Origin of the sequence: Sedimenticola selenatireducens (assembly GCF_963675335.2) — a bacterium.
Classification (GTDB): domain Bacteria; phylum Pseudomonadota; class Gammaproteobacteria; order Chromatiales; family Chromatiaceae; genus Sedimenticola; species Sedimenticola selenatireducens.
The window spans coordinates 457,216-514,886 of sequence record NZ_CAXXYC010000003.1 but is presented as its reverse complement, the minus strand read 5'-3'; the positions used below and the strand labels follow the sequence as shown (position 1 = coordinate 514,886).

Below are 57,671 nucleotides of genomic sequence, written 5' to 3'. Positions count from 1 at the left end.
TGATTTTCAATCCGCCCAACACCGCCAGGGTTAATAGCACGGCACCGCCATTCATACAGAGGTAAATCAACGTGGTCAGTTTTCCTGACGCCGACTTACCCATACAGCCACCCGACCGGTGCAGACTGATGCCCATCATGAACTGAAACAGGAACGGGAAAGCCAATGCCGCACCATGCAGCGTGATTGCTGAATAGAAGAGATTGGTATCCAATTCCGCCATCTGAATAACCGGCATCAGCGCACCCAGCAAAATCGCCACGATCAACCAGACAAACGATGTCATAATCATCATGGCCGGCCAGGTATTGATATCGGACAGCCCGGTGCTCTCATCGACATCAAACATTTTCCCCAGGATTGGGGTACGTCTTATTGTTGCAGTTAGCATATTAAAATCCTCTTGTACTGTGCCTGAACTTAACCGTCGCTTTTTACGACCGTCAGTTCATCTTGCATTCCGTGATGGGCGATTCCGCAATACTCCAGACAGCGCACCTTATATTTACCCGGTTCGGTAAATGTGTAGACGAGTGATGAAGGCTTCTCCAATCCGGGAATCAGCATCATGTTGAAGAGTATTTTTCCATTCGGGTGATAGACGGTAAAACCGTGCATCGTATCGACGCTTTTTACAGAGAAGCGAACGGGCTTTCCAACTTCAAACTGTCGATTGGAAATTTCGTAGCTCCAGGAACGTGCAGTCACATCGACATCCTGAATAACCGCGGCTGTTTTTTCTGTCGCTGCGGTTCTGGACATCGGCATGTAGCTTATGCTGAACAGATTCACGATCACGAAAAGCGCAATCGCGATAATCATCCATACCGTTTCCAGGCGCGTTATTTTTCTTGGATTGGTATTACTCGGTTTTGGGTTAACAAAACACTTCCGATAGACGATATAGGGAAATACAAGCAGGAAAGGAATTTGAAACAGGAGCATTAAGGTAAATGCACCCCAGCCCGTTTGATATAGGAAATCAAGCATATTCTGATACCTCTACAATGATTGGTGGACAACTGAATCTCCCACAGGCCGCTATACCACCGGAGCTAATGGCTGCTGCTATTGGAGAACAGTACAAATCAAACAAGCCGTCGGTCATCCGGGTTCAGTTGCGAACATCAAAGCTAATGGCATGAAACATACCCTCCTCATAGCGAATGTTATAAATGACTACTGCGTTTCACGGTCTTGCAAACCTGTTGATTCTTGAGCGATCAACTTAAATTATGAATGCCCTTTTTTCAGGTCATCCCTGATAGGCTTTTGCGCAAAACGTCTGTTTACAACGTGAGCAAACCCATCTTAATCGGCAGATAACGCAATTTATATGCCGTCTTTTATGGAACGCCTGGTGCCATTTCCGGCTCACCGACCGAGGCACACACCAAACTGCACTCAAACATCCTGATAAATATGGTATTTTTTTTTTGGGGTAATTTGGAAGAAGAAAAATTAAATGTGCCTATGTACCGGGTAAGTCGAACAGGAACCTTGACAAATCACCCATCCCATCCCAAATCTGGCACAGGATGTCACACTGTCTGCAAGTATTCCTCAGATCGCCACAGTAGCAAAATACCCCAGTAGGGTTGCGATCCTGTGGCAAGGTATATTCTTATATTCCGGTTTACTCTTACAGACTGCGCAGGACTGACCCGATTGGCCATTGCAGTTTTTACCGACTGCTGCCTCGAGATCTCCAGAGCCGCCGGCCAGCAAAGTCTAAGCTGATCAGGTATCTCAGAAATACTCCCCAGCACATTGAATTATCGGATTTATCCAAAATCGGGAATGATTGAACCGGCTGATGGAACAGTCTTGCGTTCCTAACCGGCTGTTCTACTATGAAGGTATAAGCACCATCTGTGGGATGCCGATCAATATTCTATCGCCTGCTGCGCGACTGGCTCATGAGGATGCCACCGTGAAACGCTGGTATGCATATAACTCGTCAAATACAGCCCAGCCGCCTAAATCGAAAAGGAGGACGTTATGAGTTTGAGGATGACCAAATCCCTGCTGATTCTATGCACGTTCACCCTCGCGTGGTCTGTTTTCGCCACCATATCCGTGTATGCGGCGGACACGATTACCCTGGGTGCCGCCGTCTCTTTTACCGGTAAGTACTCCACTAACGGCAAGCACACCAAGAACGGCTACGACCTTGCCGTCAAACGCATCAACGAGAACGGCGGTGTCAAGGTGGGCGACAACACCTATCTCCTGCAGATCATCTATTACGATGACGAGTCCACACCGGCGCGCGGAGCCCAGTTGATCGAACGACTGATCAACCAGGACAAGGTGAATTTTATCCTGGGACCGTACAGTTCCGGCCTCACCAAGGCTATCGCACCCGTCACCGAGAAGTACAAAGTTCCGATGGTTGAAGGCAACGGCGCCTCGCGCGCACTATTCACCCAGGGTTACCGCTACCTGTTCGCGGTTCTCTCCACCTCCGAACAGTATCTCCAGTCGGCCGTTGATCTGGCTGCGGAGCAGGCACGTGCCATGGGTAAGGACCCGGCCGACGTACGCATCGCCGGTGTGTTTGAAAACGACCCCTTCTCTCAGGACGTCCGGGCCGGAGTGCTGGACGACGCCAAACGTCACGGCATGAAAATGGTCATCGACGACAAACTCCCCCCGGAGATCAACGACATGTCCACCTCCCTGACCAAGGTGCGCGCTCTCAAGCCCAATCTGCTGGTGGTCTCGGGACATGCCAAGGGGGCGGCTTTGGCCATTCGTCAGGTTTCGGAGATGAAGGTCGATGTCCCGATGCTGGCCCTGACCCATTGTGATTCGGCCCAGGTAATTGAAAAATTCGGCAAGGCCGCCGAGTACGCGCTGTGCGCTTCCCAGTGGGATCGCCATCTCAATTACCGGGACGAATGGTTTGGCACGGCCGAAGAATACGCCCAGCTGTTTGAAAGCGAATATGACTATGCACCGCCCTACCAGGCCGCCGAGAGCACCGCCACGGTGCTGACCTTTGTGGATGCCTTCCAGCGCGCCGGCTCCATCGACAAGGAGCAGGTACGCGACGCCCTGGCGGCTACCAACCGCCAGACCTTCTACGGCAACATCGACTTTGACGATTCGGGCAAGAATATCGCCAAACCCATGGTGCTGTATCAGGTGCAGGACGGTAACTACAACGTGGTCGCGCCCACCCAATGGGCCTCGTCCAAGCTGCGCCACCCGACACCGCCCTGGTCAGAGCGCTAATCCAGAAAGCGGGAAGCCGGGCCATAACAACGCCGCGGCATCGGCTGATGCCCCGGTCATCATCGGGACCCTGCCATGGACAACATTGCCATCCTGCTTGAAGCGCCTATCCTGCTGGTGCAACTCCTGCTGGATGGTCTGCTGGCCGGCTCCATCTTTGCATTGGCTGCCTACGGCATGGCCCTGGTCTGGGGGGTGATGAACATCATCAATGTGTCCCAGGGCGAATATGTCATGCTGGGCGGGTTTGTCGCGGTGCTGCTGGCCGATGCCGGTATCCACCCCATGCTGGGCGTGCCGCTGGCGGCGGTGCTGCTGTATATTCTCGGCTGGCTGATCTATCGACTGGTGATCTTTCGCATTGTCGACCGCGACCTGTTTATCTCACTGCTGGCCACCTTCGGCATCAGCATCCTGCTCCAGCAACTGGCCAATCAGATCTTTGGTGCCGACGTACGCACGGCCGAGGGCGCACTGGGGACCAGCTTTCTGTTTGATGGCATGGTGACCATCGCCAACATCAAGCTGGCCGCCGCGCTGATCGCGGTACTGACCGGCGGTGCGCTGTGGCTGTTTCTGAAAAAATCACGCCTGGGACAGGCCATTCGGGCAACTGCGCAAAATGCCCGCGCGGCCCGTATCATGGGCATCGACACCGACCGGGTCTATGCCACCACCTTTGCCCTGAACGCCGCCATCTGCGGCGCCGCCGGTGCCCTGGTGGCCATGACCTGGATCATTCACCCCTATTTCGGCCTGGTCTATACCATTCGCGCCTTCATGATCGTCGTGGTGGCCGGCCTGGGGAATCTGCTGGGGGTTATCGGCGCCGGTCTGGGGCTTGGTGCGGCGGAAAATTTTGCCGGTTTTGTGCTGGGAGTGGAGTACCAGGCCGCCTTCGTATTCTCACTGCTGGTCATCATTCTGCTGGCGCGCAATCTCCTGCTGGGCCGCAAGCGGCAGTACCTGAAATGAACCGGACACCCGAACTCCTATTGATAATCGGGGTCGGTCTGGCAGCCCTGGTCATCCCCTGGCTGCTGCCCAATTTCATCACCCAGTTCACCTTTCTCTGGGTCATGATCCTGTTCGCCCTGACCTGGGACCTGCTGGGCGGCCAGATGGGCTACAACTCCTTTGGCAACATCCTGTTCTTTGGCATCGGCGCCTACGCCTGCGCCATCGTTCAGCGCGATTCCGGACTGGATTATTTTGTGGCCCTGGCGCTGGGGCTTGTTTGCGCTGGCCTGGTCAGCACTGCCGTGGCAACGCTGCTGGGTGCGGGGGTACTTGGCATGCGGGGTCACTATTTCGCCATCTGCACCCTGGGACTTGGAGTGGCGGCCGGCGAGATTGCCGGGGGCTGGGAGTATGTCGGGGCCGGCTCAGGCATGGTCACCCCACAATATCCGGGCGAGATCGGCGCGCGTAACCTGTTTTACTATTTCCTGGCACTGTCATTCACTGTGTCTTGTTTTTTCGTGTTGCGTCGCTTGTACCAGAGCCGCTTTGGGCTGGCCATCAATGCCATCCGCGACGACGAGGACAAGGCCGAGGCCATGGGACTGCACACCACCCGATACAAGACCGTGGCCTGGGGCGTGGCGGCCTTTTTCCTCGCCCTGACCGGCGGCGCCGTGGGCAACCTGATCGGGTTCATCGATCCGCGCGATGTGGCCTTCTCCGGCGCCACCTTTGGCGTCTGGATGATTCTCATGGCCATTCTGGGCGGCAAGGGTACCGTCTGGGGCCCGGTGCTGGGCGCGGCCCTGTTCCACCTGACCCAGGAGCTGTTCTGGAATTTCCTGTTCGGGTGGCAGCGGGTGGCCCTGGGTGCCCTCATAGTGGCGATCGTGGTGTTCTTCCCCCAGGGGATCCTGGGTTGGGTACAAGAACGCTGGCCCGAACGTTTTGGACACCGTGTGGACAGCGAAGCCCGGCACAATGAGGAGTCTTCCTGATGGCCCTGCTCGAGGTGCAAGGGGTCAGTAAACGCTTTGGCGGCATCATCGCCAATGAGGCGATCAGCCTGAGCGTCCCCGAGGGCGGTATCATCGGACTGATCGGCCCCAACGGCTCGGGCAAGACTACGCTGTTTAACACTATCGTCGGTTACTACCCGGTGGATGCTGGATCGATTCGCTTTGAAGGCCGGGAGATCACCCAACTGCGGGGGCCGCAAATCGCCCGTCGCGGGCTGTTGCGCACCTTCCAGCAGACTCGCATCTACGGCGGGATGAACTGTGTGCAAAACATGCTCATCAGCACACCGCACAGCCATGAAGGGCTCTGGAGTATGCTGGTGCGTTCTCCACGCGAAGACCGGGACAAGGCAGGGGCGTTGCTCGAGTTTGTCGGCCTGCACAGCAAACGCCACCTGCTGGCTGGCGATCTCTCGTTTGGTCAGCAGAAGCTGCTCGAGTTTGCCATGGCATTGATGAACGAGCCCAAACTGCTGCTACTCGACGAACCCACCGCAGGGATCAATCCCACCCTGATCAACGGTATTATCGAGCGGCTGCAGCGAGTCAACGAGCAACTCGGCATTACCCTGCTGGTGATCGAACATAACATGCGAGTCATCATGAACCTGGCGCAGGAGCTGCATTGCCTCTCCCGCGGCCGGCTGTTGGCCTCGGGGACCCCGGAGCAGATCCGCACCAATCAACAGGTTATCGACGCCTATCTGGGGACCCAATGAGCGAGCAACGTTCAAAAAAAGACTATGGACTGGGCAGCGTGAAGACTGCGCTGTCCGTCGATGAGGTGGCACGTCAGGCCGGGCGCATCGCCGCCCAGGGCCCCGACCGTAAGGCCTTGGTTGCGTTGGCCGATGGAGCACCCCGCCTGCACATCGAATCCCTGACGGCCGGCTACGGTCGCATGGAGATCCTGCACCAGGTCGATCTTTACGTAGGCCAGGGACAATCGCTCTGTCTGATCGGTCCCAATGGCGCGGGCAAGTCCACTGTGCTGCATTCGATCTACGGTTTCACCAACATCACCGGCGGGCACATACACATGGGTGAGCGCGAGATCACCCACCTCAGCGCAAAGGATAAACTGCGCCACGCCCGCATCGCCTACATCCTGCAGGACAACTCGGTCTTTCCCGACATGACGGTGGAAGAGAACCTGAACATGGGCGGCTATCTGTTGAACAACCGCCAGGCAGTGCACGAAGCCACTGAACAGGTGCTGGAAAAGTATCCCCGACTGGGAGAGCGGCGCCGGCAACGAGCCGGGGTGCTGTCCGGTGGCGAGCGACGCTTGTTGGAGATCTCACGGGCACTGATTATGCAACCCGAAGTACTGCTGGTGGACGAGCCGTCCATCGGGCTGGAACCGCGCTATATCGACAGGGTGTTTGAGATCCTCGACGACCTGCAACATCAGGATGGCAAAACCATCGTGCTGGTGGAGCAGAACGCCACCAAGGGTCTTGAGTTTGCCGACATCGGTTATGTGTTGGTCTCCGGACAGGTCGCCATGGCCGGTCACGGCGAGGAATTGCTGGAAAATCCCGAGGTGGAGCGGCTGTTTCTGGGGGGATAGGAGCTCATCAAGTATCAATTGGGAAAGCAGAGCAGCATCATCTTGACTGATTGGTCTGTTTCGACTTGTGGCGTGAGTAGAAATAGATCACCAGATTCTTTGATCCGAACATGACCGTGACAAAGGCAAGGCCAATCAGAAAACCAATCCAGGGGTGATCTTTCAGCAGATTGATAAACCAAAGCGTGTTGCCCATAACCGTTGCACCATATTCTCCAGATCCATTGTCGGTTAGAATAGCAGTCCGACGTGATTGACCGACATGACAATTCACAACACCCCACAGATTCTCAGATTAGTACTCAGTCAACAGAACCCATCCGCAGGCAGGTGAAACTGGTGGAACGCAAAATCTTTCTCGGCATACTGACCGCCACCCTGATCGCCCTGGCCGCCGCAATCCTGTTACCGGGCGGGCGCACGGTTGAAGAGAATCCCAGGCTTCCCTGGGATCTGCGGCTGGACAGCCAGGGAAATCTCTCGGTATTCGGCATAGTCCTGGGGAAAAGCAACCTGGGTGAGGCCCGCCAAAGTTTCCAGTCACAGGGTAAGGCCAGCCTCTTTCTGACCCCGGAAAACCGCTATATGGTGGAGGTCTATTTCCAACGCATCTATATCAGCGGTCTGAAGGCCGATGTTGTGCTCAATCTTGAGCTTACCGAGAAGCAGGCGAAAGAGATGTTTGAACGCGGTGAGCGGATCAGCAAGTTGGGCGATGACACCCGAAAGGTGGAGCTTTCCAGTAGCGATATGGAAAGGCTGGCGCAGGAAAAGATCGCGTTCATCACCTATATCCCTGCCGCTGATCTGGATGAGGCGTTGATTGCCAGCCGTTTTGGTGACCCCGAACAGAAAATCAAAGAAACGGAATCACCGACCACGCACTGGCTCTATCCGGCTAAGGGACTGGATATCGCCGTCAACCCGGAAGGTAAAGAGGTGTTCCAGTATATCAATCCGGCCAACTTCGACCAGGTACTGAAACCGCTACAAAACTAACCGGGTTTCAGTCAGGGAGGTGATGGGCATGCAAGCTTCGCCCATCCTGCCGCCGGTAAGTCGGGTTAGCCAAAGACGGAACCCGACATCATTGCCCAACCGCCGCGTCAACACTCCTTTTCAACAGATAACTCTTCCTTGATATAGCGCCTGACAAAGCTGTAACCATTCATTGTCGTAACTAGCAGCCAAAACAGGATAATGAACGCCAAGGTCAAGGCAGCGGCCCGCATCTGCGGAAGAAACAGCACCACCACCGCTGTCGCCAGCATAACCAGCAGTGTGATAACAGCCGCCCGCTGCAACATGCTCTTCAACACCGATTCGGCGGCGCCACGGGTGCCGACCCCTGCCTCTATCAGCGAACGCCTTAGCGAGTCATAGCTGCTCTGCTGTTTCTGCCGTACCCGTCCAAATGGATCATTCATGCTCACTGATACGACCTGCCCGCTGATTTATAAGATGTAACCCGGTTATCCATCACTTAGCCTCTTGTCAATTACCGTGCAGGTGCGGCTATAAAAAGCGCTATTCGCGCATGCTCGGGCTGGAGGGTCACCGGGGAATTAATTGCAGCAAATGCCGCTAACCGGTTTTATCCGGGTTATCCTCGGCAGCGTCCTTTGTACCCTCATCGGGTGGTGTGGACCTGCTCTCCGTCAGATCATCGTCCATCAGGATGCGACTGGCTTCGCCCTCCAGGTCCTCGAACTGACCGCTTTTAGCGGCCCAGAAAAACACCACCACTCCCACCAGGCCAAGAATCAACATGCCGGGAATCAAACCGTAGATCACGTCCATCCGGCTACTCCAATTTCCACATAGTCGCTCATTATTGCCCGCCTTTGAACAGAGTGCGAATGCGCGCTGCGTTACCGATCACCAGCAGTGAACTGATTGGCATTGAGATTGCTGCAACCAGTGGCGTTACAAACGCCGACATTGCCAGCGGCACCATGATCAAATTATACGCTATCGAGATACCGATATTCTGGCGGATGGTACGCAAGGTTCGCCGGGAGAGCGCCGAAGCCAGTCGTACCTTATCCAGTTCACTGCTCATCAGCACGATATCGGCGCTGGCAATCGAAACATCGGTCCCCGAACCCAGCGCAATCCCCACATCCGCCCGCACCAGCGCCGGAGCATCATTCACCCCGTCGCCCACCATCGCCACCCGGTGCTCATTCTTTTGCAGACTGTCAATCACCTGATCCTTTTGCTCCGGCAGCACCTCGGCAATCACCGGCATGCCGCCCAGGCGGGCGGCAATCGCCTCGGCGGTCCGCTGGCGGTCACCGCTGAGCATGGTCAGCTGCATACCCGCAGCCTTGAGATCCGCCACCAGGCCGGCCGCATCCTTTCTCAGAGGATCTTCCACACCCATCAGGGCATACTCAATACCGTTCACCGCGCAGTACAGTGAACCGGTACCGATCTGATCCAGGTGCGCGGCCAGCGCCTGGAAAGCCGGCTCGGCCGCGACACCGTTGGCCCGCATCCATGCGGCATTGCCAATCACCACAACCACACCTTCCACAATGGCCGAGACACCCTGGCCGGGTCGATTAACAAACTCCTTTACCTGCAACTGCTGCCGCTTCCAGCCGGCTGACTCGGCACAGGCTGTCAGGGCCGCAGCCACCGGATGCTCGGAAAACTGCTCAACCGCCAGCAGTTTTCCCAGCAGTTCCCGGATCTCGTCGTTCACCGGGTCACCGGGACTCCATTGCGAACTTCCGGTCTGGATCACGGTAACCCGCATCGCCCCTTCGGTCAGGGTACCCGTTTTATCAAACACAAAATGATCAATGGATGAAAATCGTTCCAGTACATCACCGTTTCTGATCAGGATACCGTGGCGTGCACCCAGGCCGGTAGCCACGGCAATGGACATGGGTGTGGCCAGGCCAAAGGCACAGGGGCAGGTAATGATCAGCACGGCCGTCGCCGCCATCAAAGCGGTCTCGAAGTCGCTATTCAGCCACCAGAAGAAAGTGGCCGTTGCCAGACCGATGGTAATGGCGACAAACCAGGGCACGATCCGGTCCGCCACGCACTGGATTGGCGCCTTGCTCGCCTGCGCCTCCTCTACCAGGCGGATAATTCTTCCAAGCGCGCTGTCTTTCAGCAGCCCGGTCACTTCAACCTGCAACGCACCATGTCCATTGATCGTGCCGGCCGAGACGGTCATCTGCGGCGATTTCTGCACCGGGACAGACTCGCCGGTCAACATGGCCTCATCAACCGCACTTTGGCCCTCCAGTACCACACCGTCCGTCGGAATTCGCTCTCCGGGCCTGATCAGCACACGGTCTCCCTGCTTGATCGAACGAATCGGTACCACCTTCTCTCCAGCATCCGACAACAGCGTGGCCACTCGCGGCTGCAGGTCCAGCAGACGCTGGGTCGAAGCCACCGCCTGACGTTTGGATATAGCCTCCAGATAGCGTCCAACCAGGATAACAAAAATGAAATTGACCACCGTGTCATAGTAAACCTCGCCGGTAACCGATCCACTCAGCATCACATAGATCGAGTAGAGGTAGGTGATACCGGCGCCGATTGCAATCGGCACATCCATACCCAGATGGAGATGGCGGATACCGGACCAGGCCCCTTTAAAAAACGGGTAACCCGAATAGAGCAGGGTTGGCGTCGCCAGGGCGAAACCGACCCACTGAAACAGCGTTCGAAATTCACCCTTATCAGCCCCGCTATAGAGCGCGATGGAGATCCAGAGCAGATTCATCATGGTGAATCCGGCAAACCCCATACGATAAAGCAGGTGCCGGTTCTCTCGCTTCAGACGATCCTCTGCCGCATCGGGATCGTAGGGCACTGCGGCGTAACCGATCCGCCCCAGCCGGCGGATAATATCGGATAGTTTCAAGCGACTGTTGTCCCAGACCACATGCAGCCGCCGTCCGGAGAGATTGACCCGCGCCTGCTTGACGCCCGCGAGGCCCAATAGTGAGTGTTCGATCAGCCAGACACAGGCGGCACAGTGGATGCCCTCCACCAGCAGATGGATCTCCCGGGTCTCTCCGAGGGTATCAACAAACTCCTCCTGCACTTCATCCAGGTCATACAGTGCAAGTTCCCTGGGGAGCTCAGGTGGTGGTGCCAGGGCCGTACCGTCGTACATGCGACGATAAAAGCCGTCAAGACCGGCGGCATAGATCGCTTCACAGACCGATTTGCAGCCGATACAGCAGAAGCTGCGAGATTCGCCTTTAATCGCCGACACCACTTCATTGTCTGGCGACACCGGCAGTGTGCAGTGAAAACACTGTTTCTGACTTTCTGAAACCACCCGAGACCACTCTCCTCCCGCTACGTTACCATCCCATCTACCGAACCAAAAAGCATCGGATAGAGGACAGCAATTTTTCAACTAAAAATGAATAAGCCGGACATTGCTGTCCGGCAGGGAGAATAGGATAACACTGGACGGTGGTCCTGCTGGACGACTGGTGTGACCAGACCATCCAGCGGTAACTGACTTAATTGACGCCCGCGCTGACCCTGTGTGACAGATTATATTCATCATCCCCATGCTTTGCGCTGATAAGGATATCCCACACGCCCAGACTGGGGAAGCTGATATCGGCTTCATAAATACCGGAATCGGTGGCCTCCATGGGTACGGAGAAGTCCAGTTTGGCATTGGCGGGACGGTAAGCGTAAAAAGTGACCGAATCGGGCGACACCGGATAACCATCCTTACCGACAATGCGCACCCCGTAACGGGCCGGCATGGCGACATCCACGCGTTCAGGAGCAATCACCTTCATCTGCCAACCAGGATTTTTAGCCTGACGTTTAAGCATGTTCTTTTCATAGTCCTGACCACGCTCATAATAGTCATCCACGACCAATCCCGGACTGTGGCTGACGGCCAGATAGATCATCACCATGTTGGCGGCAATAAACACCACCAGCAAACCGATCCATCCCTGTACCCAGGGGTTTCGCCAGGGAGATTGTTTATCGGTCATCTCAGTCACGTGAACCTCTTGCTGCAGCGCCCGGTAAATAGACTATCGGGAGGCTGTCTGTTAATTGCTTTCTTCGAAAATTATCGTCTCGACCCTACTTCGGACCGATGAACACACTCTCACGCTTACTACTCAACCGTTTGCCGTTGCTATCAGTCGTCTCCGCGTAAAATACCAGTGGCTGTGATTCAACTTTCAGCTTGTCACGCGGGATGCGCACAAACAGGGTGCGGGGTGTCACCATCCCTTTACGCGCCGTCACGGGTTCCTCCGCACCTACCAGCACCAGACCCTCGATATCCGGTGCACTAATCGTCACCTGTAAATCTTCAGTCAGTTTATTGAGCACCTTGATGGTGTATTTGTTCTGGATAGAGCCATCACTTTGCAATACATAGAGCGGTTGCCTGGAATGTATTACCTTGATTTCAATGGCATCCAACGTCGCCATGCCGTAACCGATACCGGTTACTGACAACAGCAGCACCAAGCTGTAGACCCAGACTCGCGGACGCTTGAGTAGCGGCCGTTCTTCTTTGCCGTTAAGCACATCCAGCGACTCATAGCGGATAAGACCTTTGGGTCGGTCCAGCTTCTCCATCACCGCATCACAGGCATCGATACAGAGGGCGCAGGTAATACAACCCTCCTGCTGACCATGCCGGATGTCCACTCCAGTGGGACAAACCGCCACGCACTGGTTACAGTCGACACAGTCGCCGGTCGTCCGCTGCGCCTCGCTGGACCCTTTCTTCACCCGCCCACGTGGCTCTCCACGATGAAAGTCATAGGTAGGAACAGCCGTTGTATTATCCACCATCACACCCTGAATACGGGCGTAGGGACAGAGCCAGAAGCAGGTCTGTTCCCGCAGATATCCGGCAAGTCCGTAGGTGCCGCCAATGAAAAGGAGAATGGTAACACCCGCCGTAATGCCGATATTGAAGCTAACCAGGTCGGCCCAGAGCTGATAGGCATCCATAAACCAGGCAACAAACGAAATTCCGGTCAAAGCGGAGATGACAATCCAGATAAGATGCTTGGTCGCCTTGACCCGGACCTTGGTGAAAGTAAGCGGGCCCTGATCCAGTTTCTTGCGTTTTTGCGGTGAGCCCTCCAGTTTCTCTTCAAACCAGGTGAAGATATCGGTCCAGACCGTCTGGAAACAGAAAAATCCGCACCACACCCGCCCGGCCAGGGCCGTCACCACCGCCAACAGGATGGCAAAGAAAAGCAGCAGCAGGGAGAGCATCCAGAAATCCTGCGGCAGGATAGTGACGCCTAGTAGATGGAACTGGCGGTTTGGAATATCGAACAGGATTGCCTGGCGGTCATCCCAACGCAGATAGGGCACCAGAAAGAACGGCAGCCAGACCAGGCTGGCCAGCCACTTCCAGATGCGCCATTTCCCCGGAATGCGCTTGGCGTGAATCTTCTCTTCACCTGTATTGATCTTCCAGTGACCCGCCTCCGCATACAATTCATCGACTACCGCATCGTGCTTTGATTGTGGATTGACGCTCAACGAAATCACTCCTCTAATAACAGCTGTAGACTGGCGCCCATGGGGGATAAATATGCCGTTATGAATCTCAACGTACCGGGCACCAGTTTACTGAAAGGGCGGGCTGAAAAAAATGCGATTTGTCAATAACTAACCTGCATTATATCACCATTAAAAAAGGGGGTTCACCCCCCTTTTTCATACGCCTATGTCAACGAGGGTTTTACTCCTTGTGGACCTTTGCATCCTTGTTGATCAGCCCCTTCACCTTGAAGCCAAGATAACCAACAATCACTACGCAAATTGCGATAGCCGCAAAGGACGCTACAGCGACAGCATCTACATTCATCGTATACCTCCCCAGATACAGACAACCTGAATGTTTTTGCTGCATGGAGATTCAATCTCCATGCAACAAGGATTAAAACACGTGCTTACTGGCCACCACCGAATTTATACACATATACGGCCAGCTTTTTGATCTCATCTTTTGACAGACGATCTCCAAACTTGGGCATAACCGCCTCCCGGGTCAGGGGGTCGGACGTGTCGTTGACGCCGTGCTTGATGGTCTGTTTGACACTGGCCAGTTGATCCGCCTCATTAAAGCGCCAGATAGCGTCAGTCAGGTTAGCTGATCCCAGTGCCTGCATACCTTTGCCGTCAGGGCCATGGCAGGCAAAACACGCCTTCTCCATGAACAGGGGTTCTGCCGCCGGGTTTCCGGACATCACTGCAGCAGCCAGTTTATCCAACTCCTCATCGGTCAGCAGATTTGCCTGGGCCGGCATGATACCCATGCGGCCATTGGTGATGGTCTGCTCAATGGTTTCCACCGCACCGCCGTATATCCAGTTGTCATCGGCGAGTACCGGATAACCGGGACCACCCTGACCATTGGATCCATGACAGGCTGCACAGTTGTCACCAAACAGCACCTTGGCCGAGGCGATGGTGTAACTGGAGAGACCCTCATCCGCCAGAATCTCCTTGGCCGTCATCCCCTGCAGTTTGGTCTCGAACTCCGCGCGAACCATCTGAACCTCATCAAGGCCTTCCTTGTATTCGCCCATCTGGGTCCAGCCCATGATGCCCTTGGTGTAACCGCTGAGCCCGGGAATCATGGGATAGAGAATCGCATAACCGATCACCCAGAGAATGGATGCCCAGAAGGCGATCATCCACCAGCGGGGTGCCGGATTATCGAGTTCCCGCAGATTATCGTCCCAAATATGTCCGGTATTGTTTTCACCCGGAAATGGATTGTTATCCGCCATTTTTATCTCCGCTATTTATCTGTTCATCGTCCATCGGGATATGCTTCTGTTTTTCGAAGTGCTCCCGTTTTTTTGGACGCAAGACATAAACATACAGACCAAGCATTAACAGAAAGATGACCACGGTGAGGATGGTGCCCACCCAATCGTTGGTGGTCATCGCCTGTAAATCGGTCGAAAAATAGTCTTTTAAACTATTCACGATAGACCTTGCTTTCGTCCAGCTTGACCATGGTACCCAGCACCTGCAGGAACGCGACCACCGCATCCTCTTCGTTCTTGCCCTTCAACAGCTCCGGCGCCGCGTCGATATCGGCTTCTGTGTAAGGAACACCGAGTCGCTGCATACCGCGCATATGGGACTGCATGGTTTCACCATCCAGTTCGGCATGCTGCAGCCAGGGATAATTGGGCATGACCGACTCGGGTACTACTGAACGGGGTGCGCGCAGATGTTTACGGTGCCAGTCGTCGGAGTACTTGCCACCCAGTCTGGCAATATCCGGGCCGGTACGCTTTGATCCCCACTGGAAGGGGTGGTCGTACATCGACTCGGAAGCCAGCGAGTAGTGGCCATAGCGCTCTTTTTCATCACGGAACGGGCGGACCATCTGGGAGTGACAGAGATAGCAGCCTTCACGGATATAGACATCACGACCTGCCAGCTCAAGCGCTGTATAGGGACGCATGCCATCTCCCGGCTGGTGATCGGACAGCGCCTGTTGAGCCTTACGCTGCCAGACAATCTCTGGATGCTTGTTGTGCTCCATGGTGCTGTCCAGATAAAACAGCGGCACGATCTCAACAATACCGCCCACACTGAGCACCAATCCGGTAACGATCACCAATGCCCAGATATTTTTTTCAAGTTTTTCTTGCATAGCCATTTTTCAATACTCCCCTTAGGCAGACGCTGCAACGGTTGCGGAGCGCGCCTGTTGCACTGTGCCCCGGGCATTGGCCTGTAGTACGGTCATAATGACGTTGAACACCATAATTGCCGCACCTGTCAGGAAGACCATGCCGCCAATGGCGCGCATCGCATAGTAGGGATGCATTGACTCAACAGACTCAGCGAAGGTGTAAGCCAGGGTGCCGTACTCATCGTAGGCACGCCACATCAGACCCTGCATGATGCCCGATACCCACATGGCGACGATATAGATCACCGTACCAATGGTTGCAGTCCAGAAGTGGGCATTGATCAGCTTGGTTGACCACATCTGCACATGGAATACGTTGACCATCAGATGGTAGATGGCGCCAATACCCACCATTGCCACCCAGCCCAATGCACCGGAGTGTACGTGACCAACCGTCCAGTCGGTGTAGTGAGAGAGTGCGTTAACCGTCTTGATCGACATCACCGGCCCTTCAAAGGTGGACATGGCGTAGAAGGCCAGGGACATGATCAGGAAGCGGAGCACATAGTCGGTACGCAGTTTGTCCCAGGCGCCGGAGAGGGTCATCATGCCGTTCACCGCGCCGCCCCAGGAGGGGATGATCATGGCCAGGGAGATGGCCGCGCCCAGTGAACCGGTCCAGTCAGGCAGCGCGGTATACTGCAGGTGATGCGCACCCAGCCAGACATAACCGAACATCAGCGCCCAGAAGTGGATGACCGACAGGCGATAGGAGTAAACGGGACGCCCTGCCTGCTTTGGAACGAAGTAATACATAATGCCGAGGAAACCGGCGGTCAGATAGAAGCCGACCGCGTTATGGCCCCACCACCACTGGATCATGGCGTCCTGCACACCCGAGAATATGGAGTAGGACTTGAACATGCCGACCGGGATGGCCAGGCTGTTAACCACATGCAGGTAAGTGATCATGATCATCATGCCGAGGAAGAACCAGTTCGACACATAGATGTGCGAGCTCTTGCGATTCGCGATGGTCATGATGAAGTTAATGGTGTAGGAGAGCCACACCACCGCAATGGCGATATCAATCGGCCACTCCAGCTCGGCATACTCCTTACTCTGGGTGATGCCCAGCGGCAGGGTGATCACGGCGGAAAGAATAATCAGGTTCCAGCCGATGAAGGTGAACCAGGCCAGCTTGTTGCTCCATAGACGGACACCGCAGGTGCGTTGTACCGAATAGAAGGCCGTGGCCATGAGGATGCAGCCGCCAAAGGCAAAAATCACTGCGTTGGTATGCAACGGACGCAGACGTCCGAAGGTTATGTACGGCAGATCAAAATTCAGCACCGGCCAAGCCAACTCCGAGGCGATATATACCCCGACGAGAGCGCCTACCAACAAGTAGACTGCAGCCATGACGGTGAACCAGCGTACAACACCCAGGTCGTACTTCTGTTCAGCTACGGCGTCCATGAACCCCCCTTATTTACAAAGTTAAAAAAGAATTACCAGATTCTGATATTCAAACCAGACAATTCATCTGGTTATTTGCAAAAATTGGGGCTATGAGACACCCACCTGTGATATTTGTCAAGCTCCAATCTGCGCTTTATCAGTATTTTACAAGCTCTAAGTTACTGTTTAAAAACACATTTATAGACCATATACGGGAAATGACCTATATCAATCAAACAGCATATTATTTCAGCATGATATTAAATCCTGGTTATGTACATAAAAACGGCGTTCCCGGCCGAAAAGGCAATAAATGCCTCAGGTTCAGTTGTCCGGGAGCGAACTCGACTTGATACGCCAGCACCTCCACACCGGCCTCCACCGCCTCCACCAGGGCTTCGGCATAGGCCGGGTCGATATCCCAGGCCGGTTCAACCCGCTGAATACCGCTATGGGCCACATTAAAAAACAGCACCCCCCTGCCCCCTCCCTTCACCACAGCCGTCAATTCCCGGAGATGTTTCCGTCCCCGGTCGGTAACGGCATCCGGAAAAGTGCCGAGACCGTCGCCAATTCGCAACGTCACATTCTTCACCTCGACAAAACAGTCCGGCAAGCCAGGCTCGGTCAGCAGCAGATCGATGCGACTCCCCTCATTACCGTAGGGGCGTTCGCTCTGAATCGTGGAGTAGCCATTGAGTGCTTCAATGCGCTCCGCAATGATGGCCTCCCGGACCAGATCATTGGCCCGGGCGGTGTTGATACAAGCCAGATAGCGACCCTCGACCTCTACCAGTTCCCAGCGGTATCTCAACTTGCGTTTCGGGGAGTTGACATCCTGTAACCAGACCCGGCTGCCTGGCTCGGCGCAATTTTTCATCGAGCCGGTATTGGGACAGTGTGCGATCACCTCGGAACCGTCAGTAAGCCGCACATCGGCCAGAAAGCGCTTGTAGCGCCTGATCAGTCGACCCTCCAGCAGGTCGGGAAGCTTCATTGCCCACTCTCGCTGGAATTTGCCCGGTAATTTGATGGTGGAAACATCATCAGCTCTCCGTTTCGGATCTGCAGCGATTTATTCATCGCCTGGAGGGGGCTCGACGTGACCATAGGGAAAGGAAGCCTTGCGAGCATCTCCACCAAGAGGCGCAGTACCACAGCTCTGCCCCAATTGTTTAATGATGTTGATTTGGCTTGGAGCATCGCCCCGTAGGAGCGGCTTTTGCCGCCCCTACAGAAGCGACGTTCCTCGCTTCTGGCTATTGGCATAGCCCACATCGGTTACAGCGTCTCGGCATGCTCAGCCAGGTACTCCGCCACGCCTTCGGTGGAACCCTTCATACCGGCTTCACCCTGCTTCCAGCCTGCCGGACACACCTCACCATGCTCTTCAGTGAACTGCAGGGCATCCACCATCCGCAGCATTTCATCAATGTTGCGGCCCAGCGGCAGATTATTGACCACCTGGTGCTGCACCACACCCTCCCTGTCAATCAGGAACGAACCACGCAGGGCAATACCTGGCCCAGTATTCAGATCGTAAGCGTTGGTGATTTCCTTGGAGATATCTGCCACCAGTGGATACTGGACATTGCCGATCCCGCCGTTGTTGACCGGGGTATTCTTCCACGCCAGATGGGAGAAGTGGGAATCGATGGAGACACCGATCACCTCAACATTACGTTTCTTGAACTCCTCCAGCCGATGGTTGAAGGCAATCAGCTCGGACGGGCAGACAAAGGTGAAGTCCAGCGGGTAGAAGAACAACACCACGTACTTGCCCTGGTAACTGGACAGGGTGAGGTCCGCAAAGGAGTTGTCCGGCATCACGGCCTGGGCGGTAAAGTCAGGGGCTTGTTTTGCGACGAGTACACTCATTGTAGCTTTCTCCAGATATTGGTTGGTTTTTTTAAATCGCGGATAAATTGACGAGCAGCACGCTCGGCGTACCGCACATAATTAACGGGTGATCAGGCGATAGTCACTTCAACCGGGTTACTCTCCCACAGGCCATGCTTGGTGCAGTAGGCCATGGCGCTCAGTTTCAGTTTGCCGCCTGAAGGTACTACATTGAAAGTGACCTCGGCATTGCCTTTGGCCCCTTCACCACCCAGGGTACCGGGCGGAAAGCTGGCTTCGGCCAACAGTGTCTGGCCGTTGTAGAGCTGCACCGAGCGGATATAGTGGTCGTGATCATCCGGGTGGGCGTATTCGTTGCCCATGCGAACGGTCACCTTGAACAGTTCACCCTTGACGGCACTATCGGCACAGTGAATGAAGGGCGAGTGACGATCAATATAGTCCTTCTTCGCCTCCTTCTCTACCTGATCAATGTCGATATAACGATTAACTACTGGCATGGATTTTTTCCTCTTGAGTCCACTTTTTTAGCTTCTATGGGCAGATGAAATATCTCTTTCACCATCAATTATGTTGTTATTTTGACAATCCACTTGCCTTCTGTCAATAAAAAAAACAAAATAACAACACAAATGTTTTCATATTGTCTTTATGGACAATGAGGTCTATTCCATGATCACCAATCTGGTCGGAAATCGTATCCGGGAGATGCGCGCCAGGCGCAAAATCACCCAGCAGCAGTTGGCAGACAGCGCGAGTATTCCCCGCGCCACCCTGGCGACCATCGAGAAGGATGAATCGAACCCGAGCCTGGCCGCCGTCTACAAGATCGCCGTGGCACTCAACTGCACCATCGATGACCTGCTGGAGAAGCAGCATAACCGGGTGGAGGTGATCCGCCGTGAAAACATGGGGCGGAGCGAGTCGGGCGACGGCAACTATCGGGCAACCACCGTCTCTCCCCTGGGCAACCCGGCCTACAGCCAGCAGACATTTACCCTGGCACCCGCATCCACCTATGTCGGCAAACCTCACCCGCCGGGAAGCGAGGAGTATCTCTATATTCTTGATGGTGAACTCACCCTGGAAGTGGCCGGAGAGCAGATACCACTGACAGAGGGCGACAGCGCCCATTTTCGGGGCAACATCAATCACAGCTACCACAACACCGGTAACATGGCCGCCAGGGGCATGGTGACGATTATCGAAGTCCCGGAACTGAATGAGCACTGACTGAAGAACAATTAAGTTTTAACCGCTGGTCAGCCGTTTTCCGATAAACTCTGCCAAGGATATCTATTTCACATCTCACATACTGCTGGTGCAACGCCCAAATGCGACAAAGAACCGGGGTTTTCATACTGATTTTACTGGTTATTTTTACCGTACCGGGTTGGTTTATCTACCAACGACTGGCGGAGACCGGGCAAGCATCGGACCGGCAGGCAAAAAACACCCAACCGATTCCGGTTGAGGTGGTGACCGTTGAACAGGGCGATATTGAGCGCCAACGCACGTTTTCCGGCACCCTCCAGGCACAGGCCGAGATAGTGGTGGCCCCCAAGGTCAGCGGCCGCATCGAACAGCTGGATGCGGATCTGGCCGACATCGTCTCCCGTGACCAGGTGGTGGCCAGGCTGGACAACGATGAATATGTGCAGGATGTCCGGCAGGTGGAAGCGGAGCTGGCCGTGGCCCGGGCCAATCTGGTCGAGGCGCAGAGCCTTCTGAAGATTGCCGAACGGGAGCTGGAGCGGGTTGAAAAATTGCGTCAGCGCGGCGTCAGTTCCGAATCCCAACGGGATGCCGCCAAGGCCGATCAACTGGCAAAACAGGCCCATGTCGAGGTGACACGGGCACAGGTTACCCGTGCCGAGTCGGCACTGGAGAGCGCTCGTATCCGGCTCGGTTACACCACCGTCACCGCCAGTTGGCGGGGCGACAGTGAACAGCGGGTGGTAGCGGAGCGTTATGTCGATGAAGGCGAAACCGTCAGCGCCAATACACCGCTGCTGCGCATCGTGGAACTCAACCCGATCACCGTGGTGTTCTTTGTCACGGAACGGGATTACGCCCTGCTGCAACAGGGACAGAATGCCAGCCTGACCACCGACGCCTATCCCGGAGAATCCTTTGGCGGCACCGTGGTTCGCATCGCCCCGGTATTTCGTGAAAGCACCCGCCAGGCGCAGGTGGAATTGCGGGTAAAAAATCCCCTGCTGAGACTCAAACCGGGCATGTTTGTGCGCGTCACGGTGACCCTGGAACAGGCGCACGACGCCACCATCGTACCCGAACAGGCGCTGATTACCCGGGATGGCAGGAGCGGTGTATTTGTCGTCTCCGCTGACGGCAAAACAGTCAACTGGCAGCCGGTGACGCTGGGTATACAGCAAGGCAGCCGGGTGCAGGTCATGGGAGAACCGCTCACCGGGCGGGTGGTGGTTCTGGGTCAGCAACTGCTGGACGATGGCTCAGCCATCCGTGTCGCAGAGAAACAGGCGGGAATCCGTCCATGAACCTGGCCCGCACAAGCGTACGCCGCCCGGTCTTCACCAGCATGCTGGCGCTGATCGTGGTAGTGCTGGGTGCGGTTGCCCTGAGCCGTCTGCAGATCGATCTGCTGCCCAGCATCGAGCTACCCACCCTCACCGTCCGTACCGAGTACGAAGGGGCCGATCCGATTGTCATGGAGCGGCTGGTCACCCAGATTGTCGAGGAGATCGTCGCCACCGTGCCGGGTGTGGAGGAGATGACCTCCACCTCTTACGAGGGCAACAGCCGGGTACGGGTCAGTTTCGGCTGGGGCAGTGATATCGATACCGCTGCTATTGACGTACAGGCCACCCTGGAAGACGAGGTCAGTGAACTGCCGGACGATATTGTCGGTCCCCGGGTGAGTAAATTCGACGTGGACAGCTATCCGGTGGTAATCCTCGGTATCTCCAGCAAGCTGGACCCGGTGGAGCTGACCCAGATTATCGAACAGCAGATCCGCTACCGTTTCGCCCGGGTTCCCGGCGTGGCCCAGGTGGACCCCTGGGGGGGCTTCAATCGCGAAGTACGGGTAGAGCTGGACCCGGTCAAACTGAATGCACTGGGACTGCCCCTGAATGACATACTGTCAGCCATCCGGGACGCCAATCTGGATCTTCCGGCCGGCAAGCTCGAACAGGGCCGCTATCAGATCACCCTGCGCGCCCCGGCCGAGTTCAGCGACCTGGAACAGATTCGCAATACCGTCGTGGGTCAGCGCGAAGGCGCGGTAATCACCCTGGGCCAGATCGCCAAGATCCGCGACACTTATGAAAAACTGACCCGCATTATCCGGGTCAACGGGGAGCAAGGGGTGCGCATCGCCATCCGCAAGCAGTCCGGCGCCAACACCGTGGAGGTGGCACGCCGGGTGCTGGACGAGGTGGCGGAGGTCAACCAGGCCTTTCCCCAAATCCGCATCACGCCGGTGATCAATCAGGGCAACTTTATTGAGCGCGCCATCGCCAACGTGGCCCGCTCGGTGCTGTACGGTGGTTCACTGGCGGTGCTGGTGCTGCTGTTTTTCCTGCGCAATCTGCGCAGCACCCTGGTCATTTCACTGGCAATCCCGATCTCCATGCTGGCCACGTTCGGCCTGCTCTACTTCGGTGGTTTCACGCTCAACCTGATGACCCTGGGCGGCCTGGCGCTGGGAGTGGGCATGATGGTGGACAGCTCCGTCGTGGTGCTGGAGAACATCTTCAGACGCCAGCAGGAGACCGGGGAGTCCCCCGCCACCGCCGCAGTCAAGGGGACCGGCGAGGTCGCCTCGGCGGTCGTCGCCGGCACAGTCACCACCCTGGTTATATTCCTGCCGTTGATCTTCGTACGGGGTGTCTCCGGGGTACTGTTCAAGGAACTCGCCTACGTCATCATGTTCTCCCTGTTCTGTTCCCTGCTGGTCTCCCTCAGCCTGGTGCCGATGCTCGGCTCCCGCCTGCTCAAACAGCAACCCGTGGCCACCGGCAGCAGTTGGCGGGCACGTCTGGCAGCCCGCGCCGGGGCCGGCTTCGAGGCAATGGAGAACGGCTATCACACCCTGCTCACGACGGTACTTCACCAGCGCTCTATCACCATCCTCTCCGCCCTGATCATTTTCACTGCCAGCCTGTTCCTGGCGCCATTGATCGGCACCGAGTTCATGCCCCCCAGCGATGAAGGCGAGGTCAGAATCAGCGGCGAGATGGAGGTCGGTACCCGCCTGGACCTGATTGACCAGCAGACCCGCCTGATGGAAGAGATCGTCTATAGCGCGGTGCCGGAAAGCGTCTCTTCGGTGGTCAGCGTGGTGACTTCCGGCTCCCGCGGCAGTTCCAAGGCCACCGGTGAGATCAGTCTCTCACTGCTACCGGTCACCCAGCGCAACCGTTCCAATCAGGAGATCGCCAACGACCTGCGCAGCAAGCTGGATAATCGGATTCCCGGCATGAAGATTCGTGTACGCGCCCCTCAGGGACAATTCCTGCTGGAGCGCCTGCTGGCGAGCGTGGAAGGGGTGACCATCGAGGTGCGCGGGTACGACATTGACACACTGGTACTGCTGGCACAGCAGGTCTCAACCGCCATAGCCGACGTAACCGGTGTTACCGACATTGAACTGAGTCGCGAGGCGGGTATCCCGCAACAGGAGATCCATGTCAAACGCGACAAAATCAGCGATCTGGGACTCAGTGTGCGTGACGTGACCGAGGTGATCGAAACCGCCGTCGCCGGCTCCAAGGCGGGAGAGTTCCGGGTCGAGGGCAACGCCTATCGTATCCTGGTGCAACTGGAAGATGCGGAGAAACGTTCGCTGGATGAGATCCTTGACCTGACCCTGCGTACCCCTGGCGGCGAGATGGTGGTGCTGCGAAATCTGGTGGATAGTGCTCCGGGAGAGGGTCCGGCCACCATTGAGCGCAAGGACCAGCAGCGCCTGATTACCGTCACCGCCAACGTGGCCGACCGGGACCTCGGTTCGGTAGCAGCGGATATTCAGACCCGGCTCAACCAGATCCCGCGCCCCATGGGCTATGACCTGCTGATATCGGGCAATTTCGAAGAGCAGCAGAAGGCCTTCGGTGAACTGCTGGTCTCGCTGCTGCTGGCACTGCTGCTGGTCTACATGGTGCTGGCATCCCAGTATGAATCACTGGGTGATCCGCTGGTGGTGATGCTGTCGGTGCCGCTGGCGGCCATCGGTGTTCTGGTGACCCTGTTTCTGACCGAAACCACCCTGAATCTGCAGTCAGCCATCGGCTGTATCATGCTCGGCGGCATCGTGGTCAACAACGCCATCCTGCTGGTGGATCAGGCCGGACAGCTACGCCGCTCCGGGCTCGATACCGACACCGCCCTGGCAGAGGCGGGACGCCGCCGGCTGCGCCCGGTACTGATGACCACCCTGACCACCATCCTGGCACTGCTGCCCCTGGCATTCGGCATCGGCGAAGGGGCTGACGCCCAGGCGCCACTGGCCCGGGCCGTGATCGGTGGACTCAGCGTATCCACCCTGATCACCCTGGTATTGATCCCCGCCGTCTACTCGATTTTCCACCACCAATCAGCCGTACAAAAAACAGAAGGCACAGCTGGACAAAACTCGTAACCCGCTCATCCTACTGGTTAAGCGGATGATCGTCCGGCAGCAGCTTGGAGATCCAGATAGCGAGCTTGTGCCGCATACCCGGATCGCCCAACTGATCCTTGGCGAGCGGTTGTATCTGCTTGTCATGTACCAGCAAACGGTAAAGATACTCCACCTTCAGCTGTTGTGAATCGGTCTTCTCGAACTCCGCGGCACCCCGTTTCTCGGCATAGATCATGCCCACCCTGATAGCCTCTTTGAGGAGTTCTTTTTCGTTCTTCAGCTTTTTCATATCCCTTCACCTGGCACAGTAATGGCGCATAAAACAGCATTGTAGGTCGCGTTTGCCATGAAGGCATCCCACTACTCACCCATCGCTATACCCATGGTAGGTCGCATTAGCCAAAGGCGTAACCCGACAACCGGGAATTGCCACCGTTCAAAATCCCCGCCACCCCTTCGTCGGATTACGCTACGCCAATCCTACGGTTTGTTTCGATACAGACCATAGGGCGCCCCGTGGGCACCGCCCTCCCTATGGAGAGCAAGCTCAAGCCACAGAAGCCGGCATCACCGCACGCCAGGCCGCCAGCAGCCCAAACAGCAGGAAAATCACACCACCGACCCGGTGCAACCAGTGCAGCGGCAGGCGCTGCAGCAGGGTACGACCGGCCCAGACGCCGAGGGCGGAGACCAGCACCAGCGCCCCGGTGGCGCCAATCCAGACCGGCAGCGGGGCCATACTCCCGGCGAGGCCCGCCACCGCAATCTGGGTCTTGTCACCAAATTCGGCCACCAGAATCAACACCAGCGTCGTGAGGAAAATGCCATGCCCCGGTTTTTCTTGCACGGCAACCGCATTATCCTCTTCCCTGGTCAACAGGGCATGGATGCCAAAGCCGCCAAACAGTACGGCCACCACACCGGCCATTACCCGCTCCGGCATCCAGGCGGCCACACCGGCGCCGAACAGCACCGCCAACAGATTGAGTATCACAAAGGCCACGGCAGCCCCCAGGATGACCGGCCAGTGACGGTGCCTCGCCGCCAGGGTCATGCAGACCAGCTGACTCTTGTCACCGAGTTCAGCCAGGGCAATCAGGGAGAACGTGGAGAGTGATACGGTGAATGATTCAGGAGGCATCATGAAATGCAGGATGTTAGACAGGATTTTTTCAGGAAGATTGATCGGATGTGCGAGCATTCTATAGCGTTTTGTTCAAGTAAGCTTCTATTGCCTCCACTTTGTCCAGGTCATGACGGACCATCCAGCCTTACCCGTTGCCCCATCAGAGATGTACTAAACTCTGTGATAACAAACACAAACTTGAATACAGCTTTCAGGCATCTGAACAATAACTGCTCTCACAAGTCTTGCGAACCTATCGTAACGTCTGACAAGAGCGATAGAGCCTGAAAGAGTTAACAAAGCGATCTGTTGCGAAAACAGAACTTTCACTGGATGCCACAGATCTTCATTTGGCACGGCTTGGGTGCTTGCAGCACAGGAGGTCAAGTTTGAATCAGACCACGACATTCAGTGTGGAGTACCATCGGTTCCTGCAACCCGATGGCGAACCGGAAGGCGACCTGCCCCCGCTGGCCGAGGATACCGAAGTCCTCCACGCCCTATACCTAAATATGGTTTTCACCCGGCTCTATGATGAACGCGCCATTGCCCTACAACGCACCGGCCAGATCGGCACCTTCGCCTCTTCCCTGGGACAGGAGGCGATAGGCGCCGGTGTCGGACACGCCATGCAGCCCGAGGATATTATCATCCCCAGTTTCCGTGAGAATGGCGCCCTGCTGTTTCGCCGCTTCCGGGTCCGGGATCTGCTGCTCTACTGGGGTGGTGATGAACGTGGCATGGCCAATCCCGATCTGGGAGACGACTTCCCCATCTGCGTACCCATCTCCACCCACACCACCCAGGCCGCCGGCGTGGCGTTCGCCATAAAATATCGCCAGCAGCCCCGGGTGGTGGTCTGCCTGCTGGGTGACGGCGGCACCTCCAAGGGGGACTTCTACGAGGCGATCAACCTGGCCGGGGCATGGAACCTGCCGCTGGTTTTTGTCATCAACAACAATCAATGGGCCATCTCGGTACCACGCAGCCTGCAAACAAAATCAGAGACCCTGGCCCAGAAGGCAATTGCCGCCGGTATTCCCGGCATCCAGATCGACGGCAACGACCCGATTGCGGTGCGCCACCATGTGGCCGAGGCGATCGAGAAGGCCCGCGGCGGCGGCGGTCCGACCGTTATCGAAGCGATCAGCTACCGCCTCTGTCATCACACCACCGCCGACGACGCTACCCGCTACCGCAGCGATGAGGAACTGGAGGCGCATCGCAAGCTGGACCCGGTACCGCGCCTGAAACGGTTCATGGAGGCACGCCAACTCTGGTCGGATGAACAGGAGAGCGTGCTGATTCGGGACTGCAAGGCGGAGATTGAGCAGGAGGTGCAGCACTACCTCGACAGCGCGCCACCGAAACCGGAGAGCATGTTTGATTGGCTCTATGCTGAACTGCCGCAGGAGTTGCACCAGCAGCGCCAATCACTGCTGGTCAGGGAGTCGAGCAATGACTGATATCACCCTGGTTGAAGCGGTCAATCTGGCCCTGATGCATGAAATGGAGCATGACCCGGAAATGGTGGTTCTGGGCCAGGATATCGGGGTCAACGGCGGCGTTTTCCGCGCCACCGTTGGTCTGCTGGAAAAATTCGGTAACGAGCGGGTACTGGACACGCCACTGGCGGAGAACATGATTGCCGGCACGGCGGTCGGCATGGCCGTTCAGGGGTTGCACCCGGTGGCGGAGATCCAGTTCATGGGCTTCATCTACCCGGCCATTGACCAGATGGTGAGCCACGCCTCACGTATGCGCAACCGCACCCGCGGACGCCTCAGCTGCCCGATGGTGCTGCGCGCACCTTACGGCGGCGGGATTCACGCCCCGGAGCACCACTCCGAGAGCACCGAGGCGATGTTTGCCCATATCCCCGGTATCCGGGTGGTGATTCCCTCCTCCCCCACCCGCGCCTACGGCCTGCTGCTGGCGGCGATTCGCGATCCCGACCCGGTGGTGTTCCTGGAACCGAAGCGGGTCTACCGCCTGATGAAACAGGCAGTGGAGGATAACGGCGAGGCGCTGCCGCTGGACACCTGTTTCGTCCTGCGACCGGGCAGTGACATCACCCTGGTCAGTTGGGGCGCCATGCTGCATGAGACCCAGCAGGCCGCCGAACAGCTTGCCGGTGAGGGCATCGATGCCGAGGTGATCGACCTGGCCACCATCAAGCCGATCGACATGCAGACCATTCTCGAATCGGTCGGGCGAACCGGCCGCTGTGTCATCGTGCAGGAGGCCGCCCGTACCTGCAGTGTCAGTGCCGAGATCGCCGCCCGACTGGCCGAGGAGGGATTGATGTCCCTGTTCGCCCCTATTCGCCGGGTCACCGGTTTCGACACCGTGATGCCGATGTTCCGCCTGGAGGGGCACTACATGCCCGGCACAGAGCGCATCGTACAGGCCGTCAGACAGACCATGGAGTTCGCATGAAAAATCGTCAGGAGAGTCAATTTTCACGGCCAAAGGCCGCCCGTCAGGCTGCGGCACACGACTGCATGGATGCAGGAGGTACGACCCCATGGATGGGGGAGGTAGACCGCGTCGGGAACAGGCGGTCGAGAGCAACGCAGGGAGCGGTTGCCGAGGGAGGTGCCGCATGAAACTATTCAATCTACCCGATCTGGGCGAAGGACTTCAGGAGGCGGAAATCGTCTCCTGGCAGGTCAAACCGGGTGATACGGTGGAACAGGGACAGCTACTGCTCTCGGTGGAGACCGCCAAGGCGATCGTCGAGATCCCCTCACCCGAAGCGGGCATCATCGCCAAATGCTACGGCGAGGATGGCGACATCGTGCAGGTAGGCGATCCACTGGTGGAATACCGGGTTGAAGGCGAGGCCCCGGCGGCAGAACCGGTCAAGCCGGCCAGGGAGGATAGCGGCACCGTGGTCGGTGAAGTCAAGACCGGCGGCGAGGTGATCAGGGAGCGCGCCAGCGAAATCACCAGCCGCGGCGGCAGCGGCATCAAGGCCACCCCGGCCGTGCGGGCCCTGGCCAAACAACTGGATGTGGATCTCTCCATTGTCACCCCCACCGGCCCCAAGGATACGGTCACCGCCACCGACGTGCAGCGGGTGGCCAGAATCCTCGCCGAGGTCGGACCCATGGAGCTGTTGCGCGGGGTCAGGCGCTCCATGGCACGCAGCATGGCGCAGGCCCACGCCGAAGTGGTCCCGGTGACTCTGTTTGACGTGGTCGACATCCAGCACTGGAAGGCGGGCGAAGACGTCACGGTGCGACTGATCCTGGCGATCCTGGCGGCCTGCGAGGCGGAGCCCTCGCTCAACGCCTGGTATGACGCCCACGCCATCGGGCGGCGCCTGTTGAAAAAGGTGCATCTGGGCATCGCCACCGATACCTCGGACGGCCTGTTTGTCCCGGTGATACCGGACGTCGGACAGTATTCCACCAGCCAACTGAGAGAAGAGCTAAACCGAATCAAACAGGCGGTCAAGGATCGCACTATTGCCCCGGACAAGTTGCGCGGCAACACCTTCACACTCTCCAACTTCGGCACCATCGCCGGCCGGCATGCCAATCCCGTTGTGGTGCCGCCCACCGTCGCTATTCTCGGCGCGGGACACAGCTACGATGCCGTGGTCCCGGCAAACGGAGAACCGGCCGTGCATAGACTGCTGCCGCTCTCACTCACCTTCGACCACCGGTCGGTTACCGGAGGTGAGGCGGGCCGCTTCCTGGGGGTGTTGATGAAATCGCTTGGTGAATAATTGAAAGCCTGCAAGGGAACGGCGTGACCGGAATCGGTCACGCCATGTCGTTTCCGGCCTTAGCCTTATGCCCGAAAAGTTCATCATCCAGGTCGGCACGGTTATGCAGCCACCTGGGATGATGCTTCTCGAAATCGGCGAGGATAAGCTCATACGGTACGTCACTGAAGACACCGCGTTGACCCTCGTACTCCATGTGACGATTCCCCGACTGGTCGAACTCCTGGAGCAGGGAGTCATTTCGCCCGTCAAACTCCAGCACATGCACACCGAAGCGCTCGCATAACTCCTTGTTGAAGGCCGGCGTGGCCTTGACCCACTGACCATCCAGATAGAGATCGGTATAGCTGTGCCAGGTGTAGACGTTGCCACCGATCAGTTCATCGAGTCGCTTGGACGAGAGGTGGTTGCGCACGTCGGCATATCCGACCCGCGCGGGAATGCCGATGACACGCGCACAGGCGGCCAGCAGAGCGGCCTTGGGAATACAGAAGCCGCGCCCCGTGGCCAGGCAGTCACTGGCACGAAAGTAGCGCGGGTCGGGCCCCACCCGGTAGGGATCGTAGGTGATCTCGTCGCGCACCGCCAGGTAGAGACGGACAGCGGCATCAACGGGAGCCTCGCCACTCACCCGATGGCGGTTTGTGAAATCGACGACATGTGTATTGCCAGAGTCAATTAAATCCCCGGCCTGCAGATAGTCCTCGGGTTTTTGACTGGGTTGGGACATTGGATTGGACATGCAGCGTCTCCTTTTCGAGACATCAGAGTAACCGAATACACGGCACGATTGCCAGGGTTTCGACAACATGACAGCGGGGTAATCGGTCAATGCAGAACGCTATAGAAAACAGCGGCAGCACACGATTCCCATCACTCTTATCTTCCGATGCAAGAACCATGATCTCCACGCCTGTAGTTGGAATCACTTCATCCGCTTTTAAGCGGTAGCGATTGGCCTGCAAGATTAGATAGAATCACCCAAACAGAGCTACAGGATTCAACTCGTTCATGATTACTGCGTTAAGACTGTTCGGCGTAATTCTCTTGATTCTTGTAGGGTATCATTACATTAATGAACCATTAGGATTTAGTATCGCAAGCAGTATTGCCACAGCAGTCTTTGCTTTCTGTCTAACCGCCCTGTATCAACCATACCAGCCGGATACTGGAATTTGGATCGGCTGGGGACTGATAGGTTTTGGTTGTTTTTTTATTGCCGGTTTCAAAACATTCAGCTGGCTATTAGCCATCCCTTCATTAATGATTATTTTGGGGTATCGACTCGCCACACTGCCATTTGACTTTGGCTCATCTCGCGGGGGTGATGGTGGATCTTCATGTGGTTTCGATTCCTGTGACGGCGATGGTGGCTGCGGGGATTAGCGATGCTGTTGCGGTCCATGATTTTTTTCTTGTGTGGGTGATCCGCTTTTTTGCTCAACTGCCACTCGCGCAACAGCTCACACCGCATGTCGATGAATACAGCTTGTAATGGCCTCACCTTATCTGCTCACACAAGCGCCACCAGATGAGCCATACTGGCCAGGATAGCCAACCGTACCCTGAATGGAATTTTCAACCACCATGTCCAACACCCATCGCACCTTCTGGAGAGGCTTCCTGGATTGCAGTCCATTTATCCTGGTTGTCGCCCCCTTCGGTCTGCTGTTTGGCGTGGCGGCTGCAGAGACCGGACTTGATCTGATCCAGACGATGTCGATGACCATCCTGGTGATCGCCGGAGCCGCACAATTTACCGCGCTGGCACTGATTGATGATCACACACCAACCTTCATCGTCATTCTGGTTTCTCTGGTGGTAAACCTGCGCATGGCGATGTACTCCGCCGCACTGGTACCCCACCTCGGCAAAGCGCCGCTCAAAACCCGCATGCTGGCATCCTATTTCATGGTCGACCAGACGTTTGCGGTTTCGATCAGGCAGTACGAACACACCCCCCAGTGGCCGATAAAAGAGAAGCTGGCTTACTATTTTGGTGCTGCAACCAGCATCTGCCCATTCTGGTACGGATTCTCCCTGCTGGGCGCACTGATCGGCAAGGCGATCCCGGAGTCCTATGCACTCGACTTTGCTATCCCGATCTGCTTTATCTCACTGGTCGCACCGATGTTACGCAGTCTTCCCCACCTGGCCGGCGCGCGCACCGAGCTGTGGCTGAAGGAGCGCCAGACATGAGCCCGGACAGTGGTACTATCTGGATCGTCATCATCGGCCTCGGCATAGGCACCTATCTTATCCGCTTCTCTTTTCTCGGTCTGATCGGCGGGCGCCCGCTGCCGGAATGGCTGCTGCGTCATCTACGTTATGTCGCGGTCGGCGTCCTCCCCGCATTGATCACCCCACTGGTGATCTGGCCACATGCCACCGGTGGTCAGCCCGAACCCTCCCGCCTGCTTGCGGCATTGGCAGTGCTGGTCGTCGGCGTCTGGTCGAACAACGTGATCGGTGCCATCGCCGCAGGTATGGCAACGTTGTACGGCGTACAGTTTATTATCGGGTCAATGTAGAAGCGTAAGATGGATGGAGCCAGTAGGGTGTCCCTCCAAAAAACGGTTACGACGAGTTGCGGTGTTTTCGTCTCCATTCATCCCAATTGCTTTTCTTATAAATATCACGTCAAAACCTGACACCGTTGTTTTCGTCGCCGGTATCTGTCTATGCTTCATGCGAGTCCAGCTCTGTCGGCTCAACGCACCCTGACCAAAACCCGAATGCATCGTGAATAACGATACCTAACGGTTCGGCAAAGGAGGTCATCTCGGGGATTCGTTCGACGAGTCGCTCCCGAATCAGTTCAACAAAGAGCATCGTGGTGGCCGCCCGAATCTCGCCGGCAGTGTCCTCATTGAAGCCCAGTTCGTTTAGCCGTGGGATCCATTCCTGCATCTCAGTGCCCATCTCCTCACTCACCTTGACTACCTCCAGATCATCCTCGAGCACCCCTATCCCCGTGCCGAGATCGAGCAAAAAATCGAGTAAGTGCTGATGGGACTCGTGAGCGAGGGATATCTCTTCCTCCTCGGTGAGGTCGGCGTTCTGATCTATCGAGTGAAGTACAGAGATGCCGGAGTACTCTTGCCAGTCGTTGAATACGTGGTCTGAGAAATAGATTGGGCGTCCTCGGAGCCAACGCGCTCCGTAGGTACGCAATCGCTCGGCGACCCTGGCCCCAAACACCAGCTGGCCATTGAATTCTCGAAGAATACCGGCACGTAGTGCCAGGCGCAGGTTCTTTTTTGTCCACGGCCGCCTCTGGTGTCGCGGGTGGGTCCAAGATCGCTCGAAGATCTCTATGAGTCGCCGGAGACTGCGCCGATACGAGCCCCGTACAGAAAAATCAACTAGATGGAGATGGCGCAGCGCGCGGGGTACATCACACTCCTTTTTAAGCAGGGGGATAAGCTTGGACCGACCTTCCCGCTCACCGTGGGCAAGAGCCTGATTAATCTCGTACTGCACCCATTTCGAGTCAACAGAGTCGGGAGTGAGCACAACGATCACGAAGTCGTTATCGGAAATGGCATTATCGAGTTGTTGTTTCCAGCGGACAGCCGGTTGGAGCGCAGCCTCGTCTAACCATACTGTCGCACCATGTCGCTTCAGATCCTCGGAAAGACGGCGAGCGAAGGCCTTGTCTTGGGAGCTGTGAGACAGGAACACACGAGCATTGGGTATCACCAGCAACCTCCTCAGACAGTCCGGCGCCTGTCTTCACTCCATCGATTCAGAAAGGGAGCGTCTGACCCTGATATAAACCCTTCCGGGAACCGCCCACCACTTCACTTATCGCAAGGTGGGCAGGCTCTCTTCGGCAACTTCACGAACATCTGCGTTCTCGTCATGGAGCAGCTTCCGGACGAACTCCCGGGCGTTGCTGCTATGAGTCAGCGCCAGATAGTGGCAGGCATCACCACGCACCCTGGGGTCGGCGTGTTGCGTCAGCTTGCCCAGTTGCGGTATGTATTCCTGCAACAGTGATCGGCCTTCATACTCCTCCATAATCACGCCGATCCCGAGGCGCACATTGAGTTTTTCGTCTGCAAAGTCCAGCAGTTCGATTACCCGCGCCATTACGCCAGCGTCCTTGGCAATCATGGTCAATACCCGTTCCACTTCGCCTTCGGCCAACATGGTCTCGATATAGTCCCGAACCCCCTCGTGTGTCGCAGACGTTTGTGCCCACTGCCGAAACTCCGCCAGACTGCGTTGCCCGGTGAGTTCAAACGGACCGATACGCACCCAGGGCACCGAGTGCACACCCAGTTGCCGTGCGACCTCGGGGCGCTGCTCCAAATTAATCACTTCAAGCTTCCCCAGCACACCCTGTTTCACCAGTTCGGCAAGGCTGTTCAACACCGACGGACAATGCGCGCAATGTGTGCTCAGCAACATCAATGCGTCAGGTGCCTGGCTTTCGCTAATTTCATTGCTCATACGATTCATAAATATTTAGAAGGAATTGCCACGATATTCATAGGGAGAAATCTTGCCGTCTATCTTAACTTGCTTTCGCTAACAGCGGCATCATATTAAAAACGGTCTTGTACTGAGGACCAAAAAAACATTGCCGCCACACCCGATTATAGATTGATGAATCGGATAGAAACTCCCCTGAAATAAACAGACTTACCGTAGGGATGATTCTGGAGAGCCACGTGATAGCTCTCGGGCCTTGGTGCGCAGTCCGTCCAGAATAGTCGCTATGCTGTTCCACTTGCCGATCCTGAGAGCACCCATCCGCACAAAACATGCTAACTTAATTGTAGTGCATGCAATCAACCTGACAGGTGATAAAGGGACTCGGCGCGACTCCATTGATTTTACGGGCGCGGTGAACCGGTAAAACCGGAGACAACCGTTCGTTCGCCGAAGCATGGCATTTTGATACACTAAAAACTCGCAGTTAGTATTAAAAGCTCGTATGAAACTTTGCGCCAACCAGTCTCAACCATTTGTGTGATAAATAGAAAAATATCTCCAAACACTCAGAGCCAACAGAATTGGCGGCAGCTAGCGGGGCAGATGAAAAGACAGAAGGTATTTCACTACTGGATACCGATGCTGGGGAGGTAAGAATCGAGCAACGATGCTGTTGCCAAGCAAGTAGTATACTTTGATAGTCAAGGAGCCAACATGACCGATCACATGCCAGATGACTTGTCCGCTACCGGCCGCGACTTGCGCGCCTACACCGACGAGTTGAGACCCAAGCATCCAGTGATCAGAAACGTTGCCGGCGAATGGGTGTTACTCAGGCATGCCGACGTCGTCGCCGCGGCCCTGGATCACGAGCGGTTCTCCAGCAGAGTCTCTCGCTACCTGCAGGTTCCCAACGGATTTGACGGTGAGGAACACACCCGCTATAGAGAAGTTATCGAGCGGCACCTTGGCCATGACGCCCTGGAACCGTTTATACCCGTCTTCGAAAGTGTTGCAGCCCAACTGATGGCAGAATTGCCCAGGGGCTCGGTGCTGGACGCCGTAAGCGACATCGGCGCCGTGTTCGCTGTACGTGCCCAGTGTGAATGGCTGGGTTGGCCTGCCGAGTTGGAACCACGACTGCTGGAGTGGATGGCGGAGAACCACGCAGCGACACGCTCCGGGGACCATGCCTGGATGGTGAACGTTGCCGAACAATTCGAAAAGATCATTCTCTCGGTCATCCTGCCCCGCCGTGCAACGGAAGGCAACGCTCCCGATGACGTGACCACCCGGCTTTGCCACGAGGTGGTGGATGGGCGGTTGCTGACGGAGACGGAACTAGTGTCGATCCTGCGCAACTGGACCGGAGGCGACCTGGGATCTATCGCGCTATGTGTCGGCGTACTCGTGGCCCATGTCGCTCAGCAACCAGAACTTGCAGAGCGGTTACGTACTGCCTCGGACAACGAAGTGGAAGCGGTCATCGATGAGGTTTTGCGCCTCGACGACCCGTTTGTGTCTAATCGGCGCATCACCACGTGCCCGGTGCAGATCGGGGGTCAGGATATCCCGAGCGGTGCCCGGGTTAAGCTGAACTGGACCTCGGCCAACCGCGATGAGGCGGTCTTCGACAACAACCGGTTTGATCCCGAGAGGAACGCGGCAGCAAACCTTGTCTACGGGATTGGGAAACACGTTTGTCCGGGACGGCTGCTGGCCACCTGGGAACTACGCATTGCTTTGCAGGCACTGCTGGCATCGGTGCAGACCATCAAGCTGGCGCCCGACCAACAACCAGAGAGGGAAGTGGCGCCCGTGGGTGGGTACCATCGGGTGCCGGTGATATTCCTCTAGTGCGTGGTCAGGTATTACGGTGAAAGTCTGATTACAAAACTCAACCATTCAGCAGTTTTGTCTAATTTGGGGTCAGATGAAAAACTATCCGGCGCCAATCTTGCCTTTCGGGCCACGTTTCAAATTAACGACGCGCCGACCAGACAACCTCTCGATCTTTTCTTTAAAATACTCATTTCCAAGCGCCATGGTTGATTGTATCTTGGCATTGGACACCCCCCTGTTAGAGTTGGGTGTCCGTTTTAGCAAAACGCAAGTCCCAGCCAGCATTTTTTGCGGGCGACATAATGCACTTGTTATGCATTTTTTAGTCTCTTAAGAAAGCAAACAATACGTTCCGTTTCCAAGAAACCTAAATGCTTGTGCATTGCAATGCTTCGATAATTATCAATCTCCGTATCACTTGCTAATTCTAAGTAACCTTGTGATATTGCCCATTGCTCTGCTGTTCTCATCGATTGCTTGCCATACCCATTACCTTGATGCTGGGGTTTGATGTACCAAGCCTCGACATATGGCAGTTTTGAGCTTCGACTACCTTCTGCAAAATTTCTTATATTTAACTCCATAAATCCGATTTGTTCAGACCCGATTTCAGCAATATAAACCTGAACAATATCGATGGATGCCCCAGAAAAATACTCTTTTATTTCCGAAAAATGGCCATCGTTCGTTTCTGGCCAGAGTGCGGTTCTCATCTCAGACCATTGAGCTGCATCTTCTTCAATTGCTTCTCGAATGTTCATCGTTTTTTGCATAACAAATAGAATGGACCCAAGAGTTTGGGGTCAGATGAAAAACTATCCGGCACCAGCCTTGCCTTTCGGGCCACGTTTCAAATTAACGACACGCCGACCAGACAACCTCTCGATCTCTTCCTTAAAACGCACACTTCCAAGCGCCATCCCCTGATCAGCGCTCCGCTGAATATCCGTCAAAACCTCCTCATCAAGTTCATAACGAAAGAGTGCCCGATATGCCTCCGATCTCTCGGCCGGCGTCTGACCCAGTGACAGGTAGAGCGGGTGTGGAGTCCAGCAGGCTGCCGAACGACCAAGGCCATTTGATCCATAGCTTGACCAGCGATAATCACCCGGAAACATCACCATACCGGCTCTCACAGGGTTCAACTCAATATATCGCTGGCAGAGAAGCAAATAGTCCTCAGAATCGACCACACAGGATTTGAAGCGCCCCTCCCATAGTGTGCCACTGCGTCTGTAAGTGTAGTTGAAGTAACGTACATAACGTCGGCCAAGTGACTGCATCAATGACGAGACCCCGTCAACAGTCGCCGGAGTAACCAGCAGGTGAACATGGTTTGTCATGAATACCCATGCATGTATCGCCACATCAAATTGCCTGGCGTACTCCTCCAGCCAGTGCGCATATGCGGCAAAGTCCTCGTCCGAGCCGAAACAAGCCTGGCGGTTGTTGCCGCGCTGAATGACGTGTTGCGGAATGCCTGGGAGGCGTATCCTGGGTAAGCGAGCCATAGATCATCCTTGATCGTGAGTGAAGTATAGAGCGGCAGTATATCTGAACCTACATGTACGAGATCAAGTTTCTCATCTGACCCCAAATGTTTTTGCAAATGTTTTTGCAAATGTTTTTGACCCCAAATGTTTTGACCCCAAATGTTTTTAACCTGATACTATCAAAATAGGCCTGCCAGCTTACATGCTCCCTACCAGCTGCTTCATAGTAATGGCTTGGGTTGTCGGCTTTTCCTTCTTGAATCCCCTGATAAATACCAGCGATAACAGTGCCTATAAATTCACCTAATTCAGCTATCCGCTCCTGACGGTATTCTTCCACTGTCATGGGCGTATAGGTCAAATCTGTACCAAAAACACTGTTAAGATATTCGGCAAGTTGGTATTGGGTGATAGCCTCGCCATGCAAGTTGTAGGTTCGAGTGTTATGCAGGTCTTCAGTTAACATTCGTGCGTAAGCATAAGCCAGTTCTGGCCGTGTGGTGTAACCACACTTACCAACACCCGCACAATTAAAAATTCCGCCCGATTTTTTGTAGGCTTCAATATATTCAATATCAGGCTCGATATAGATACCATTGCGACCAATCACCCACTCCAGGCCACTGTCCAGAACGTCCTGCTCCGTTTGACGATTGCTCTGAACAATCGGAGAGAACGCAGTTCCAGTCTCTGCCCCCTGCACGCTGGTGTAGACGATCTTGCGAACCCCGACATTCTGGGCCGCACGGATCACATTGCGGTGTTGTTCTATGCGCTTTGAGGGTTCATCCATGCCTGACACTAGCAGGACTGTGCTGACAGAACGAAGGGATTCCTCAAGTTCATCCTGTGAATTGTAGTCACCCTTCCTGATCTCGACGCCAAGGTGTTCAGCCTTCGCCGGAGTACGCGCCAGTCCAATGACAGAGTGGGTTCCCAGGCGAGACACGGCTCTTATGATTTCAGAACCAAGCTTCCCGCTGGCCGCGGTTACTGCGATTGTCATTCTGATGTTGCCCTCCAAATCCGTAGCTTTCCAACCAGACCGGCCTGCTGTTTAACAGATAACTATAGCAAATAAGTGACTCCAACTTACTTCAGTAATTTACGCATTTACACATTAAACTCTACGTTATCCACCTGCTCACTCCTGTCGGCATCCATTAAACAAAATCAACTCGACAAAGGTAACAATAGTGATTCCGTGGGTTAGTCAATTCCCGACACCCCATTTATTATCGAGATGAATTCAACGGATCGGTGCAACACCGTTTAAAGTTTTTCAGAGGAAGTTTTTCTGATAAGTCAGGTAGGTTCGGGGTCAGCGTTTTTTTGAGCGAGCCTTTTCGACATTTCATGACGTACGTACCTGAAACCAAGCTCTTCATAGAACTGTAGCGCTGCCTGATTTCGGGACCATACATTAAATTCCAGTATTCCCAATTTCCGATCCAGCGCCCAATTTTCGATTGCCCGTATTAAAGTTCGCCCAAATCCTTCTCTCCGACAACCTTCCTTTATGCATATTTCATAGATAAACGCGACGGGCAATTCGATAGCCTGGCCACCTTCGTGCATGCGTTCCGCGATCCACGCACAACCGATTACCGTACCCGCATCCTCAAGGAGAAGAATTTCCTGTTTTTCATCTTTGAGTATCTGCAGGTATTGATCATTGCCCAGATATATCTCGACTCGCCTGATCAGCTCCGGTTCAATTTCAGAATGCAACGCATTGAGCTCTCGCAGTAAGCCCTCGATGCTCGAGTAATCTTCAGCGGTAGCTATTCGTACATGCATGGATTTTAGTCCTGAGCAATGGTGATCTAATTAATGATTAATATAATTAATCACTCTGATCCCTTTTATCTTGACCCCGTTGATCTCATTTTATGGCTTGTTTTCATGCACTTTCATTATTGTTGTGTTGCATAAATCATCACCGCGATACCCGCCGATGTGAGAACAAGCGAAATGATATTTTTTGTTTTCTTTGTTTTGATTACTGTGTATGCCATGCCCATATTAATGCTGGATAGCGGGCCATAGCATTCATTGTCTTTTTTATAAGAAGCGGGATCAAGCCTAACAAACATGAGGCCGATTCCCGCAACAATAAGAATTAATCCGTAAAATGCAAAGATCAAACTGTCAGCACTCATATATTATCTTCTTGTATCCTAACAGTTGATTACCCAGCAAATTCGCAAAACCAATTGCAATACTGGACTTATTGTTCTATGCATTACCCCGCCTTTCTTGATCAATTTGACTCTTCCGGGATACTGCATCAGGGCAATATTCAACATCCACCAATCGGATATTTTAAATTCTCAACAAGTTACCAAACAAAGCATGACAGATGAAATAATTTCTTCACGACACTGGACGAGTGTTGTTTAAGGGATAGGTGATATTGTTTTCTGTCAACGAAGGCTGAAATGGGGTGATAAGGAAAATCAATGGAATCAGAGTCATTGGTCCGGGGGTATTCAGGACGTAATGCGGGTTTAGCCCTCCGGTGACGTTGTCGAAGGCACAGCCAACCGCTGGTGAAGTGCCCTTATTCGTAAAACCAATGACCCCTTTATCCGCGAATCCCCTGTCACCGACCAGGCTCAGACAAACTGAAACTGCCCGACTCCTCCACGTTGATATAGGGCAGTATGCCACCCGCATCAATCCGCGCCTTGAAGCTGAAACCCAGCGTGTCGCGCTGGCGGGCAAACAGGTCGCTCAGCAGGCGGATGCTGCCAAACAGGTTGGGACTGGCCTCGATCACGAAGTCCGCCATACCGTAACTTGGCACCTCGGGCAGATCGCCCGTGGCGCCGCTCAACACCCGGTTGCCCTCCACCTCCAGCGAGTAGCTCATGCCCCTCAGGGACAACGTCTCTCGGTTCGGATTGATCACCTGTATGCCGATGTTAAAACGGGGCGCTTGCCCGGCGGCGGATTCCGGCGCCAGGGCAAACGAGGTGATATTCACCTGGGGCTTTTCATAACCGGGCATCATACCGGCACAACCGGAAAGCAACAGGGAGACCAACAGCAACAGCCCTAAAGGTAAAGTAATACGCATAATTTTTTCCAATAACAGTCCAAGTTAAGAGGGGCAAAGCCCTTTAAGGCCCCACACCTATTCTGGATCAACGCACACCTGGCATAATGGCCATCATCTTCTGATCGATATTCGTCTTCACCACTGCTCATCTTTCATGACCAACTCTCCGCTAGTGAGCGCCGCTTGTAGCATCTCCATTGGATAGCTCTACCTCTCTCCTACAGGATCGCCTGACAGAAATCAGGCAAATTCTCTCGTTTCGGTACGTGACGACTGCAGACCAGTGCTTTTCACCATACAACCTATGACAAGAAACCGGCGTTCATTGCCGGTATTGGTCTGGATTTCCAAAAGATCAGGGCCTTTCCAGAGCGCCAGAGCAGTCTGGAGGTTAATTCCATGTTATTCCAGGTTGGTCTTGCGCTTGTCGTCGTAGAACTCGAAGCCACTCATGAGTATAAGCTATTCATTTTTTGTTCATTTCACAAGATGAACAGGGGGGAGCCGTAAATTGCTCGGCTTGATCAAGCCAACCCAGTAGGACATTGAAGAAATAGGAAATTTTACATCCCGCCAAACGGTTATTCCCCACGTTCTCAGCCGCTTACCAAACAACAGACGACAGGTGAGATATTTTCTCTTTGGCGTTGCCCGGTCATTCAGCCCACCGGCATCCGCACCGCCGCCAGCGGCAGCAGGAAGGTGAAGGTGGTACCGCCACCCGGTATGGACTCGACTTGAATCTCACCTTTCTGCAGGCTCATGATGCGCTTGGCGATGGCCAGTCCGAGGCCGGCGTGTTCGCCGGAGGTACGCTTTTTGGCAGATTGGTAGAAGGGGTCGAAGATGTGGGGCAGGTCTTCGGGGTTGATGCCGCAACCGGTATCCTTGACGGCGATGGCGACGCCATGTTCTTCAGCCCGGAGGTCGAGCCGTATGCTGCCCCCCTTGCCGGTGTGGGTGAAGGCGTTTTCGATCAGGTTTTCCAACACCCGCTCGGTCAGGCCGATATCGGCATAGACAAACGGCAACGCCGGGGGCGGGTTCATGCCGAGTTGAATCTGTTGCTGTTCGGCGCGTAGTTGATATTTCTGCACGACGTCCTGTACCAGCTCAGCCGGTTGAAATGGTTCGCAATGGGGTTGGGTCTCGCGGGCATCCAGGCTGGCCAGTTCAAACAGTTCGGCCACCTGTTTCGAGAGTCGTTGTGCCTGGCGAAGCGCAATGGCGGTATATTCCTGTCGCTCGGCTTCGGCCATCTCGCCCCCTTTCAGCTCGAGCGATTCCATGTAGCCCAGCATGGAGGCGAGCGGGGTTCTCAGATCATGTGAAACCTGCGCCACCAGTTTGCGTCGCAGGCTGTCCTGCTCCTTCAGTTGTTCCAACTGTTGCTGAATATGTTCCGCCATCTGGTCAAAGGTGAGACCGAGCTGGTCCACTTCATCGCTCGGTCGTGCCTGTGCCAGCAGATAGGGTTGATGCGAGATAAAATTGCTCTGATGAAAGCTCGCCATCAGATTGGAGAGCCGGTGCAGCCGGCGGGTCAGCAGCCGGAGTACGATCAACCCGACCAGCAGGCCCAGGCCGAGGCTGACCACCACCGCCCAACCGCTAAGGCGCAGGAAATAGCTCTCCCTGATCATCTTGTCGACCGAGTCGAACTCCTCGCCTCGCAGCACCACGTAGAGATAGCCTTCCGGATGATCGGTCGTGGGGACCGGGGTGACGGAGAATGCCTTCTGGCCATCATGACTGCGTGGATCGTCACCCAGTAGCGGATACTCTTCGGCCCCCTCCAGGAAGGCCAGCAACGGCCCCAGCGAAACATGATTGCGTTTCACCTTACCCGGGTCGGCTGAGTAGGAGAGTATCTTCCCGTCAAGGTCCAGCAGATAGATCTCGATGCTGGGATTGATCACCATGTATTGATGGAAGGTCTCTTTTAATGCCTCCTGGTTGAGTCTACCCTCCGCCACCAGATTGCGATCCGCCACCAGGTTTCTGGCCAGTCCCTTGTTAAAGGATTGATTGACTTCCTGAAGGTAATACTTAGTGGCGGTAGTACTGATGACGGCATACAGCAGTCCGATGGTGACAAACAACACCACCAATCCGACTGCCAGTTTTGCATAGAGTGTCCTCAGCATGTTTCGGCAAACTTGTAGCCGACACCCCATACCGTCAGGATGTATTTCGGATTGGCCGGGTCGGCCTCGATCTTGGTGCGCAATCGGTTGATGTGAGTGTTGACGGTATGCTCGTAACCTTCGTGGTTATAGCCCCAGACCGAATCCAGCAGCTGTATGCGTGAGTAGACGGAGCCGGGGTTGCTGGCAAAGTGCAGCAGCAGATCGAACTCACGGGCGGTCAGCTCCACCGGTTCCCCCCGCACCTGTACCTGGTGGCGCGTTACATCAATAACGATATCGCCACGGTCGATGATCGCCTGCGCCGGTTTGGTCTCTTTCGATGCGGTGAGTGCTTCCGTTCTTCGAAACAACGCCTTGATACGGGCCTGCAGTTCCAGCACGCTGAATGGTTTGGTGAGGTAATCATCCGCCCCCATCTCCAGACCCAGAACACGGTCCAGTTCGGAAGACTTTGCAGTGAGCATCAGGATCGGCACATAGCCTTCGGATTTGCGGATTTCACGGCAGACAGCAAGGCCATCCATGCCGGGCAACATCAGATCCAACACCACCAGATCATAATTATCTTTTTTAAATGCAGCGATCCCTTCATTGCCATTGCCGATAATGTGACCCTGGCAGTCAATATCATTCAGATGGAGCTGCACCAGGCGCGCGATATCCGGGTCATCTTCGATAATCAGCACTTGATGGGTCATGGGTAATGCTCACTCTGCCGCTTGCGCTGGAAACATGATACATGTCCTGCCGCCGGGTGACTAATGGTTGAGCGTTGTCGCCCCCGAGCCTATTTGTTGGGTTAGCCCAAAGGGCGTAACCCAACCTACCGGGCTCCACATACAATGTCCGATTGGAGTCTGGACTATTTTTTCATCTTGTCATCCATCATCGGTTTCTCTTCCATCTTGTCCATCTTGTCATCCATCATCGGCTTATTGTCCATTTTATCCATCTTGTCATCCATCATCGGCTTCTTATCCATTTTGTCGTCCATCATCGGCTTCTTATCCATCTTGTCCATTGTGTCGGCCATCATGGGCTGTGCGACGCCCATGACCGGATGACCAGCGCCATCCTTGACCATGCCGCCGGCAGTGACAGCACTTACGACAGATATCAGCATAGCCATAGAACAGATTTTCAGTACTGTGGTTTTCTTCAACATAACGTTCTCCCTGAGAGGTGTTGTTCGCCCTTCGGCACAATCACCAGCAATGACGGGCAACATTGGTCCCTGCGGCTGGCTTGAGGTTATTTAACAGCGGAGAGATCCAGCCGACATCACGGAAAGCTAACGATTTGATAACAGTTGAACCGATGGATCGGCAGTGGCCGCGACCGGCGGGTAGTGCGCCGGTCTGGCGGCCCTGGGACAGGCCGCCTGCGGAGCGGTACGGATTGCTGGTGGACGAACGGCCTGCAGGAGCTGCTTGAGCTGCGATCCCCCTTCGCGACTGAAGCCGCTCTACGGGGATAATTTCAACGGAGTTCGAGCCGACCAAAAAACCGGGGAGATCGGATGACCGTTCGTCACACGTCCGACTTCAGCAGCGACCCCACACCCGCCACAACCACCGACATCATGGCGAAGTCCACCGAAGTCCGCGCCTTCAGATCGGCAATCATTTTCAGATGCCGGTCATAGGCGAAGCGGTATTCATCCGCCCACTGCTCGATCATTTTCCTGGCGCTTTTCTGTTTCTTTACGGTAACCAGTATCTGTGCCGTGAGATCCCGCTGATGCTTGTTCAGGGTGTCGATCAGGCGGGTCTTGGCCATACTGTGCCAATGGGTCTGCACGGCAAGCCTGGAGATCTGATCCCGCACCCAGTGAAACTCCAGAGTGGACCCGAGATTGTAATAGAGCGACGCGACGACTTGAATCTCCCGCTTGCGCTGCTTCGCCACCTCCACCAGATCCATGGCCGACGAAAGCATTACAATACGGCTCACCTGCTGCGCCACTTCCCGGGGAACCCCGGCATTCAGGTAATATTTGATCTGACGATTGAGTGCCAGCCGGTCCTTGGAGGCCAGTGGTTTCGGCATCTGTTCCAGCAACTCCTGAACGCCATCCTGGAAGTAATCCACCAGGTCCCGTACCACAATTCTGTTCTGCCGCGCACGCAGTATCCAGAGTACGCTCTGCTCAATCAGGCGGGCGATCATGCGCATCATCTCCATCTGCACCGAGGTCGCTACCTGATTATCCAGCGCTTCGATATCACGCCATAATTCATCCGTCGAAAAAATCTTGCTGGCAGCCAGATAGGAACGGGTCACACCGGCAATATTGGTGCCGACCTCTTCACGCACCCGAAAGCCGAAACCGGGGCCGATGTGTTCCACAATGCTGTTGGTCAGATGGGTGGAGATGATCTCCCGCTTCAACTGATGCGCTCGCATCTCTTTACTGAAACGCTCACCCAGCACTGCGGGGAAATACTCGATCAACTCGGTTTCGAGAAATTCATCATCCGGAATATCCGAGTGGATCAGGGCCTCGAAGTAAGTCATCTTGCTGTAGGCAAGCAGTACCGCCACTTCCGGCTTGGTCAGGCCGCGCTTGGCGGCCTGCCGTTCAGCGATTACTTTTTTACTGGGCAGGTGTTCCAGCTCACGATTGAGTCGTCCCTCGCTCTCCAGAAAATCGATGAAGCGGGCGTGCTCATTGAGACGTTCCGGCGCTTCGGATACGACCATGCTGATCGCTTGGGTCTGGGCGTAGTTGTCCGCCAGTACCAGCTCGGCCACCTCGTCGGTCATCTCCGCCAGCAGCTTATTGCGCTGTTTCTCGGTCATGTCGCCATTGGCGACGATCTGGCCCAGCAGGATCTTGATATTGACCTCATGGTCGGAGCAGTCGACGCCGGCCGAGTTGTCGATGGCATCTGTATAGATCAGGCCGCCCTTGATGGAAAACTCAACCCGTCCCAGTTGGGTAACGCCCAGGTTGCCACCCTCGCCTACCACCTTGCAACGCAGCTCATTGCCATTCACCCGCAGGGCATCGTTGGCCTTGTCACCCACATCCTCATGGCTCTCCAGTTCGGATTTGATATAGGTCCCGATACCACCATTCCAGATCAGGTCAACCGGCGACTTGAGCAGCAGGTTGATCAATTCTGTGGGGGTCATCTTGTCGACCTTGGCGCCGGTCATCGCCTTCACTTCATCGGTCAGAGCGATGGACTTGGCACTGCGCGGGAAGATACCACCTCCTTTTGATATCAGCTTTTTGTCGTAATCGGTCCAACTGGAGCGCGGCAATTTGAATAATCGCTCCCGCTCCTTGAAAGTGACTTCCGGATCGGAATCCGGGTCCAGGAAGATGTGCATGTGATTGAATGCCGCCACCAGCTTGATATGCCGGGAAAGCAACATGCCGTTGCCGAACACATCCCCGGACATGTCGCCAATGCCCAGCACCCGGAAGTCCGTAGTCTGGATATTTACCCCCAGTTCACGAAAATTGCGCTTGACCGACTCCCAGGCGCCACGGGCGGTGATACCCATCTTTTTATGGTCATAGCCGACCGAACCACCGGAAGCAAAGGCATCGCCCAGCCAGTAGCCATAGGCATCGGCCACTCCGTTGGCGATGTCCGAGAAGGTGGCGGTGCCCTTGTCCGCCGCCACCACCAGGTAGGGATCATCCTCGTCATAGCGCACTACATCAACGGGCGGCACGACAGCTCCACTCTTCAGATTGTCGGTGATATCCAGCATCCCCTTAAGCAGGGTGCGATAACAGAACACCACCTCCTCCATCATCTGTTCACGCGCCAGGCCATCCAGTGGGCGCTTGACTATAAATCCACCCTTGGAGCCAACCGGCACGATCACCGTATTCTTCACCATCTGCGCCTTCATCAGACCCAGCACTTCGGTACGGAAGTCCTCCATTCGGTCAGACCAGCGCAGCCCGCCACGGGCCACCTTGCCACCGCGCAGATGCACCCCTTCCATACGAGAGGAGAAGACGAAGATCTCGAACATCGGCATCGGCAGGGGCATACCGCTTACCTGGCGCGGATCAACCTTGAATGAAATATAGGACTTGGTCTCGCCATCAGCATCCTGCTGGAAAAAATTACTGCGCAGGGTGGATTGGATAATGTTTACATAACTGCGCAAAATCCGGTCCTGATCCAGGCTGGCCACTGCCTCAAGCAGCGACTCGATCTTCTGCAGGATAGAGTCAATCTGCGTCGCCTTGGCCTTGCTTTTCGGATTAAACTTTAAGTTAAACAGGTCCACCAGCAGCCGGGTGATCTCTGCATTGCGGGTCAGGCTCTCAATAATGTAGGAGCGGCTGAAGGGGAATTTTATCTGCTTGAAATAGCGCGCATAGGCACGCAACAGCACCACCTCTTTCCATTGCAGCCCGGCATCCAGCACCAGTTGATTGAAGCCGTCATTGTCGACTTCACCCTCCCATACCTTGAGAAACGCCTCCTGGAACAGCCGACTGCTCTCTTCTGTCAATCGCTCCTGGCCGCCGGAATAACTCATGGAGAAGTCATGAATCCAGACATGCCCGGAGGGGTGGCGTATGCGGTACGGCCGTTCACCGAATACCGTCAGCCCCATGTTCTCCAGGATCGGTATCACATCCGAGAGCGGCACCGGATTGGTCGCGGAGTAGAGCCGGCAATGTACATACTCGGAGGATTCGAGTATCGGCCGGTAAAAATTAAGATCCAGCTGACCACTCTCGCGCGCCCGTTCAATCCTGGCCACATCTGTCGCTGCAGTACGTGGATAAAAATCCTCGCGAAATCCGCTTGGAAAGGCGTTTGCATAGGCTTTGTAATACTCCGAACCCTTCGCCTCGCCAAATTGTTCATTCAGTGCCGTATGCAGTTCATCCCGCCAGGTGGTGGTTGCATTGATCACCAGTGGCTCCAGCTCTTCCAGACTGCATTCCATTTCACTGTCTGGTGACGTGTGAATAATCAGGTGAATACGCGCCAGGGTCGATTCGGTGAACAGGGTGCTGAACTCCACCTCGATTCCGTTCATGGCCCTCACCAATACCTTCTGGATACGTAATCTCAACTCCCTCGAATAGCGCTCCCTGGGCAGATAAATCAGACAGGAATAGAATCGCTTGAACAGATCCCTGGAAACAAACAGGCGTGTGCGCTGCCGCTCCTGCAGACCAAGAATGCCCATGGCCAAGCGTTCCAATTCATCCACCGGCGTCTGGAACAGTGCATCACGGGGAAAGGTGGTGAGAATATTTTCCAGGGCCTTACCTGAATGGCTGGAAGCGGAGAGACCGGAGCGACTGATTACCTCGCGGGTCTTCTGTCGCAACAGTGGAATATCCTTCGGCGGACTGTTGTAGGCTACCGAGGTAAAGAGACCCAGTAGACAATAGAGGCCATCCACTTCACCCTGACTATTGAAACGCTTGATGCCGATAAAATCCATGTAGGCGGGCCGATGCACTGTGGACCTGGCATTGGACTTGGTCACCACCAGGAATTCCTGTGTAGCGATATAAGCCTTACCGCCCCCCACCGGTATCACCGCCCCCGCCTGTTGATCATTCAGACAGGACTCCTGAAAGAGGCCGAGCTGGGAGGACTTATCCAGTTGCAGTCTCGGTGTACCCGCCTTGTCGACAAGGTCAAACTCGCAATAGGCGAGAAAGGTAAAGTGGTCGTCTTCAATCCATTTGAGGAACTCACAGGATTCCGCTTGCCGGGCCGCATCTACGGGCAGTTTCTCTTTAGACAGAATCTCCCGTATCACTGTGGCCCGCTGTTTCATCGGTTCCCAGTCGGTATTGGCGTAAGTCACATCACGGATTACATCGCGAATCATTTTTTCCAGTGCATGAAGCACATCGGCGGAGAGCTGTTTTTCCACCTGGAAATGGATCAACGACTCCACTTCACCACCCTCGTCGCCCAGTGACCTGATCTCCTGCAAATGTCCGAGTTGATCACGAACAGTGCGGATCAGGGGATGTATCGTAAGATGGATGGTCAAGCCAGCCCGATTGAGGCCCATGGATAGTGAGTCCACCAGGAAAACCCGATCGGTGGTGACAATCTCGATGATGGTATGGGGAGACTGCCATCCATGCTCTTCAAAACTGGGGTTATAGACCCGCACCGAAGGCGTGGCTCCCGTCCGCACCTTTAGCAGTTGCCAGTGAGCAATAACCGCACCCACCAGATCGGCAATTGCCGTTGATTCCAGGTCTGATACCGGTATATGCCGATAATAAAAGCCCAGCATCTGTTCGATCTGGGCGCGGTCCTTTTTGTTGAATCTGGAATCAGGATAGCCAGCGAGGTTATCCATCATTTGCTGCAGCAGGGTATTCCCCTTGTGTCTCGTCATTTCCTATTTCCAATGCGGTTGGCGGATTGCATGCATCGAGGCCGACAATAACCCGACGCTGTTTTTATTATCACAGCTTAGTTTAAACTTAGCGCAGGGCAGGCACTTTATCCAGATATATCAATAGAAAAGAACAGCTATCTTTATCAATCTCTACTGATTGTTGGCCCAACAGTTACAACCACACTCACCCAGGCTCATTGCCCCGCCCCGACCCGGTCCCGAAACAGCACCGGCACCAGCCGTCCATGCACGGCACGCCATGAAATCAGCGCCAGATAGGTCATGCCGGCCACGGCCAATACCAGGAGAATCCACTCGCCGGCGTCGAGCAATTCATACTTTCTGAAACGATAGGTGGTGACCAACTTCAGCTCGCTCGACTTGACCAATGCGACACCGATATGGAGTAGCACATAACCTTCCAGGGGTAACACGACCCAGCCGAACAGGGGAATCAGCCATACCGTGGCCAGGCTGAACAGCAGGATCAGCAGGGGGACAAAGATATCCAGACCGGTAATATCATTCATGGCAAACAGCGGCAGGCAGGCGGCCACCACCAGCGCGGTCGCCAGCAGCGCTCCGGGCAGTGGTGAACGTGATGCAGCCGCGCTCGCCGTGGTATTTTGCGAGGCGAGCCGGCTTTCCACGCGCCGCTTCACCGCCTCATAGTTCTCTTCGCTGCAGTAGAGCTGCAGCAGATCACGCCACTGGTTCCTGATAACGATGGTGCGTTGCTTCGGATGGTAGCGGGCCTCACAGACACCGCTCCAGGCAAGGTCGATCCGCTCATTGCTCACTGCCAGGAGTCCAGCGCCGGCCGTGCGGGGACTGGCGCCCAGGGCACCGGCCACCACCGCCATGCGCGCCAGGGTACGGGCACGGCTGTCCAGACTCTCATAGACTATGCCCTTGTCGGTGAAGGTGAAGCGGGCATGGAAGCGGTTGCCAAACAACAGCAACATGATCAGCAGCCCCAGCAGGGTCAGACCGGTAATCGCCAGGGCAAATCCGACTGCCAGCATCGGTAACGCTTCCGGTTCACCAGTGCCGATGAAAATCGCCGCCATGATAAGCATGGCAATCAGATAGGTGGCTCCCATTGCCTTGAACCAGGCCTTTAGCACCAGTGGGTTGGTTACCAAGGGAAAGTGTATCTCCCATGAGAGGTCGGGATTATTGTTGGACAAGGTACACCTCACTCATTCTGCTACGATTGCTGTTAGCGCTGCGGGATTGGTTATCCATGCCCCGTTCAACCTTCACTGCCTTGACCCACTCCAGGAGGCACTCTTATTCACCGGGGCATCACAATAACTCCACTGGCCCTTGAAGCTGTTGCCACTAAATGTCCAATGGATACGTCCCCAGTAATAGCGCCCATCCTTCTTGGTTTTACATTTGTGGGAGGAGTTGTTCTCTATCCAGTACCCATCCAGCACGCCGGATTTGATCGTACCGATGAGGGTTCCGCCATCAACCGGATAGGTGCCCTTCACCTGATCCCCGTTTTGCGTGAAGGTGATGGTCCCCTCCGTGGACTTCCAGATTCCATTGATACCATTGGCAGCTTCTGCTATTCCACCAGCGCTCCCGGGAAGCTCATGATCCTTAGTCCCACTCCAGGGTTTCGACTTGTCCGTAGGGTCGGCATCACAGTAGCTCCAGATTCCGCTCATTTTGCCGTCTTTGATCTCCAAGCGGAGACGACCCCAGTGATAGCGACCATCCAATGCAGTCTTGCAGCGCACTGAAGCACTGTTTTCGCTCCAGTAGCCGTCAAATACACCTGATTGATAGGTTCCCTTGATCTTGCCGCCATCAGCATTGTAACTGCCTTCCACCTGGTCACCACGTTGCAGCAGTGTCATAACCCCTTCTGTGGTTTTCCAGACACCGGACATCGGGGCCGCCCTTTCAGACGCAGTCAACTCGGCTAGCGGTGGATCTTTCTGTTGCTGTTCGCGCAGCATCTTTTCGGCGAAGGCTATGCGGCTGTTTGCCTCTTTAGCGTGGGAAGGTGACAACTCTCGTTGTTGAGACTGCCGGGCATTCTCCAGCATCTTCTGCCAATCCTTCTTTTTAAAACTCCAGGAATTGATTTTATCCACTTGCTCCATAAACTTGTTATACGCCTGCAGCGCCTTATTGAACTCATCACTGACACGTCGCGAAAGCAGGTTGACTATCTGCCCGGGCATTTCGGCGTGCAGTTTCTCCATCTGCAACAGCGCCTTGTGGGCGGACCAGACCTTATCCGCAGCAATCAGCCGGTCAAACTCAGCCGCCTTGGCTTCCACCGCTGGCCAGGACTTGGCAAAACGTTTCGCCTTTGCCAGTTTTTCCTGCGCATCTTTGTCTGCGGGGTTCAGACGCACAGAGACCTCCAGATCCTGCATGCCCTTATCGAAGTCCCTTTCATAGGTAGCCGCCCAGCCACTGAGTTTCGCCTTATGGGCAATCTGCTTCGCTGCCGGCGCCGCGAGCTTGGGTGCAAACTTTTCGGCTTCCCGCACGGCGCGTTCCGCCGCCGGCATATTGCCGGATGCGGCCTGCTGATTCGCCTCATCCAGCCCTTTTTTGGCCTTGTCCTCGGGACCATCGCCCCTTGGTCCATCGGCAGGTTTGTCTGTATCAGGCTTTTTATCAGGCAAAGGCTTGTCGGCAGGCTTATTCCCTCTTGGATCTTTCGCCTTGTCTTTTCCTGTGGGCGCAGGGGTCAGCTTGATCACCGTGAGTGAAACCTCCGCCTCACCCAGTTTCCGACCATCCTTGTCCAATGCGATCACCGTTGCGTTGATGTCACCCGGTTCACTGCGGGATACGGTAGGAGACTGGGATGCCGGATTGCTCAGACTGGTACCCTCATTGACCGCCCACTGCCAGCGTATGACATCCGGTTTTGTGCCACCCTGTAGTTCCGCCTTCAGGGTGATGCGATCAAACACCGCACGCGACCCGTGCGGTATCGGTTTCAATCCGCCTTTTGCCGGGTCCCAGGTCATCGGTTGATTGGGCAATTGCACAACCCAGGCTTTGACACTGTAGGCCACACCGGTATAGCTCGATTCGATTTCACCAATCTCGTCACCATGCACCGGCACGCGTGCCAGGGCTTTCAGCTTGATGGGTTGGGTATCCTTGATCGTGAAGCTGATTCGATTGCCGTTGGGGCCAATTTCCAGACGGTTGGATGAGGCCGGGTCAAACCAGCGATAGTCGATCAGCCGTTCAGGCACGGACGGTTTGGCATGCAGTGTCGCCAACACCTGCTGACCGACATAGGCCTGACCATTCTGCGGTTCAAAGGTGACGGTAAACGCCGGCGGAATAACTTGCACGGTCTCCTGATCACACTCGCCGACGGTTTGGTAACTCCCCTCGATCGCCTGCAACAGTTCACACCAGATCTTTACCTCACCCATGCGGTCATAGGTAACGGTGGTCTGTCCATTAAAACTGTCCGGCGGGTCAAAGGTGAGCCCGGGCTCTGACTGCCAGATCACCTTATATTCGGCCATCGGCGGGGGCAGCGCTTCTTCCTCTTCATCGGGTGGCGATACGTAGCTATCGCTCAGGATCTCTTTCGGTGCCGCACTGCTTGCCGCCATGGTGGCATGTACCGAGGTATCCACACAGAAAGGGTTATCCGGCTTGGCACAATGATCGATCTCCGGCGCTTGCACGCCTTGATCAAAGGCGTTCAGGGCCGCTGTACTGCCATAGAACACATTGCCCTTGAGTCCTTTGATCTTGATCGCGGAAGGCGCTACCCGAACCGTCGTCACTCCCTCTCCGCTGTTACCTTCGGCATCCGTCACCGTGACAGAGACGCTCCAGTCACCGGCCCATGAAGGGGTCAGCGATGCTGTGGTACCGGAGCCAGTGGCACCTGACCAGGCGTATTGGTAGGGTGGCTTTCCACCCGTAACTCCGGCAGAGAGGGTGACCGGTTTACCGACGGAGACCACCGCACTCGGCCCGGCCAGTTTCACCTTCAAAAACTCTTGTGGCTCCTTTTTCTCTTTTTCAATATCCACCGATGCACACTGACTGGTGTAGTCGACACGCGGAACTGTCGTTTGCGGATAAGGGAAAGGCAAACCATGTTTTTCAGCCAGTTGATCGACCTTTTCAAACCAGGTTTTGGATGCCGGAAAACCGGTACTGGCCATTATATGTAACTCTTGCGGCAGCTCGGTTTTCGCAATACGGATACGCTTCTGCTCATCCGAGTGTGCAAGCCGTAGACTTTTTGGCAGGCAACTCTCCTCGTAGTCATATGACTTTTTCTTGCACGCATCGGCTACCGCTGGATTGGACTCTCCACCATTATTGAAACAACGTGCAAAATAGGCTTCACGCTGTTTTTCAACCGCATCACGGAGATCGTGGTAGACCTTGTTGTCCACCTTCTCCAGTTCCCGGATATAGGGCTCCCAGGCCAGCAACCACTGCTTGGTCACATCTCGCAACTGCGCCAGATCACTACGGATAGATTGCATCCGCTTGTCCCACTCGGCCGTTCGATTGTTGCGCATATCCTTATCTTTTCGCGTCGCCTCCTCGGCATCGACCAGACGTTTCCAGTCACGCCCCTGCGGAGTGAAATCCGCTGTTGAATCCGGCGCTGTATCAGCGCGATCCTTCTCTGCCTTTTTCTCTTCCTCCTGTCTCTTTTTGGCATCGTCCTCTGGCTCCGCCTCACCTGAGAGTGGCGCTATTTTCACATAGCTTTCCGCCAGCACTTTGGCAATCTGTGGATTGTAGTGACTGGTCAGCTCGACAATCAGTTCACCTGCCCCATCAACCACGACGTTGACCTTCTCACCATAGGGAGTATCAATTTTCAATGGCCCACTGGTTTTCCAGCGCCAGAAATATTCCGCGGGCGGTGTCGCGCTGTTCAACCTGGCCGTGGCGATGGTGGTTTCGCCCAGCTTGGGGGTATAGGGCTTGAGTGCGACATCAATCTTGAGTGACTTGAGCAGACAGCCTTCCAGAGCGGCCCCCGCCTTTCCGGTCAGATAACCGGCCATCTCAAACTCGCTCATCGCCTTCTGCAGACGTATGCCCACATTGCTTGCCGTGCTTTTGTAGAGATCACGCTCATTGGAGGCGAGTGCATAGGGCATGGCCGCCATGAATGAAATCACCGCATCCGCCAGTTGCTTGGACTCGGCCTGCGCCTTGGTCAGTGCGCTGTCGGAAAGGCTGTCGCGCACATCAAGATAGCGACTGCGCGCCGTTTCATAGGCGTCATTCCAGGCGGATTCACTACTGGCAAGTTCCTTGTAGTACTCCTCGAGATTTTCCAGGAATGAGATCTTGTGCCGTATGGCGGCCAGAATGGCGTAGACATCCTGGTGGCAACTGTTTTTCGGGTCATAGCCGCCCCTGGCGCGGAAACCGAGGTCCTTGATCAGCCCGGTGACTTTCTCGACCACACTCTTGTGACCGTTGTCGATCATCGCCGCCAGCTTGCTGATCCGTGGCTTATCAAACTCGGGATAGCCGGTCAGAAACCAGTTCGCGGGTTGATAGCCACCCTTGACAACCGCCAGCCTCGCCTTGATCTGTCGGACCAACCTGGCGATCTGTTGATACTCTTGCAGATAGTGTTTGTAGATTCGATAACGCGAGAGCGGCAGCGTCTCATGCTCCATGACATTCTTGATGATCTTTGTATAGGCATCGGCACTGCGTTTTGCATGAGAGACCAGAGAGTGGACATTGAGCTCGTCCTGTAACTTGATCAATGCCTGTGTGGCCTTTTCCACCTCTGCTTCATAATCCTGGGCGACGCGGCGTTCCTCCTCTGCCCAGGTTTTCAATTGTGCCAGGGTCTGATTGAGTGCCTGTGTGCGTATCTGGTAATACTCCCGGAACAGGAACAGCGCCGCCTTGCCGCCTTCACGATCAATCCGCAGCTTGGCATCAAACTCATCTTCCCAGATCTTGTCATTGAAAGTCGGAAACAGCACCTTCAGTGATTCGCGCAACTCTTTTATCTTGGGATACTGGGGAAAGACATACTTTTCCGCATAGTCCCGAATGGAGCCATTCAGGGTAGGTACTGACAACAACCCATCCGCCCGTTCCGATTGATAGGGTACATTGCCTTTTGTCGTGAGCAGCTCCTCATAGCTGATCTCATGGTGTCCCTGTGCCCGGTCAAACAGACCGGCCAGCACCATCGGCTGATCACCGCCCCCTTCCCAGTTACCCGACTCAATCCAGGCCTGAATCAGATCCTGTGCCTGGCTGGCATCGTAGACACCGCCGGCAATCGGTGCCGAGGCCGCTATCAGACTGGCCACCACGGCGGGAATCTGTCCACCCGGCACTACCCCCATCACACCGATGGTGACAAACAGTCCGGACTCCAGCGCCTTGGCCTTGTTGCCGGTAAACCCGGCCTCTATACCACTGAGGATGCCGTCGGCAAAATCACCCACGATAGGCAGTGCGGTGACCCAGGCATTGGCCAGCGCCAGGTTTTCATCGGCCGGCTTCATCGGCGGTGAACTGTTCAGAATGGAGTAGGTTTTATACAGGCCATTGGCCACCGAGAAGACCACATCCATGGCACCTAGATCACCCGCTTCGCCAAACTCGGCAGGCGTCAGATCGAAGATATATTTACGTGCCTGCCGCTGCCACTGATTCAGTGTCAGCGCCTGTTTTGACAAATTCCTGCCCAGCCGCTCGGCCATGTCCGCCGCCTGATCCGGCAGCAGCTTGATACGCAGCCGGGTCTCCATCGGCAACTTCAGTTCGGCCTCCAGCCAGCCGAGTTTCTTCAGTTCATCCGCCGGAAGCTGTGACAACTCACTGATGGTTTTGCGCACATCATCATCAGCCACACTGATCAGCGCACTGCTGCGACTGCGTTTCCAGTCGTCAATCAGCTGATCAATCGAGCCGGGCCTGGTGTCCAGCTCAAGCATGTTGACTGAACCGAGAAACAGCACTTCACTGCGTGCCTTCTGTAACTTCCTGGCCGCCTCCGCGGGCAACTCCTGCCCCTTCAACATCCGTGAACGCAGCTCATGATAATCGGCGGGTGATATCTCGCCACTGCTGACCAGGGCACGAATCAGCCGCATGCCCACGGAGTCGACGGAGTTATCCGCAAAGATCTCCAACTGCTGGCGGATATAACGGATGGCCAGTTGGCCTGCATCACTGCCGCTGAACTCCTTCTCCAGTACGCCCAGTATCTCGGCCGGTCCTTTTCCCGGCACCTGGCTCATGGCGGAGAGACCGCTGGCCAGGTCATTCAGGTCAAACTGGACCAGTTGCTTGCGAAACAGGGCTTCCAGCTCATCGGCCGATCCGGCGGCCTGGGCAAGCTTCACACTATCCAGTTCTTTAACCAGACTATCCACATCAATAATCAGCTGATTCTCGACCCATTGGTGCATGGCGCGCTGCACGCCATTTTCCACATCCAGTTCCGAGAGACCGTTCAAGGCGAGAATGGTGGAGGCCTGGTTTGGCTTTTCCGCAATGGCCCTGGCAACCAGCAACGCCTTGTTTTCAGCGTCGCCGATATGGATCAACAGGGCGGTGCTGTCCACATCCTCCCAGATGCGTTTCACATATTTGGCGGTACCCGATAGTCCGCCCTCCTCACCATGCTTGAAAAACATCGCGTAATCCGTGGCCACCTTGGCAAACTTGGCCCGTCTGCTGGTAGGCATCAGGGCAATCACCTGCTCCTGCAGCAACTCTGAAATCGCTTCAGGGCCACCGGGCTTGAGCACCCAGTTACCCGACTCGGAGACGATGCGCCGCACTTTTTCCGGGTCACCCAGGTAATCAATATTGAAAAAACGCTGACCGGCGGCGCCGCGATACATATCCTTGGCTGAGGCGGCCACCTGTGCCTCCAGGTTCTGTTGCAGGGTCTTGTTCAGGGCCTGTTTGAACTGGTCGATGGCGTTGGCATCACCCGCCTTCAGTGCGGTTCTCGCACTGGAAACCGCGTCATTGAGATCCTTGTAGGCGAAATTGGGCAGATCCGAGGTGACAATTTCCATCGCATCACTGGTCAGGCTGGCGGGAATCTTCAGTCCGTTGTTCCGTGCAGCCTTGAACAGCGGATCCCCCTCGGCCGCCGCCAACATGGCTGCCGTCTTGTCACGGATCGCACGCTCTATCCTGGCCCGCGCCTCCCGGGTATTCCCCCCCACATAGAGCACGTCTATATCGCGGGCCGGTTTGCATGAACCACTGGCCAGAAAGACATCGGCCGGCTCCCCCAGGGCTTCAGCCGCCTGCCGGGCTGACTCACCCACCAGCCGGATACGGAGATTCTGCACATCATCCTGTATCTGTTGAGGCAGTTCGGCCATGTGCTTGCCATACCAGTCAAGATCCCGGGTCAGCAGCAGCATCGCCCCTTCCGTCAACGGCTGTTCAGGATGGCTTTTGACCGAGTCGAGGATAAATTGGCCCAAGTCATCGGCCTTGACCGGCAGGGCAAACAGGAACAGCAGTGGCAACAGCACGGCTGCCGCCAGACGACACTGAAACCGATGGAACATTTCGATACTCCCAAAACTGATTCTTCTTATTTGGCTTCCCTGCTAATCCTCTGAAGGATCATCGGGAGGCGTACTGCGTTGATCTCAGTGACCTGACGATTTCAATGCAACTACCAAGGGATTATCATAATATTCACGGGTTTTAAAACAAACCCTAATGTAGGTTAATCATGAAATTGCCGCCTCAACCTTGCAGTAAGACTCGCTGTCAAAACAGGGCCAATCATTCGTCCACCCGATGAGACGCAAAGATGAAACAGCAGTTACCCCGAATACTCCTCACCCTGCTTGGCCTGATTCTGATGGCCTGGGGTGTCATAACGCCCCTGGTCGGTTTATTGGGAGAGACAACCGATGCCCGGGTCATACACGTTCGAAGGCAGCTGGGCGAAAGAAATGAAGCCATCCCTAATCGCTATACCCACGTCATTAGCTACCGCTTCACCTTACCCAATCGGCAGTCTGTTGAGGGATTTTCCTACGTGCTGGGCACATCGTTTTCCATTCCGACCCTTCATGCACCCGGTCTGGTGAAGG

The 57,671-nt window shown here is 55.4% G+C and carries 50 protein-coding genes (2 of these 50 only partly in view); 17 read left to right on the top strand and 33 right to left on the bottom strand.

Translation table 11 applies throughout. The annotated features are described in order from the left end of the window. Positions 1-391, bottom strand: the 5' portion of a protein-coding gene (locus ACHZBF_RS06140; protein ID WP_321527933.1) for a cbb3-type cytochrome c oxidase subunit I. It extends 1,112 nt beyond the left edge of the window; the window shows 391 of its 1,503 coding nt (coding positions 1-391); its start codon is at positions 389-391; its stop codon lies beyond the left edge, outside the window. A gap of 29 nt (positions 392-420) precedes the next feature. After that, positions 421-990, bottom strand: a complete 570-nt coding sequence (locus ACHZBF_RS06135) for a cupredoxin domain-containing protein (protein WP_321527932.1) — start codon at positions 988-990, stop codon at positions 421-423. Positions 991-2,001: 1,011 nt separating this feature from the next. Here ACHZBF_RS06135 and ACHZBF_RS06130 point away from each other — a divergent pair. The 5 genes from ACHZBF_RS06130 (at position 2,002) to ACHZBF_RS06110 (ending at position 6,795) form a co-directional block, all read left to right on the top strand. Then, the gene (locus ACHZBF_RS06130; protein WP_321527931.1) at positions 2,002-3,240 is read left to right on the top strand and encodes an amino acid ABC transporter substrate-binding protein; all 1,239 of its coding nucleotides are present in this window, start codon (positions 2,002-2,004) and stop codon (positions 3,238-3,240) included. A 75-nt stretch (positions 3,241-3,315) separates the two neighbouring features. Then, positions 3,316-4,215: a branched-chain amino acid ABC transporter permease gene (locus tag ACHZBF_RS06125; RefSeq protein ID WP_321527930.1), complete on the top strand. Its 900-nt coding sequence runs from the start codon at positions 3,316-3,318 to the stop codon at positions 4,213-4,215. Then, positions 4,212-5,201 (top strand): branched-chain amino acid ABC transporter permease, encoded by a 990-nt coding sequence (locus tag ACHZBF_RS06120; RefSeq protein WP_321527929.1) that lies wholly within the window; start codon positions 4,212-4,214, stop codon positions 5,199-5,201. Before ACHZBF_RS06125 ends, ACHZBF_RS06120 begins: the two co-directional genes overlap by 4 nt. Further along, positions 5,201-5,941: an ABC transporter ATP-binding protein gene (locus ACHZBF_RS06115; protein WP_321527928.1), complete on the top strand. Its 741-nt coding sequence runs from the start codon at positions 5,201-5,203 to the stop codon at positions 5,939-5,941. Before ACHZBF_RS06120 ends, ACHZBF_RS06115 begins: the two co-directional genes overlap by 1 nt. Beyond that, complete coding sequence (locus ACHZBF_RS06110; protein WP_273439081.1) at positions 5,938-6,795, top strand: ABC transporter ATP-binding protein; 858 nt, start codon at positions 5,938-5,940, stop codon at positions 6,793-6,795. The genes ACHZBF_RS06115 and ACHZBF_RS06110 overlap by 4 nt, the downstream gene beginning before the upstream one ends. Before the next feature lie 37 nt (positions 6,796-6,832). Here the strand turns inward: ACHZBF_RS06110 and ACHZBF_RS06105 are convergent, their stop codons facing one another. Beyond that, positions 6,833-6,991 (bottom strand): hypothetical protein, encoded by a 159-nt coding sequence (locus tag ACHZBF_RS06105; protein ID WP_273439083.1) that lies wholly within the window; start codon positions 6,989-6,991, stop codon positions 6,833-6,835. Between the two features lie 143 nt (positions 6,992-7,134). Between ACHZBF_RS06105 and ACHZBF_RS06100 the strand changes: the two genes are divergently transcribed. Continuing rightward, on the top strand, positions 7,135-7,794 hold the full coding sequence (locus tag ACHZBF_RS06100) for a hypothetical protein (RefSeq protein ID WP_029132975.1): 660 nt from the start codon (positions 7,135-7,137) through the stop codon (positions 7,792-7,794). 107 nt (positions 7,795-7,901) lie between these two features. On the opposite strand, the gene ACHZBF_RS06095 is transcribed toward ACHZBF_RS06100, so the two are convergent. The 13 genes from ACHZBF_RS06095 to ACHZBF_RS06035 form a co-directional block, all read right to left on the bottom strand. After that, positions 7,902-8,222: a hypothetical protein gene (locus ACHZBF_RS06095; protein WP_273439084.1), complete on the bottom strand. Its 321-nt coding sequence runs from the start codon at positions 8,220-8,222 to the stop codon at positions 7,902-7,904. Positions 8,223-8,379: 157 nt separating this feature from the next. After that, positions 8,380-8,595 carry a cbb3-type cytochrome oxidase assembly protein CcoS gene (gene ccoS / locus ACHZBF_RS06090; RefSeq protein WP_321527927.1) on the bottom strand — a complete coding sequence of 72 codons (216 nt, stop codon included), beginning with the start codon at positions 8,593-8,595 and terminating at the stop codon, positions 8,380-8,382. A 31-nt stretch (positions 8,596-8,626) separates the two neighbouring features. Beyond that, positions 8,627-11,110: a heavy metal translocating P-type ATPase gene (locus ACHZBF_RS06085; protein ID WP_321527926.1), complete on the bottom strand. Its 2,484-nt coding sequence runs from the start codon at positions 11,108-11,110 to the stop codon at positions 8,627-8,629. A 190-nt stretch (positions 11,111-11,300) separates the two neighbouring features. Next, positions 11,301-11,795, bottom strand: coding sequence for a FixH family protein (locus ACHZBF_RS06080; protein ID WP_321527925.1), 495 nt, complete (start codon positions 11,793-11,795; stop codon positions 11,301-11,303). A 94-nt stretch (positions 11,796-11,889) separates the two neighbouring features. Then, positions 11,890-13,320, bottom strand: a complete 1,431-nt coding sequence (ccoG, locus tag ACHZBF_RS06075; RefSeq protein WP_321527924.1) for a cytochrome c oxidase accessory protein CcoG — start codon at positions 13,318-13,320, stop codon at positions 11,890-11,892. Positions 13,321-13,522: 202 nt separating this feature from the next. Next, positions 13,523-13,648, bottom strand: coding sequence for a hypothetical protein (locus tag ACHZBF_RS06070; protein ID WP_321527923.1), 126 nt, complete (start codon positions 13,646-13,648; stop codon positions 13,523-13,525). Between the two features lie 85 nt (positions 13,649-13,733). Then, positions 13,734-14,576, bottom strand: a complete 843-nt coding sequence (gene ccoP / locus ACHZBF_RS06065; RefSeq protein WP_321527922.1) for a cytochrome-c oxidase, cbb3-type subunit III — start codon at positions 14,574-14,576, stop codon at positions 13,734-13,736. After that, positions 14,566-14,778 (bottom strand): cbb3-type cytochrome c oxidase subunit 3, encoded by a 213-nt coding sequence (locus ACHZBF_RS06060; protein WP_273439092.1) that lies wholly within the window; start codon positions 14,776-14,778, stop codon positions 14,566-14,568. The genes ccoP and ACHZBF_RS06060 overlap by 11 nt, the downstream gene beginning before the upstream one ends. Further along, positions 14,771-15,463, bottom strand: coding sequence for a cytochrome-c oxidase, cbb3-type subunit II (ccoO, locus tag ACHZBF_RS06055; RefSeq protein WP_029132968.1), 693 nt, complete (start codon positions 15,461-15,463; stop codon positions 14,771-14,773). The genes ACHZBF_RS06060 and ccoO overlap by 8 nt, the downstream gene beginning before the upstream one ends. Positions 15,464-15,478: 15 nt before the next feature. Further along, the gene (gene ccoN / locus ACHZBF_RS06050; RefSeq protein ID WP_029132967.1) at positions 15,479-16,918 is read right to left on the bottom strand and encodes a cytochrome-c oxidase, cbb3-type subunit I; all 1,440 of its coding nucleotides are present in this window, start codon (positions 16,916-16,918) and stop codon (positions 15,479-15,481) included. 253 nt (positions 16,919-17,171) lie between these two features. After that, positions 17,172-17,897 carry a DNA/RNA nuclease SfsA gene (gene sfsA, locus ACHZBF_RS06045; protein ID WP_273439095.1) on the bottom strand — a complete coding sequence of 242 codons (726 nt, stop codon included), beginning with the start codon at positions 17,895-17,897 and terminating at the stop codon, positions 17,172-17,174. A gap of 284 nt (positions 17,898-18,181) precedes the next feature. Further along, positions 18,182-18,778, bottom strand: a complete 597-nt coding sequence (locus ACHZBF_RS06040) for a peroxiredoxin (protein ID WP_029132966.1) — start codon at positions 18,776-18,778, stop codon at positions 18,182-18,184. Between the two features lie 92 nt (positions 18,779-18,870). After that, complete coding sequence (locus tag ACHZBF_RS06035) at positions 18,871-19,260, bottom strand: class II SORL domain-containing protein (RefSeq protein ID WP_029132965.1); 390 nt, start codon at positions 19,258-19,260, stop codon at positions 18,871-18,873. A 172-nt stretch (positions 19,261-19,432) separates the two neighbouring features. Here ACHZBF_RS06035 and ACHZBF_RS06030 point away from each other — a divergent pair, with 172 nt between their 5' ends. The 3 genes from ACHZBF_RS06030 to ACHZBF_RS06020 all read left to right on the top strand — a co-directional run bounded on the left by ACHZBF_RS06030 (position 19,433) and on the right by ACHZBF_RS06020 (position 24,383). After that, positions 19,433-19,993 carry an XRE family transcriptional regulator gene (locus ACHZBF_RS06030; protein WP_169720386.1) on the top strand — a complete coding sequence of 187 codons (561 nt, stop codon included), beginning with the start codon at positions 19,433-19,435 and terminating at the stop codon, positions 19,991-19,993. A gap of 101 nt (positions 19,994-20,094) precedes the next feature. Next, positions 20,095-21,279, top strand: a complete 1,185-nt coding sequence (locus ACHZBF_RS06025; protein ID WP_321527921.1) for an efflux RND transporter periplasmic adaptor subunit — start codon at positions 20,095-20,097, stop codon at positions 21,277-21,279. Next, the gene (locus ACHZBF_RS06020; protein WP_321527920.1) at positions 21,276-24,383 is read left to right on the top strand and encodes an efflux RND transporter permease subunit; all 3,108 of its coding nucleotides are present in this window, start codon (positions 21,276-21,278) and stop codon (positions 24,381-24,383) included. Before ACHZBF_RS06025 ends, ACHZBF_RS06020 begins: the two co-directional genes overlap by 4 nt. Before the next feature lie 10 nt (positions 24,384-24,393). Here ACHZBF_RS06020 and ACHZBF_RS06015 read toward each other — a convergent pair whose 3' ends face one another. Next, positions 24,394-24,654, bottom strand: a complete 261-nt coding sequence (locus ACHZBF_RS06015; RefSeq protein WP_273439098.1) for a DUF5062 family protein — start codon at positions 24,652-24,654, stop codon at positions 24,394-24,396. A gap of 258 nt (positions 24,655-24,912) precedes the next feature. Beyond that, positions 24,913-25,566 (bottom strand): TMEM165/GDT1 family protein, encoded by a 654-nt coding sequence (locus tag ACHZBF_RS06010; protein WP_321527919.1) that lies wholly within the window; start codon positions 25,564-25,566, stop codon positions 24,913-24,915. A gap of 314 nt (positions 25,567-25,880) precedes the next feature. On the opposite strand from ACHZBF_RS06010, the gene pdhA reads away from it, so the two are divergent. The 3 genes from pdhA to ACHZBF_RS05995 all read left to right on the top strand — a co-directional run bounded on the left by pdhA (position 25,881) and on the right by ACHZBF_RS05995 (position 29,227). Further along, a complete protein-coding gene (pdhA, locus tag ACHZBF_RS06005; protein WP_321527918.1) occupies positions 25,881-26,957 on the top strand; it encodes a pyruvate dehydrogenase (acetyl-transferring) E1 component subunit alpha in 1,077 nt (358 codons plus the stop codon). Next, entirely contained in the window at positions 26,950-27,930 is a 981-nt protein-coding gene (locus ACHZBF_RS06000) for an alpha-ketoacid dehydrogenase subunit beta (RefSeq protein ID WP_029132959.1), read from the top strand. Before pdhA ends, ACHZBF_RS06000 begins: the two co-directional genes overlap by 8 nt. A 166-nt stretch (positions 27,931-28,096) precedes the next feature. Further along, on the top strand, positions 28,097-29,227 hold the full coding sequence (locus tag ACHZBF_RS05995) for a dihydrolipoamide acetyltransferase family protein (protein WP_321527917.1): 1,131 nt from the start codon (positions 28,097-28,099) through the stop codon (positions 29,225-29,227). A 37-nt stretch (positions 29,228-29,264) separates the two neighbouring features. Here the strand turns inward: ACHZBF_RS05995 and ACHZBF_RS05990 are convergent, their stop codons facing one another. Then, positions 29,265-29,969, bottom strand: coding sequence for a transglutaminase-like domain-containing protein (locus ACHZBF_RS05990; RefSeq protein ID WP_321527916.1), 705 nt, complete (start codon positions 29,967-29,969; stop codon positions 29,265-29,267). A gap of 269 nt (positions 29,970-30,238) precedes the next feature. Between ACHZBF_RS05990 and ACHZBF_RS05985 the strand changes: the two genes are divergently transcribed. The 3 genes from ACHZBF_RS05985 (at position 30,239) to ACHZBF_RS05975 (ending at position 31,758) form a co-directional block, all read left to right on the top strand. Beyond that, entirely contained in the window at positions 30,239-30,613 is a 375-nt protein-coding gene (locus ACHZBF_RS05985; RefSeq protein ID WP_321527915.1) for a hypothetical protein, read from the top strand. Positions 30,614-30,796: 183 nt separating this feature from the next. Continuing rightward, the gene (locus ACHZBF_RS05980) at positions 30,797-31,426 is read left to right on the top strand and encodes an AzlC family ABC transporter permease (RefSeq protein WP_321527914.1); all 630 of its coding nucleotides are present in this window, start codon (positions 30,797-30,799) and stop codon (positions 31,424-31,426) included. Beyond that, positions 31,423-31,758, top strand: coding sequence for an AzlD domain-containing protein (locus tag ACHZBF_RS05975; RefSeq protein WP_321527913.1), 336 nt, complete (start codon positions 31,423-31,425; stop codon positions 31,756-31,758). Before ACHZBF_RS05980 ends, ACHZBF_RS05975 begins: the two co-directional genes overlap by 4 nt. 148 nt (positions 31,759-31,906) lie before the next feature. Here the strand turns inward: ACHZBF_RS05975 and ACHZBF_RS05970 are convergent, their stop codons facing one another. Both ACHZBF_RS05970 and ACHZBF_RS05965 read right to left on the bottom strand, forming a co-directional pair. After that, positions 31,907-32,929: a toll/interleukin-1 receptor domain-containing protein gene (locus ACHZBF_RS05970; RefSeq protein ID WP_321527912.1), complete on the bottom strand. Its 1,023-nt coding sequence runs from the start codon at positions 32,927-32,929 to the stop codon at positions 31,907-31,909. Between the two features lie 105 nt (positions 32,930-33,034). Then, positions 33,035-33,685 (bottom strand): thioredoxin family protein, encoded by a 651-nt coding sequence (locus tag ACHZBF_RS05965; protein WP_321527911.1) that lies wholly within the window; start codon positions 33,683-33,685, stop codon positions 33,035-33,037. 711 nt (positions 33,686-34,396) lie between these two features. Between ACHZBF_RS05965 and ACHZBF_RS05960 the strand changes: the two genes are divergently transcribed. Further along, complete coding sequence (locus tag ACHZBF_RS05960; RefSeq protein WP_321527910.1) at positions 34,397-35,527, top strand: cytochrome P450; 1,131 nt, start codon at positions 34,397-34,399, stop codon at positions 35,525-35,527. Positions 35,528-35,823: 296 nt separating this feature from the next. Here the strand turns inward: ACHZBF_RS05960 and ACHZBF_RS05955 are convergent, their stop codons facing one another. The 12 genes from ACHZBF_RS05955 to ACHZBF_RS05900 form a co-directional block, all read right to left on the bottom strand. Beyond that, the gene (locus ACHZBF_RS05955; RefSeq protein WP_273439108.1) at positions 35,824-36,273 is read right to left on the bottom strand and encodes a GNAT family N-acetyltransferase; all 450 of its coding nucleotides are present in this window, start codon (positions 36,271-36,273) and stop codon (positions 35,824-35,826) included. A gap of 54 nt (positions 36,274-36,327) precedes the next feature. Beyond that, positions 36,328-37,023, bottom strand: a complete 696-nt coding sequence (locus ACHZBF_RS05950) for a transposase (protein WP_321527909.1) — start codon at positions 37,021-37,023, stop codon at positions 36,328-36,330. Positions 37,024-37,072: 49 nt separating this feature from the next. Then, positions 37,073-38,011: an SDR family oxidoreductase gene (locus ACHZBF_RS05945; protein WP_321527908.1), complete on the bottom strand. Its 939-nt coding sequence runs from the start codon at positions 38,009-38,011 to the stop codon at positions 37,073-37,075. A gap of 299 nt (positions 38,012-38,310) precedes the next feature. Then, positions 38,311-38,805, bottom strand: coding sequence for a GNAT family N-acetyltransferase (locus ACHZBF_RS05940; protein ID WP_321527907.1), 495 nt, complete (start codon positions 38,803-38,805; stop codon positions 38,311-38,313). A 116-nt stretch (positions 38,806-38,921) separates the two neighbouring features. After that, complete coding sequence (locus tag ACHZBF_RS05935) at positions 38,922-39,167, bottom strand: hypothetical protein (RefSeq protein WP_321527906.1); 246 nt, start codon at positions 39,165-39,167, stop codon at positions 38,922-38,924. Between the two features lie 443 nt (positions 39,168-39,610). Continuing rightward, positions 39,611-40,087: an LEA/WHy family protein gene (locus ACHZBF_RS05930; RefSeq protein WP_321527905.1), complete on the bottom strand. Its 477-nt coding sequence runs from the start codon at positions 40,085-40,087 to the stop codon at positions 39,611-39,613. Between the two features lie 641 nt (positions 40,088-40,728). Next, positions 40,729-42,216, bottom strand: coding sequence for a sensor histidine kinase (locus ACHZBF_RS05925; RefSeq protein ID WP_029132949.1), 1,488 nt, complete (start codon positions 42,214-42,216; stop codon positions 40,729-40,731). Continuing rightward, the gene (locus ACHZBF_RS05920) at positions 42,210-42,917 is read right to left on the bottom strand and encodes a response regulator transcription factor (RefSeq protein WP_321527904.1); all 708 of its coding nucleotides are present in this window, start codon (positions 42,915-42,917) and stop codon (positions 42,210-42,212) included. Before ACHZBF_RS05920 ends, ACHZBF_RS05925 begins: the two co-directional genes overlap by 7 nt. Positions 42,918-43,081: 164 nt before the next feature. Then, positions 43,082-43,384 (bottom strand): hypothetical protein, encoded by a 303-nt coding sequence (locus tag ACHZBF_RS05915; protein WP_321527903.1) that lies wholly within the window; start codon positions 43,382-43,384, stop codon positions 43,082-43,084. 365 nt (positions 43,385-43,749) lie between these two features. Further along, positions 43,750-48,579: an NAD-glutamate dehydrogenase gene (locus ACHZBF_RS05910; RefSeq protein WP_321527902.1), complete on the bottom strand. Its 4,830-nt coding sequence runs from the start codon at positions 48,577-48,579 to the stop codon at positions 43,750-43,752. Between the two features lie 197 nt (positions 48,580-48,776). Further along, positions 48,777-49,727 carry a hypothetical protein gene (locus tag ACHZBF_RS05905; RefSeq protein ID WP_321527901.1) on the bottom strand — a complete coding sequence of 317 codons (951 nt, stop codon included), beginning with the start codon at positions 49,725-49,727 and terminating at the stop codon, positions 48,777-48,779. A gap of 117 nt (positions 49,728-49,844) precedes the next feature. Continuing rightward, positions 49,845-57,134, bottom strand: coding sequence for a PKD domain-containing protein (locus ACHZBF_RS05900; RefSeq protein ID WP_321527900.1), 7,290 nt, complete (start codon positions 57,132-57,134; stop codon positions 49,845-49,847). A 251-nt stretch (positions 57,135-57,385) separates the two neighbouring features. Here ACHZBF_RS05900 and ACHZBF_RS05895 point away from each other — a divergent pair, with 251 nt between their 5' ends. Continuing rightward, positions 57,386-57,671, top strand: partial view of a hypothetical protein gene (locus tag ACHZBF_RS05895; protein ID WP_029132943.1) — the 5' portion only. The gene runs 191 nt beyond the window's last position; only the first 286 of its 477 coding nucleotides appear in the window; it begins with the start codon at positions 57,386-57,388; the stop codon falls past the right edge of the window.

Excerpts from the sequence above, each read along its gene's own strand:
- ACHZBF_RS06135 (WP_321527932.1), bottom strand. The coding sequence starts at position 990 with ATGCTTGATTTCCTATATCAAACGGGCTGGGGTGCATTTACCTTAATG.
- ACHZBF_RS06130 (WP_321527931.1), top strand. The coding sequence starts at position 2,002 with ATGAGTTTGAGGATGACCAAATCCCTGCTGATTCTATGCACGTTCACC.
- ACHZBF_RS06125 (WP_321527930.1), top strand. The coding sequence starts at position 3,316 with ATGGACAACATTGCCATCCTGCTTGAAGCGCCTATCCTGCTGGTGCAA.
- ACHZBF_RS06120 (WP_321527929.1), top strand. The coding sequence starts at position 4,212 with ATGAACCGGACACCCGAACTCCTATTGATAATCGGGGTCGGTCTGGCA.
- ACHZBF_RS06115 (WP_321527928.1), top strand. The coding sequence starts at position 5,201 with ATGGCCCTGCTCGAGGTGCAAGGGGTCAGTAAACGCTTTGGCGGCATC.
- ACHZBF_RS06110 (WP_273439081.1), top strand. The coding sequence starts at position 5,938 with ATGAGCGAGCAACGTTCAAAAAAAGACTATGGACTGGGCAGCGTGAAG.
- ACHZBF_RS06105 (WP_273439083.1), bottom strand. The coding sequence starts at position 6,991 with ATGGGCAACACGCTTTGGTTTATCAATCTGCTGAAAGATCACCCCTGG.
- ACHZBF_RS06095 (WP_273439084.1), bottom strand. The coding sequence starts at position 8,222 with ATGAATGATCCATTTGGACGGGTACGGCAGAAACAGCAGAGCAGCTAT.
- ccoS (WP_321527927.1), bottom strand. The coding sequence starts at position 8,595 with ATGGACGTGATCTACGGTTTGATTCCCGGCATGTTGATTCTTGGCCTG.
- ACHZBF_RS06080 (WP_321527925.1), bottom strand. The coding sequence starts at position 11,795 with ATGACCGATAAACAATCTCCCTGGCGAAACCCCTGGGTACAGGGATGG.
- ACHZBF_RS06070 (WP_321527923.1), bottom strand. The coding sequence starts at position 13,648 with ATGAATGTAGATGCTGTCGCTGTAGCGTCCTTTGCGGCTATCGCAATT.
- ccoP (WP_321527922.1), bottom strand. The coding sequence starts at position 14,576 with ATGGCGGATAACAATCCATTTCCGGGTGAAAACAATACCGGACATATT.
- ccoO (WP_029132968.1), bottom strand. The coding sequence starts at position 15,463 with ATGGCTATGCAAGAAAAACTTGAAAAAAATATCTGGGCATTGGTGATC.
- ccoN (WP_029132967.1), bottom strand. The coding sequence starts at position 16,918 with ATGGACGCCGTAGCTGAACAGAAGTACGACCTGGGTGTTGTACGCTGG.
- sfsA (WP_273439095.1), bottom strand. The coding sequence starts at position 17,897 with ATGAAGCTTCCCGACCTGCTGGAGGGTCGACTGATCAGGCGCTACAAG.
- ACHZBF_RS06040 (WP_029132966.1), bottom strand. The coding sequence starts at position 18,778 with ATGAGTGTACTCGTCGCAAAACAAGCCCCTGACTTTACCGCCCAGGCC.
- ACHZBF_RS06035 (WP_029132965.1), bottom strand. The coding sequence starts at position 19,260 with ATGCCAGTAGTTAATCGTTATATCGACATTGATCAGGTAGAGAAGGAG.
- ACHZBF_RS06030 (WP_169720386.1), top strand. The coding sequence starts at position 19,433 with ATGATCACCAATCTGGTCGGAAATCGTATCCGGGAGATGCGCGCCAGG.
- ACHZBF_RS06025 (WP_321527921.1), top strand. The coding sequence starts at position 20,095 with ATGCGACAAAGAACCGGGGTTTTCATACTGATTTTACTGGTTATTTTT.
- ACHZBF_RS06020 (WP_321527920.1), top strand. The coding sequence starts at position 21,276 with ATGAACCTGGCCCGCACAAGCGTACGCCGCCCGGTCTTCACCAGCATG.
- ACHZBF_RS06015 (WP_273439098.1), bottom strand. The coding sequence starts at position 24,654 with ATGAAAAAGCTGAAGAACGAAAAAGAACTCCTCAAAGAGGCTATCAGG.
- ACHZBF_RS06010 (WP_321527919.1), bottom strand. The coding sequence starts at position 25,566 with ATGCTCGCACATCCGATCAATCTTCCTGAAAAAATCCTGTCTAACATC.
- ACHZBF_RS06000 (WP_029132959.1), top strand. The coding sequence starts at position 26,950 with ATGACTGATATCACCCTGGTTGAAGCGGTCAATCTGGCCCTGATGCAT.
- ACHZBF_RS05995 (WP_321527917.1), top strand. The coding sequence starts at position 28,097 with ATGAAACTATTCAATCTACCCGATCTGGGCGAAGGACTTCAGGAGGCG.
- ACHZBF_RS05990 (WP_321527916.1), bottom strand. The coding sequence starts at position 29,969 with ATGTCCAATCCAATGTCCCAACCCAGTCAAAAACCCGAGGACTATCTG.
- ACHZBF_RS05985 (WP_321527915.1), top strand. The coding sequence starts at position 30,239 with ATGATTACTGCGTTAAGACTGTTCGGCGTAATTCTCTTGATTCTTGTA.
- ACHZBF_RS05980 (WP_321527914.1), top strand. The coding sequence starts at position 30,797 with ATGGAATTTTCAACCACCATGTCCAACACCCATCGCACCTTCTGGAGA.
- ACHZBF_RS05975 (WP_321527913.1), top strand. The coding sequence starts at position 31,423 with ATGAGCCCGGACAGTGGTACTATCTGGATCGTCATCATCGGCCTCGGC.
- ACHZBF_RS05965 (WP_321527911.1), bottom strand. The coding sequence starts at position 33,685 with ATGAGCAATGAAATTAGCGAAAGCCAGGCACCTGACGCATTGATGTTG.
- ACHZBF_RS05960 (WP_321527910.1), top strand. The coding sequence starts at position 34,397 with ATGCCAGATGACTTGTCCGCTACCGGCCGCGACTTGCGCGCCTACACC.
- ACHZBF_RS05955 (WP_273439108.1), bottom strand. The coding sequence starts at position 36,273 with ATGAACATTCGAGAAGCAATTGAAGAAGATGCAGCTCAATGGTCTGAG.
- ACHZBF_RS05950 (WP_321527909.1), bottom strand. The coding sequence starts at position 37,023 with ATGGCTCGCTTACCCAGGATACGCCTCCCAGGCATTCCGCAACACGTC.
- ACHZBF_RS05945 (WP_321527908.1), bottom strand. The coding sequence starts at position 38,011 with ATGACAATCGCAGTAACCGCGGCCAGCGGGAAGCTTGGTTCTGAAATC.
- ACHZBF_RS05940 (WP_321527907.1), bottom strand. The coding sequence starts at position 38,805 with ATGCATGTACGAATAGCTACCGCTGAAGATTACTCGAGCATCGAGGGC.
- ACHZBF_RS05935 (WP_321527906.1), bottom strand. The coding sequence starts at position 39,167 with ATGAGTGCTGACAGTTTGATCTTTGCATTTTACGGATTAATTCTTATT.
- ACHZBF_RS05930 (WP_321527905.1), bottom strand. The coding sequence starts at position 40,087 with ATGCGTATTACTTTACCTTTAGGGCTGTTGCTGTTGGTCTCCCTGTTG.
- ACHZBF_RS05925 (WP_029132949.1), bottom strand. The coding sequence starts at position 42,216 with ATGCTGAGGACACTCTATGCAAAACTGGCAGTCGGATTGGTGGTGTTG.
- ACHZBF_RS05920 (WP_321527904.1), bottom strand. The coding sequence starts at position 42,917 with ATGACCCATCAAGTGCTGATTATCGAAGATGACCCGGATATCGCGCGC.
- ACHZBF_RS05915 (WP_321527903.1), bottom strand. The coding sequence starts at position 43,384 with ATGTTGAAGAAAACCACAGTACTGAAAATCTGTTCTATGGCTATGCTG.
- ACHZBF_RS05910 (WP_321527902.1), bottom strand. The coding sequence starts at position 48,579 with ATGACGAGACACAAGGGGAATACCCTGCTGCAGCAAATGATGGATAAC.
- ACHZBF_RS05900 (WP_321527900.1), bottom strand. The coding sequence starts at position 57,134 with ATGTTCCATCGGTTTCAGTGTCGTCTGGCGGCAGCCGTGCTGTTGCCA.